Annotated in this window: 58 protein-coding genes (2 of these 58 only partly in view); 18 read left to right on the forward strand and 40 right to left on the reverse strand. The window is 39.0% G+C overall.

The window, feature by feature from the left end:
* The 9 genes from IE222_RS15525 to IE222_RS15565 all read right to left on the reverse strand — a co-directional run.
* Positions 1–465, reverse strand: the 5' portion of a protein-coding gene (locus IE222_RS15525) for an ATP-grasp domain-containing protein (protein ID WP_191274333.1). The gene continues 759 nt to the left of window position 1, outside the view; 465 of the gene's 1,224 nt are visible here — the first part of the coding sequence; its start codon is at positions 463–465; the stop codon falls past the left edge of the window.
* Between the two features lie 224 nt (positions 466–689).
* Positions 690–2,078 carry a UDP-N-acetylmuramoyl-tripeptide--D-alanyl-D-alanine ligase gene (locus IE222_RS15530; RefSeq protein ID WP_191274335.1) on the reverse strand — a complete coding sequence of 463 codons (1,389 nt, stop codon included), beginning with the start codon at positions 2,076–2,078 and terminating at the stop codon, positions 690–692.
* A gap of 5 nt (positions 2,079–2,083) precedes the next feature.
* Positions 2,084–3,160 carry a YheC/YheD family endospore coat-associated protein gene (locus IE222_RS15535; RefSeq protein ID WP_191274337.1) on the reverse strand — a complete coding sequence of 359 codons (1,077 nt, stop codon included), beginning with the start codon at positions 3,158–3,160 and terminating at the stop codon, positions 2,084–2,086.
* An 18-nt stretch (positions 3,161–3,178) separates the two neighbouring features.
* The gene (locus IE222_RS15540; RefSeq protein ID WP_191274339.1) at positions 3,179–4,489 is read right to left on the reverse strand and encodes a YheC/YheD family endospore coat-associated protein; all 1,311 of its coding nucleotides are present in this window, start codon (positions 4,487–4,489) and stop codon (positions 3,179–3,181) included.
* A gap of 144 nt (positions 4,490–4,633) precedes the next feature.
* Positions 4,634–5,494 carry an ATP-grasp fold amidoligase family protein gene (locus tag IE222_RS15545; RefSeq protein WP_191274341.1) on the reverse strand — a complete coding sequence of 287 codons (861 nt, stop codon included), beginning with the start codon at positions 5,492–5,494 and terminating at the stop codon, positions 4,634–4,636.
* A 31-nt stretch (positions 5,495–5,525) separates the two neighbouring features.
* Entirely contained in the window at positions 5,526–6,383 is an 858-nt protein-coding gene (locus IE222_RS15550) for an ATP-grasp fold amidoligase family protein (RefSeq protein ID WP_191274343.1), read from the reverse strand.
* Positions 6,384–6,416: 33 nt separating this feature from the next.
* Entirely contained in the window at positions 6,417–7,259 is an 843-nt protein-coding gene (locus IE222_RS15555) for an ATP-grasp fold amidoligase family protein (RefSeq protein ID WP_191274345.1), read from the reverse strand.
* A 19-nt stretch (positions 7,260–7,278) separates the two neighbouring features.
* A complete protein-coding gene (locus IE222_RS15560) occupies positions 7,279–7,989 on the reverse strand; it encodes a putative nucleotide-diphospho-sugar transferase (RefSeq protein WP_223282732.1) in 711 nt (236 codons plus the stop codon).
* A gap of 57 nt (positions 7,990–8,046) precedes the next feature.
* Positions 8,047–8,742, reverse strand: a complete 696-nt coding sequence (locus IE222_RS15565; protein ID WP_191274348.1) for a glycosyltransferase family protein — start codon at positions 8,740–8,742, stop codon at positions 8,047–8,049.
* 239 nt (positions 8,743–8,981) lie between these two features.
* Here IE222_RS15565 and IE222_RS15570 point away from each other — a divergent pair, with 239 nt between their 5' ends.
* The 4 genes from IE222_RS15570 (at position 8,982) to IE222_RS15585 (ending at position 12,167) form a co-directional block, all read left to right on the forward strand.
* Positions 8,982–9,680, forward strand: a complete 699-nt coding sequence (locus IE222_RS15570; RefSeq protein ID WP_223282733.1) for a glycosyltransferase family 2 protein — start codon at positions 8,982–8,984, stop codon at positions 9,678–9,680.
* A 37-nt stretch (positions 9,681–9,717) separates the two neighbouring features.
* Positions 9,718–10,503, forward strand: a complete 786-nt coding sequence (locus tag IE222_RS15575) for a glycosyltransferase family 8 protein (RefSeq protein WP_223282734.1) — start codon at positions 9,718–9,720, stop codon at positions 10,501–10,503.
* A gap of 76 nt (positions 10,504–10,579) precedes the next feature.
* Positions 10,580–11,293, forward strand: a complete 714-nt coding sequence (locus tag IE222_RS15580) for a glycosyltransferase family 2 protein (RefSeq protein ID WP_191274353.1) — start codon at positions 10,580–10,582, stop codon at positions 11,291–11,293.
* A 91-nt stretch (positions 11,294–11,384) separates the two neighbouring features.
* On the forward strand, positions 11,385–12,167 hold the full coding sequence (locus IE222_RS15585; RefSeq protein ID WP_191274355.1) for a glycosyltransferase family 8 protein: 783 nt from the start codon (positions 11,385–11,387) through the stop codon (positions 12,165–12,167).
* Positions 12,168–12,214: 47 nt separating this feature from the next.
* Here IE222_RS15585 and IE222_RS15590 read toward each other — a convergent pair whose 3' ends face one another.
* The 4 genes from IE222_RS15590 to IE222_RS15605 all read right to left on the reverse strand — a co-directional run bounded on the left by IE222_RS15590 (position 12,215) and on the right by IE222_RS15605 (position 17,991).
* A complete protein-coding gene (locus tag IE222_RS15590; protein WP_191274357.1) occupies positions 12,215–13,525 on the reverse strand; it encodes a YheC/YheD family endospore coat-associated protein in 1,311 nt (436 codons plus the stop codon).
* Between the two features lie 3 nt (positions 13,526–13,528).
* Positions 13,529–14,860: a YheC/YheD family endospore coat-associated protein gene (locus IE222_RS15595; protein ID WP_191274359.1), complete on the reverse strand. Its 1,332-nt coding sequence runs from the start codon at positions 14,858–14,860 to the stop codon at positions 13,529–13,531.
* Complete coding sequence (locus IE222_RS15600; protein WP_223282737.1) at positions 14,826–17,138, reverse strand: YheC/YheD family endospore coat-associated protein; 2,313 nt, start codon at positions 17,136–17,138, stop codon at positions 14,826–14,828. The genes IE222_RS15595 and IE222_RS15600 overlap by 35 nt, the downstream gene beginning before the upstream one ends.
* Before the next feature lie 115 nt (positions 17,139–17,253).
* Entirely contained in the window at positions 17,254–17,991 is a 738-nt protein-coding gene (locus tag IE222_RS15605) for a YheC/YheD family protein (RefSeq protein ID WP_191274363.1), read from the reverse strand.
* 202 nt (positions 17,992–18,193) lie between these two features.
* Here IE222_RS15605 and IE222_RS15610 point away from each other — a divergent pair, with 202 nt between their 5' ends.
* On the forward strand, positions 18,194–18,607 hold the full coding sequence (locus IE222_RS15610) for a hypothetical protein (RefSeq protein ID WP_191274365.1): 414 nt from the start codon (positions 18,194–18,196) through the stop codon (positions 18,605–18,607).
* Positions 18,608–18,665: 58 nt separating this feature from the next.
* Here IE222_RS15610 and IE222_RS15615 read toward each other — a convergent pair whose 3' ends face one another.
* Together IE222_RS15615 and IE222_RS15620 are read right to left on the reverse strand one after the other, a co-directional pair.
* Positions 18,666–19,898: a Zn-dependent hydrolase gene (locus tag IE222_RS15615; RefSeq protein ID WP_191274367.1), complete on the reverse strand. Its 1,233-nt coding sequence runs from the start codon at positions 19,896–19,898 to the stop codon at positions 18,666–18,668.
* 238 nt (positions 19,899–20,136) lie between these two features.
* The gene (locus tag IE222_RS15620) at positions 20,137–21,039 is read right to left on the reverse strand and encodes a LysR family transcriptional regulator (protein WP_191274369.1); all 903 of its coding nucleotides are present in this window, start codon (positions 21,037–21,039) and stop codon (positions 20,137–20,139) included.
* A gap of 134 nt (positions 21,040–21,173) precedes the next feature.
* Between IE222_RS15620 and IE222_RS15625 the strand changes: the two genes are divergently transcribed.
* Both IE222_RS15625 and IE222_RS15630 read left to right on the forward strand, forming a co-directional pair.
* Positions 21,174–22,238 carry a YeiH family protein gene (locus IE222_RS15625; RefSeq protein WP_191274371.1) on the forward strand — a complete coding sequence of 355 codons (1,065 nt, stop codon included), beginning with the start codon at positions 21,174–21,176 and terminating at the stop codon, positions 22,236–22,238.
* Positions 22,239–22,617: 379 nt separating this feature from the next.
* Complete coding sequence (locus IE222_RS15630) at positions 22,618–22,941, forward strand: hypothetical protein (protein WP_191274373.1); 324 nt, start codon at positions 22,618–22,620, stop codon at positions 22,939–22,941.
* Between the two features lie 574 nt (positions 22,942–23,515).
* Here IE222_RS15630 and IE222_RS15640 read toward each other — a convergent pair.
* Positions 23,516–24,316 (reverse strand): protein phosphatase 2C domain-containing protein, encoded by an 801-nt coding sequence (locus tag IE222_RS15640; RefSeq protein ID WP_191274377.1) that lies wholly within the window; start codon positions 24,314–24,316, stop codon positions 23,516–23,518.
* Between the two features lie 195 nt (positions 24,317–24,511).
* On the opposite strand from IE222_RS15640, the gene IE222_RS15645 reads away from it, so the two are divergent.
* From IE222_RS15645 to IE222_RS15675, 7 genes are all read left to right on the forward strand, one after another.
* Positions 24,512–25,942, forward strand: coding sequence for a YfcC family protein (locus IE222_RS15645; protein ID WP_191274379.1), 1,431 nt, complete (start codon positions 24,512–24,514; stop codon positions 25,940–25,942).
* An 89-nt stretch (positions 25,943–26,031) separates the two neighbouring features.
* Positions 26,032–27,189 (forward strand): M20 metallopeptidase family protein, encoded by a 1,158-nt coding sequence (locus IE222_RS15650; protein WP_191274381.1) that lies wholly within the window; start codon positions 26,032–26,034, stop codon positions 27,187–27,189.
* Between the two features lie 291 nt (positions 27,190–27,480).
* Complete coding sequence (locus tag IE222_RS15655; protein WP_191274383.1) at positions 27,481–27,984, forward strand: Lrp/AsnC family transcriptional regulator; 504 nt, start codon at positions 27,481–27,483, stop codon at positions 27,982–27,984.
* Positions 27,981–29,168 carry an aminotransferase gene (locus IE222_RS15660; RefSeq protein ID WP_191274385.1) on the forward strand — a complete coding sequence of 396 codons (1,188 nt, stop codon included), beginning with the start codon at positions 27,981–27,983 and terminating at the stop codon, positions 29,166–29,168. The genes IE222_RS15655 and IE222_RS15660 overlap by 4 nt, the downstream gene beginning before the upstream one ends.
* A 284-nt stretch (positions 29,169–29,452) precedes the next feature.
* A complete protein-coding gene (locus IE222_RS15665) occupies positions 29,453–29,968 on the forward strand; it encodes a hypothetical protein (protein WP_191274387.1) in 516 nt (171 codons plus the stop codon).
* Positions 29,969–30,071: 103 nt separating this feature from the next.
* Positions 30,072–30,659, forward strand: a complete 588-nt coding sequence (locus IE222_RS15670) for an RNA polymerase sigma factor (RefSeq protein ID WP_191274389.1) — start codon at positions 30,072–30,074, stop codon at positions 30,657–30,659.
* A complete protein-coding gene (locus tag IE222_RS15675) occupies positions 30,649–31,395 on the forward strand; it encodes an anti-sigma factor (RefSeq protein ID WP_191274391.1) in 747 nt (248 codons plus the stop codon). The genes IE222_RS15670 and IE222_RS15675 overlap by 11 nt, the downstream gene beginning before the upstream one ends.
* Positions 31,396–31,556: 161 nt before the next feature.
* On the opposite strand, the gene IE222_RS15680 is transcribed toward IE222_RS15675, so the two are convergent.
* From IE222_RS15680 to IE222_RS15740, 13 genes are all read right to left on the reverse strand, one after another.
* On the reverse strand, positions 31,557–31,787 hold the full coding sequence (locus tag IE222_RS15680) for a helix-turn-helix domain-containing protein (protein ID WP_191274393.1): 231 nt from the start codon (positions 31,785–31,787) through the stop codon (positions 31,557–31,559).
* Entirely contained in the window at positions 31,771–31,938 is a 168-nt protein-coding gene (locus IE222_RS15685) for a YvrJ family protein (protein WP_191274395.1), read from the reverse strand. The genes IE222_RS15680 and IE222_RS15685 overlap by 17 nt, the downstream gene beginning before the upstream one ends.
* The gene (locus IE222_RS15690) at positions 31,939–32,568 is read right to left on the reverse strand and encodes a sigma-70 family RNA polymerase sigma factor (RefSeq protein ID WP_191274397.1); all 630 of its coding nucleotides are present in this window, start codon (positions 32,566–32,568) and stop codon (positions 31,939–31,941) included.
* Between the two features lie 194 nt (positions 32,569–32,762).
* Positions 32,763–33,974, reverse strand: coding sequence for an efflux RND transporter periplasmic adaptor subunit (locus tag IE222_RS15695; RefSeq protein WP_191274399.1), 1,212 nt, complete (start codon positions 33,972–33,974; stop codon positions 32,763–32,765).
* A 9-nt stretch (positions 33,975–33,983) separates the two neighbouring features.
* Positions 33,984–34,652 carry a hypothetical protein gene (locus tag IE222_RS15700; RefSeq protein WP_191274401.1) on the reverse strand — a complete coding sequence of 223 codons (669 nt, stop codon included), beginning with the start codon at positions 34,650–34,652 and terminating at the stop codon, positions 33,984–33,986.
* A 166-nt stretch (positions 34,653–34,818) separates the two neighbouring features.
* Complete coding sequence (locus tag IE222_RS15705) at positions 34,819–36,201, reverse strand: L-cystine transporter (RefSeq protein ID WP_191274403.1); 1,383 nt, start codon at positions 36,199–36,201, stop codon at positions 34,819–34,821.
* Between the two features lie 208 nt (positions 36,202–36,409).
* A complete protein-coding gene (locus IE222_RS15710) occupies positions 36,410–37,774 on the reverse strand; it encodes an amino acid permease (protein ID WP_191274451.1) in 1,365 nt (454 codons plus the stop codon).
* Between the two features lie 167 nt (positions 37,775–37,941).
* Positions 37,942–39,585, reverse strand: a complete 1,644-nt coding sequence (locus IE222_RS15715; RefSeq protein ID WP_191274404.1) for a M20/M25/M40 family metallo-hydrolase — start codon at positions 39,583–39,585, stop codon at positions 37,942–37,944.
* A gap of 35 nt (positions 39,586–39,620) precedes the next feature.
* Positions 39,621–41,090 carry a sodium:solute symporter family protein gene (locus IE222_RS15720; protein WP_191274405.1) on the reverse strand — a complete coding sequence of 490 codons (1,470 nt, stop codon included), beginning with the start codon at positions 41,088–41,090 and terminating at the stop codon, positions 39,621–39,623.
* Positions 41,087–41,284, reverse strand: coding sequence for a DUF3311 domain-containing protein (locus IE222_RS15725; protein ID WP_191274406.1), 198 nt, complete (start codon positions 41,282–41,284; stop codon positions 41,087–41,089). The genes IE222_RS15720 and IE222_RS15725 overlap by 4 nt, the downstream gene beginning before the upstream one ends.
* A 37-nt stretch (positions 41,285–41,321) precedes the next feature.
* Positions 41,322–42,473, reverse strand: coding sequence for a M20 metallopeptidase family protein (locus tag IE222_RS15730; protein ID WP_191274407.1), 1,152 nt, complete (start codon positions 42,471–42,473; stop codon positions 41,322–41,324).
* A 29-nt stretch (positions 42,474–42,502) separates the two neighbouring features.
* Positions 42,503–43,306 (reverse strand): dimethylarginine dimethylaminohydrolase family protein, encoded by an 804-nt coding sequence (locus IE222_RS15735; protein ID WP_191274408.1) that lies wholly within the window; start codon positions 43,304–43,306, stop codon positions 42,503–42,505.
* 50 nt (positions 43,307–43,356) lie between these two features.
* Entirely contained in the window at positions 43,357–44,211 is an 855-nt protein-coding gene (locus tag IE222_RS15740; protein ID WP_191274453.1) for a dimethylarginine dimethylaminohydrolase family protein, read from the reverse strand.
* Between the two features lie 181 nt (positions 44,212–44,392).
* On the opposite strand from IE222_RS15740, the gene IE222_RS15745 reads away from it, so the two are divergent.
* Entirely contained in the window at positions 44,393–45,130 is a 738-nt protein-coding gene (locus IE222_RS15745; protein WP_191274409.1) for an IclR family transcriptional regulator, read from the forward strand.
* A 106-nt stretch (positions 45,131–45,236) separates the two neighbouring features.
* On the opposite strand, the gene IE222_RS15750 is transcribed toward IE222_RS15745, so the two are convergent.
* From IE222_RS15750 to IE222_RS15765, 4 genes are read right to left on the reverse strand one after another with little or no spacing between them, the layout of a single operon-like run.
* Positions 45,237–45,956: a hypothetical protein gene (locus tag IE222_RS15750; protein WP_191274411.1), complete on the reverse strand. Its 720-nt coding sequence runs from the start codon at positions 45,954–45,956 to the stop codon at positions 45,237–45,239.
* Positions 45,956–46,708 (reverse strand): hypothetical protein, encoded by a 753-nt coding sequence (locus IE222_RS15755; RefSeq protein WP_223282735.1) that lies wholly within the window; start codon positions 46,706–46,708, stop codon positions 45,956–45,958. The genes IE222_RS15750 and IE222_RS15755 overlap by 1 nt, the downstream gene beginning before the upstream one ends.
* Positions 46,686–47,588, reverse strand: a complete 903-nt coding sequence (locus tag IE222_RS15760; RefSeq protein WP_191274415.1) for an ABC transporter ATP-binding protein — start codon at positions 47,586–47,588, stop codon at positions 46,686–46,688. Before IE222_RS15760 ends, IE222_RS15755 begins: the two co-directional genes overlap by 23 nt.
* Positions 47,585–47,965 carry a GntR family transcriptional regulator gene (locus IE222_RS15765; RefSeq protein ID WP_191274417.1) on the reverse strand — a complete coding sequence of 127 codons (381 nt, stop codon included), beginning with the start codon at positions 47,963–47,965 and terminating at the stop codon, positions 47,585–47,587. The genes IE222_RS15760 and IE222_RS15765 overlap by 4 nt, the downstream gene beginning before the upstream one ends.
* Before the next feature lie 344 nt (positions 47,966–48,309).
* On the opposite strand from IE222_RS15765, the gene IE222_RS15770 reads away from it, so the two are divergent.
* Entirely contained in the window at positions 48,310–49,146 is an 837-nt protein-coding gene (locus IE222_RS15770) for an aldo/keto reductase (RefSeq protein WP_191274419.1), read from the forward strand.
* Positions 49,147–49,267: 121 nt separating this feature from the next.
* Here the strand turns inward: IE222_RS15770 and IE222_RS15775 are convergent, their stop codons facing one another.
* The 4 genes from IE222_RS15775 to IE222_RS15790 all read right to left on the reverse strand — a co-directional run bounded on the left by IE222_RS15775 (position 49,268) and on the right by IE222_RS15790 (position 53,683).
* Positions 49,268–49,735: a nucleoside deaminase gene (locus tag IE222_RS15775; protein WP_191274420.1), complete on the reverse strand. Its 468-nt coding sequence runs from the start codon at positions 49,733–49,735 to the stop codon at positions 49,268–49,270.
* Positions 49,736–49,903: 168 nt separating this feature from the next.
* Complete coding sequence (locus tag IE222_RS15780) at positions 49,904–51,313, reverse strand: alanine/glycine:cation symporter family protein (RefSeq protein WP_191274422.1); 1,410 nt, start codon at positions 51,311–51,313, stop codon at positions 49,904–49,906.
* Positions 51,314–51,635: 322 nt separating this feature from the next.
* Positions 51,636–52,226 (reverse strand): biotin transporter BioY, encoded by a 591-nt coding sequence (locus IE222_RS15785; RefSeq protein WP_191274424.1) that lies wholly within the window; start codon positions 52,224–52,226, stop codon positions 51,636–51,638.
* A gap of 131 nt (positions 52,227–52,357) precedes the next feature.
* A complete protein-coding gene (locus IE222_RS15790; RefSeq protein WP_191274426.1) occupies positions 52,358–53,683 on the reverse strand; it encodes a S8 family peptidase in 1,326 nt (441 codons plus the stop codon).
* Positions 53,684–53,984: 301 nt separating this feature from the next.
* Here IE222_RS15790 and IE222_RS15795 point away from each other — a divergent pair, with 301 nt between their 5' ends.
* Both IE222_RS15795 and IE222_RS15800 read left to right on the forward strand, forming a co-directional pair.
* The gene (locus IE222_RS15795) at positions 53,985–55,490 is read left to right on the forward strand and encodes a sodium-dependent transporter (protein ID WP_191274428.1); all 1,506 of its coding nucleotides are present in this window, start codon (positions 53,985–53,987) and stop codon (positions 55,488–55,490) included.
* A 1-nt stretch (position 55,491) separates the two neighbouring features.
* Positions 55,492–55,596: a methionine/alanine import family NSS transporter small subunit gene (locus tag IE222_RS15800; RefSeq protein ID WP_191274430.1), complete on the forward strand. Its 105-nt coding sequence runs from the start codon at positions 55,492–55,494 to the stop codon at positions 55,594–55,596.
* A gap of 61 nt (positions 55,597–55,657) precedes the next feature.
* Here the strand turns inward: IE222_RS15800 and IE222_RS15805 are convergent, their stop codons facing one another.
* From IE222_RS15805 to IE222_RS15815, 3 genes are all read right to left on the reverse strand, one after another.
* Positions 55,658–56,200, reverse strand: a complete 543-nt coding sequence (locus IE222_RS15805) for a GDYXXLXY domain-containing protein (protein WP_191274432.1) — start codon at positions 56,198–56,200, stop codon at positions 55,658–55,660.
* A complete protein-coding gene (locus IE222_RS15810) occupies positions 56,193–57,269 on the reverse strand; it encodes a DUF2157 domain-containing protein (protein ID WP_191274434.1) in 1,077 nt (358 codons plus the stop codon). Before IE222_RS15810 ends, IE222_RS15805 begins: the two co-directional genes overlap by 8 nt.
* A gap of 209 nt (positions 57,270–57,478) precedes the next feature.
* Positions 57,479–57,671, reverse strand: partial view of a M14 family zinc carboxypeptidase gene (locus IE222_RS15815; RefSeq protein WP_191274436.1) — the 3' end only. Its footprint extends 2,195 nt past the window's final position; the window shows 193 of its 2,388 coding nt (coding positions 2,196–2,388); its start codon lies off the right edge, out of view; it ends in the stop codon at positions 57,479–57,481.

Genomic DNA, 57,671 nt, shown 5'->3' on the forward strand with positions numbered 1-57,671 from the left:
CTTTAGTACAAGCGGAAATGATTCTTTGAAATGATTTAAAACTTTCTCTATTGGGTCATCCAATTGATAAACTGCATATTTCGGTGAAACAGGGAGCTTTTTTAAATGTTTTCGTACGTTCGTTTTTTCCTCCATGATCGTTAAGGCCTCGATAGACATTTGTACAAGTCCCAGCTCTTGTGAAAGTTTACCGGCAAACGCAACAAATGGGTCGATGAAACTAATCACCGCTCCTATCTGACTTTTTTCCTGCTCAAGGTCTTTTATAATCGAAAGAATTTTATCTTTATCTAATAAATTTTCCACATAAATCATCCGGTGTACTTCAGGGAATTCCTTTCTTTGTCTGATAAAACTTTTTCTATTTGTTATTAACACGGTAAAATATCCCATTTCATTTGAAATAGTCAGGGCTTCTCTGCTTGTTCCAGATTTATTACTTCCAATAAAAACGATTGTATGCATGTTAGCGTTTCATCCCCAGTTTTACAGATTTAAAGATAGGGCTGGGTTAAACTTGTCTGTTGATTTCCGCTCCATGCGCTTCACTTCAATCAACATAGTAATAAATTCACCACTGCCCTTTAACACAGTCTTCGAAAAATTGCTCTATCTTAAGGTATGTTATTTTTTAAACGAGTGACACATAAAAAGCCGCTATGGACAGGATAGCGGCTTTTAAGCTGGTACTAGGCAAATCGATACTTTTCTACAACTTTTCGAAAGGATGGGTCCATTTTACCGAGGGACATTTTAAACAGAATTGTCATATCGTCATGAAAGATTTCGGCTAGTTTCGCTTCTAATTCCGCTGCGTTCATAACGAAATGTACCCTAGCGGGATCCATTCCTAAGGTAATCGCCCTTTCACCTGTCAGCCTCGCCGAAGATCCTACTGTTATCAGGTGGTCAACCCCGCCGATATCGAAAATCGTTTGCCCCATTTGAATATGCTGTTTTCTTTCCTGATTTCCAAGGCGCTGCATTCGCCCTAGTACCAGCACCTCTGTCCTGCCGTTGGACGTTTTTTTTAGAACATCAAGGCCAGACTTCACTGAGCTTGGATTGCAACTCCATGTATCATCAATCACTGTTAAGTTACCTGCGCCATGGTACAGCTTTGCATGCCGTTCCATTGTTCGGAACGTACTAAGCCTCCTAGCAGCCTCTTCAATCGGGATACCAAGAGCAGCTGTGGCCGCGATGGCTGCCAAACTATTATAGACATTGTGCTCCCCAACCCCCGGAATCGTTACTTTATATTCACTGTTTTGAACCTGTAAAGAATAACTCATTCTGTCATTTTCAAATTGGATGTCACAAGCACGGTAGTCAGCTGTCTCATCCTTCCCAAAAGACAGAACGCTTCCTTTATACATGGCAATTGGCAGCCTTTTAATATTCTCGTCGTCGGTATTTATAATTAATATTCCATCTTCTGATAAAACCTCTAACATTTCACCCTTTGCCTTTATATAATTTTCTAACGTTCTGCACCCTTCTAAATGAGCCTCGCCAATGTTAGTTATGATCCCAACGGTTGGTTTAAAATATTTACCGCTAATCCTAATGTTACCGGGATAAGCAACCCCCATTTCAAAAACAGCTGCCTCTGTTTTCTCTGTTAACCCCATCAAATATGGCAAATTTAAATGAAGACCATTTTGGCTATAAAGGGTAGAATGAACCTTCATTCTTCGATTCAAAATATGTTTAATCATATCCTTAGTCGTTGTCTTACCGCATGTACCGGTTACCCCAATGACAGGAATCTGAAATTGACTTCGATAATAATCGATAAATCTCCAATACGAATCCTTTGCATTGGCAGTTAAAATCACGTTCGCTGTCTTTGATATCATTGAAAGTATACGAGAATCTTCTGTTACAATCGTAAACTTCGATATTCCTGCGATCGCTTCCGGCTTGATGGCCTTTTTGCTAGTGTGGAAATATAAACAATGTTCACCTATATTAGCTGTCTTCTTTACGAGCTTTCGAATTTCTTCATCAGGATCACCTTGAAGCATTTCCCCTTTAATCACATCTAAAAAATCAGCCAGTTTAAGAGTCTTCATTCCGGTTACTCCCCCTTACCCTTTGAATCCAAAAGATAGCGGGCATAGCTGATTGGTGTCGTATATGTTGCTTTCCACACATCCATCATTTTCGCTTTTCCAAAGGTAATTCTTAGATCACGTCCATTACATTCAATAAACATTGGAAACCCATCCTCGGTCAGCCCAATATCTAAACCGACATCGGCTAAACTGGGAAAATGACTTTCTAATTCCTTTACGGCTTGCAAGGAAAATTCCTCAATTTGTTTATAGATCATATCATAATCCAGTTCAGGTATTCCCCCCACTATTTCCCAAAGAGGTCTGCATGTGCCTCCCTGGGCCACATTGGTTACATAGCTGCCTTTTTTAGCCACCTTCCCTACGATTCCGGTAACCTGCCATTCTCCCGTTCCGTTTTTTTGAACCGATACGCGCAAATCAAAAGGGCTGCCTTCAGACTTTGCTAAGGGGATTCGCTGCTGGATAATGTAGTATTTGCTCGAAGCCTTCTTTTGAAGTATATCCGGCAGTTTGTCAGTAAAAGGCCACCTTTGCTGATGGCTGGTAACTGTCCATTGTTCATTGTCAATTCTTTTGATCAAAATGACCCCGCCGCCGAGGCTTCCGCTATTTGGCTTGATAATTAGCTCATTATGTTTTTCCATCATTTCCTTTAAGTTTTCTAAACTCGCTTTCCTTGTCTCAGGCAAATGGCGGCTTAAATCCTCATCCCGATTAAGAATTTGATGAACCATTAATTTCCCGTAGCGATTCCAATCATTGAAAATCATAACGCCTGAACGCTGCAGCCGCTTTAATTTTTCCTTGGAGCTATTGTTAAAAAATAATCCTCTATTATGAATGACTGCTGGTATCTGCAAATCTTTCAATTCATATTTGCCGTTATTTCCTTTGACCAAACCATTAACTTGGCCTGTTTCAATGTTAAGATCCTTTAACCGAAAATAGCAGGGAATTAAATGATGCTTCTTACAGGCTGCTTCATAAAAATGAATGCGCTCAAAATAGGGAACTCCATGTTTAATTCCGCTGTAAATCAATCCATCTACTAATATTCCAATATACGGAACACTCATCATCATACCCCCTCCGTTTTAAAATCCAGCTAATGCTTTTGCATAGCGAAAAGGTGTGGACAATAACGTTCTTGCCAATTTTCGATTCTTCATTTTGATTAAGCTATCATAGCCGTACCTTTTGTTGATTTCTAAAATCCAAACATTGTAGTTGCGATCAACAATGCAATCAACAGCTACGTCACCGTAATTACCGACACATTGATCCAATTCTTTACATGCCTTCATACAACAGTCATAGATTTTCTTCTGGATTTGAAGGGTCATTTGACGATTGGCTCCAAATAAATACATAATTGCCTGATTTCCCGGCAGTAGTTTTTCAACATGTTTTAAATTGGTAACAATCGTCCCCCTTTTCGCCACCCTGCCTATCATCCCTTGACACACCCACTGTTTTAATCCATTTTTCTGCACATAAACTCTAAAATCTACATTCCTTCCTCCAATAGTTGTCGAAACACTCTGTTGAATGATGTACTTCCGCTGAATAAATTTTTCTAAAAAGGAGGTAACTTCAGCTTGAGAGGTGAAAATAGTAGCCCTTTTCATTGAATTGGTGAAAATATATCTGCCTTGATGGTCCAATGCTACAGAGTAAATCCCTCTCCCACCTTCACCTTTAGGAGGTTTTAAATAGATGGATTGATGATTTTGAAGCATCTGATCGAGCTGCTCCACTCCCGTTAATTTTTCAGTTTCTGGAAAGGCCTCTTTTAGTACCCTATTCCTTAAAGCATACTCTGGCAGTTCCCCTTTGCCGAAATAATATGAGTTTATAACTCTATCACCAATATGGGAAACGAGATCATCATACCTTACAGCATCGATGGGATGCCTTTTATAAACGACATCCGGATATGGAAAAATACCGGGGATCCATCTGGCTTGTGGTTGCTCTCCATCTGGATTATAGTAATAGCCTTCAATTTGTTTTTTGTCGATATTGATGCCTCTTGCGGCACATACATAAATAAGACCTTTAATGCTATGATATTCAGAAAAGCGACTCTTTAACCTTTCTAATCTTTTTGGATGCAATTCTTTAGGGTTTAAATAGGCAACAAACGCAATAACGGGTCCAAGCGACAGCACCCTGCCGTTAATCGTCAATTCATAAGGAATACCCTCGGGAATCGTTAATTCATGTGATTGCTCTGGGATTCCGATTGTATCTTCAGGTAATTCGTCATTTATGTTAACCGGCAGTTCCCGCGACCAGCCGCCAATTTTTAAAATAATCCTTTGTGCAGTAATGCCGTATTTTTCAACAAACTTTGTTGAAAAATCAATTGTGTTCCGATTTTGTCCATATCGAATAAAAACCATAGCTTTCCTCCGCGCAGCTATTTATTTAATGACCTGAGACCTTCGTATTATTACATGCTAAGCAAAAGCAGCTTGCTACGGCTATTAACCTAGTAAAATAAAAAAAGCACTTATGAACAAACCGTTACATAAGTACTAAAAATTTTATTGATATCTAGTAATATCAAGGTATGTCCCGTATAAGTCATCATACTTACGGGGTCTAAACTTCGTAAGGCCATTTCCTGGAGTAAATGTTAATTCACCGAAATATATATGCTCATTCGTATAATATAAGTCTACACGGACAAAGGGAAAATCAGAAGAAAGTTGTTGTGCAACCTTAATCATTTCATTTAATCCTGTGGGCTTTGAGGGAGAGTCCTTAAAATCATTATTATATCCCAAACGAAAAGGGAGTTTATTCCAGTTTAAATCAAATAAATCCCGCTCATGACCATTAAACCGCTCCCCATCTACCTGAATAAATTTAGGTTCCCCATGAAAACAAAAAAATTTATAATCCTTTAAATCACCTGTTGGATCCTTTATGAGCTCTTCAATGACAATCCTTGGTTTAATATTGTAATAGTTTGGCTGGCCAGATTTTTCTCCAAAATTTAATTTAAGCCAATTTTCCATTTGGAGTTTCTTTTCTTTCCAATCAATTTTCGTTTTATCCTTTACAATAATATTCGTTCTCCATGCGTGATTGGCCTTCATGACAAAAGATTCAGGTAAAGTATTCCAATCAATTTCATCCACACGATCATAGACTCCAATAAACGGAATTAAATACTGTTTACCTATTTTTTCTTGCACATATTGCCGTACTTCATATTTATCAGCATACTTCGAAAATCTCTCTAGACGGCCATACAGCTTTGTCCACTGAATTTTTTCTGAAAAGGTTCGGGGATTTGCTAAATTTAGCTCGTAATGATGATGGCGTTTAAATCTAGTTTTCAATCTATTAATTTTATCGGAGAAGTATTTTTCTTCGTTCTTCCTTATCCTTTTTCTCATCATATCATCTCCATTTAACAAGCAATAATCATTAAATATATCTATTAATATCAAGACAATTACCAAATAATTCATCATAATATCTAGGGCTAAACCGTTCCAATCCATTTCCTGGAGTAAATGTTAATTCGCCGAAATAGATACGATCATTTGTGTAATATAAATCTACACGGACAAAGGGAAGACCTTCAGAGAGTTGTCGTGCTAACTGAATCATTTCATTTAAAGCTGCAGGCTTTAGGGGGGATTGCTTAAAATTCGTAAATTTCAATTTTAAAGGGAGTTTATTCCAATCCAAATCAAAAAGATCCCGTTTATGCTCCGTAAATCGATCCCCGTCTACTTGGATAAATTTTGGTTCGCCATGAAAACAAAAAAATTTATAATCCTTCAAATCTCCTGACGGATCTTTGATTAATTCTTCAATCACAACTCTTGGTTTAATATTACGGTAGTTTGCTTCACTAAATAATTTATAATAACTCGATTGAAGCCATTTTCTCATTTTGTTTTTTGCGCTTTCCTGATTAACCATTGTTTTATCCTCAACAATAATATTCCATCCGGAAGCGTGATTAGCCTTCATTGCAAAGGATTCAGGTAACATATTCCAATCAATTTGATCTACATTATCAAAAACGCTTATTAGCGGAATTAAATATTGTTCCCCTATTTTTTCTTTCACGTATTGCCGTACTTCATATTTATCTACATACTTTGAAAATCTCTCAAGCTTGCCATGATATTTAACCCACTGAATTTTTTCAGAAAAGGTTTTAGGATTTTCTAAATTTAAATCATAACCATGTATTTTTTTAAATTTTTTATTCAATAATTTATTCTTATCAGTCTGGAAATTTCTTTTGGTCCTTCGAATCCTTTTTTTCATCTTGTCCCCTCCACCTAACTAGTGATTAAAACACTATATATACTTAGAGATATCAAGAAATTGCCCAAATAATTCATCATAATAACGTGGTCTGAACGGTTTAAAGCCATTTGCTGGGGTAAATGTTATTTCTCCAAAATATATTTGCTCATTTGTATAATATAGATCGACACGGACAAAGGCAAAATCAGCCGAAAGTTTTCTTGCAATTGTCAGCATCTCGTTTAAGCGGGAGGGTTTTGTGACAGGTTCCTGAAAATGTTTATATTTCAATCTGACTGGTATATTATTCCAATCCAAATCATAAAAGTCTCGTTTATGGTTACTAAATCGCCCCCCGTCTACTTGGATAAATTTAGGTTCGCCATGAAAACAAAAAAATTTATAATCTTTTAAATCACCTGTTGGATCTTTGATGAATTTTTCAATGACAATCCTAGGTTTAATATTGCGGTAATTTGATTCACCTGTTATTGTGTAATATCGTAATCGAAGCCACCGTCTTAATTTCCTTTTTGCACTTACTCTATTAATCCTTGTTTTATCTTTTACGATTAAATTCCATGTCGCTCCGTGAGTGGTTTTCATAGCAAAAGAATTAGGGAGTTTTCCCCATTCGATTTGATTTACGTTATCATAAACTCCAAAAAGCGGAATCAGGTATTGTTCACCAATTTTTTCTTTTACGTAGTTCCGAACACGAAATTTATCAACATACTTCGAGAATCTCTTAATATTTCCATTTAGTTTTATCCACTGAATCTTTTCAGATAAGGTCCTGGGATTCTCTAAATCTAAACTATAACCATGTTTGCGTTTAAATTTCGCCTTTAACATCCTAATTTTACCTGGAGTTTTTCTTACACGCTTTTTCACTTACCATCGCCACCTAAACTTATGTTGAATTTGATTTATTTTTTACATTTTGTAAAAAAAGGCGATAACTTGATTGCATTCTTGTTAATCTTCTCTCCCACTTTATTCCACAATGGTGCATGATGATAGGTTTTTTAGCAACATCCCTACGATTTGGTCTGCTATTCCATTTAACATCTAAACTGCCAATAAGTGAGGTATATTTTGTAGGACCCTTATAAGATAAAATCCGTACATTCTGATTTCGATAACCGAGGAGCTTTAAGAAGGCTTGCTGGTCCCACCATTCCCCGCGATACCTACGCCTATGTTTCCAGACCTTCTCTAAAATTTCAAAAGATCTAGGGTCCCGCTTCACAACAATTACACCGGAATTTGGAAATAGCGGTTTCCTTCTATAATAACTGGTCATATAAATAACATGATTTGAATTTAGTTCTAGGCGAATGTCTGTACTTGGGTCTACAATAATCGTATCTGAATCCATCCACATCACGATTTCATAATATTTTAATAGGTTATAGATTAAAAAAATTTTATTTTTTTTTGCTAATTTATTTGGTAAAAAGTTATGCTTGAAGAACAGTGTATCAATATTATGAAGCTTTCCGTAATATTCCACCGTAGGTTTCATAATATCAAGCGCTTGTTCATGGTTTTTACCGGTTCCTAGGCAGCAAATCACCATATTGCTGTTTGGCTCTATCGAAAACTCATAACTAGGAATCATTTCCATTGCCCCTCTTTCAAAGTAACGTAAATACAGCTGCCACAATTCATTATTATTTTAACCTCCTATCAATAGGCGAAACTTCCTAAGGTTGTTTTGCATTTCCTTTAGCCTTCTTGGCCATTGATATCCACAGTAATGTATTATGATGGGATGTTCTGCAACATCTTTATCATAAGGCCTGCTATTCCACTTATCATGTAAAGTTCCGACGATTGGAGTGTATTTAGTGGGACCATTATAGGAAATAATTTTCAATAACTTATTTTCATATCCGAGACATTTTAAAAAACCTTGTTGATCCCACCAAAATTCTCCTTCTTTCTTTTTATGATTCCATACCTCCTGTAAAAGTTCTTCTGTCAAAGGATCACGCTTGATGACAATAACACCTGAATTTGGAAAAAGCGGGTCCCTGCCATAATGAGATCCCATATATACTAAGTGGTCTGTTTTTATTTCATCACGGATATCAGTATCAAAATCAACAAACATTGCATCTGAATCAATCCACATAACAAGCTCGTAGTATTTCATTAAATTGAATAACAGAAAAATCTTATTTCTCTTTACAAGTCGATTTGGTACAAATGTTTTTGTGAAAAACAGGGTATCAATACCATGAACCCTCCCGTAATGTTCTACTGTCGGTTTCATAAGCTGTAATCCCATTAAATGCTTCCCCTTATCAGCAAAGGAGCAAATAACCATATTGCTTTTCGGAGTTAGTTTAAAATCATGAATTGGGATCAAATTTATTCCTCCATTCTTAATTTGCCGCCCAAGGCCTTTGCTTGTCTTTAGCTTTAACTATTCTATTCATTCTTGAAAAAAGTGTTATAGACTCGAGAATTATTTTTACTTTTAACACATTCAAAGGACTAAAGGATTATTAGGAAATTACAATTTATTAGGGAAATGTCCGTTTCGTAAAAATAAATGATAAATACTATATGATAAGGGTTTTACCATTGAAAGCGGGGGATAAAAAGATGGTTTCCGTTATTACCTGTACGATAAGAGATGAAATGATAGAAAATGTATTCGATAATTATTCCAGCCAATTATGGAAAAAGAAAGAACTAATTATCATTTTAAATAAAGACTCAATCAGTATTGAAAAGTGGAAAAAAAAAGCACTAGATTATGAAAATGTCTCAATCATACAACTTCCCGAAGAAAAAACATTAGGTGAATGTTTAAATTATGGAATTGAAAAATCAAAATATGATTTTATTGCCAAATTTGATGATGATGATTATTACTCTCCCTATTATTTAACAGAAGCAATGGACGCCTTTAAAAATAATCATGTACATCTTGTTGGGAAAGGCTCTTCCTATATGTATCTTCCGCAAGAAAAATTGTTATTTCTTCGTAAAATTGGAAATGAAGATAAATTAGGCCGCTCTTCACTTAAGGGGGGAACCTTAGTTTTTAAAAAAGAAATTTACCCAAAAGTAAAATTCCAGCCTAGGAAAGCCGGTACAGATGCTGTATTTATTAATGACTGTATCAAAAAAAAATACAAAATATATGCAACTAGCAAATACAATTATGTCTATATAAGAAGGGAGGAACAATCCCATACCTATAAAATAAATAATGATTCCATTAAAAAGAATAGTAAATTCATTGGGAAAACAGACGATTTTAAGGAAATTTCCACAAAGGAGTTTGGCATCAATTAATCATCATGAATGTGTAAATGAAGATGGAGGTGAGATTTTGGATACGATTCATATTGCAGCAGTAAGTACTAATAATTACGCTAGACATACGGCTGTCATGTTTAATTCTATTCTTAAAAATAATAAATCAAACAATACAATTCATTTTTATCTGGTCGGTAATCTTTCGGAGGAAAATGAAACAAAAATTAAAAACTCTTTAGAAAACTACCCTGCTAAAGTGTATTTTTTCCCTGTTAGCGAAACTCGATTTACGGGTTTTAAGCTTTTTGGATATTTTAAAAAGGAAGCATACTACAGATTGTTGTTACCTGAACTTTTAGATGAATCAATAGAAAGAGTAATCTATCTCGATAGTGATATTATCGTAAAACATGATATCAATGATCTTTGGAAAGTGAATCTAAATAATTATTATCTAGCAGCCGCTCAAGATTTAGGTCAGTGTGCAAGTAAAGCTAGAAAAAAAACACTTTCTATTCCTCTTCATGCCGGCTATTTCAATTCCGGAGTATTGGTTATGGATTTGAAAAAATGGCGAGAACATAATATTGCCAATCAAGTCATCGAATTTGCAAAACAAAATCCCAATAAACTAAGAAGTATCGACCAAGATGCATTGAATGCATTGCTTTACAATAAATGGCTTGAACTTGACCCTACATGGAATTATAACACCGCAACAATTAATAGAGGAAAAAGTATTACAGACCCTGCCATTATCCATTTCACAGGGAAGAGAAAACCCTGGAGTCACGACCATCATCCATTACGGAATGAATATTTACGCTATTTAGAGAGTACTAGATGGGATATTATATAATTTTCTTTGATAAATGGGGAAAGAGTTTCTTTATAAATAAATTGTTTGCAAAACCTCAATTTTTAGGAGGAAAATAATGTTAAATAATGTTTCTATTCTTATTCCCTACAAACCGGACGGTGGTCCAAGAGATAGACTATTTAATTGGGTAAAAACTTATTATGAAACAATGATGCCAGAAGTGGAATTGTGTATCGGCAAAAGTCTAAGTCATCCTTTTAATCGCTCGAGAGCAATAAATATCGCTGCCAAACAAGCTACAAGGGATATTTTTGTTATTGCTGACGGCGATGTATTTTATGAACCTGACTCATTATTACAAGCAATTGAATTACTTGATCAACATGCCTGGGTTATCCCCTATGATAAATGGTTAGATTTAACCCAATCCAGCACTGAAAACCTTCTAATTCACCCCCCTCAGCTGCCTTTGCCATTAGATGTTGAATATAGTAAAGAAAGGAAATATAAAAATAATCGCTTACCAATAAGTGGTACCATCATTGTTACCCGAGAAAACTTTTACAAGGTAAGGGGATTCGATGAAAGATTTAAGGGATGGGGAAAGGAAGACAATGCTTTTTGTGCTGCTATGAATACTATATGCGGCCCTTATTATAGAACAAAAAATACTTTTCTATATCATTTATGGCATCCAAGAGAGGGTTTGAAGACTCATCCGAATATGCAGAATAATATTAAATTATTTAACCGCTATGCCAAAAGGACAGGAAAAATAGGAGAAATGACAAAATTGATCAATGAGCGTGGCCATAATTCATCATTTTAATTTTTGTAAGCTTTTTAGAATGCGAAAAAAATTTGGTGTGAATTATTACTCTACGTTATCCTCATAACATTGATCAATAGGTGGTGATTATTTGGAGAACATTCATATTGCTGCAGTAAGTAATGACATCTATGCAAAACATACAGCAGTAATGTTTATTTCCATACTTGAAAATAATAAATCAAATAGCAACCTGCATTTTTATATTGTTGGCAATCTATCATTGGAAAATCAAATGAAAATTAGAAACTCTTTAGCAGGCTATCCTGCAGATGTAGTTTTCTTTCCTGTTGATAAAAATCGATTCAAGGGATTTAAGCTGTATGGTTATTTTAAAAAAGAAGCCTATTATCGACTCCTTTTGCCAGAGGTATTAGATGAAACCATAAAAAAAGTAATCTACCTTGACAGTGACATCATTGTTAAACATGACATCATTGGTCTCTGGAACGTAAATTTAAATAATCATTTTCTCGCTGCTGTTCAAGATTTGGGTTCTTGCGCAAGTAAAGCTAGAAAAAGAGTACTTTCTATCCCCCGTCGTGCAGGTTATTTTAATTCAGGTGTATTGGTTATAGATTTAGAGAAATGGCGTAAAAATAATACTGCTGAACGAGTCATTCAATATGCGAAAAAAAATCCTCGTAAACTAAGAAGCATCGACCAAGATGCAATGAATGCGGTTCTTTATAATAAATGGCTTAAGCTACACCCTACGTGGAATTATATCACCGTAAGGATTAGAAAACGAAAAATAATAAAAAACCCTGCCATTATTCATTTCACAGGCCCCAAAAAGCCATGGAAGAGTCATAGACACCCATTAAGATATGAATATTTCCGCTATTTAAAGAGTACTAAATGGGATAATTAATTTAAAAGGCCTCCAGACAATCATCGTCCGGAGGCCTCCTTACTTTTTTATTTACCACCCATTGCTATATACTTCGCATATAAGACTGGATTTGATTTTACGGAATAATACATTTTCCGATCTTTGATCATGAGCGGAAAATCATGGTCTGGTCGCTTGTTCATTTCAATAACCCAAACCTTATAATCTTCATCTATCCCTACATCAATTCCAAAGTCGGCGTAAGCCCCTGCAATTTCATCTGCTTTACAGGCCATTTTTGTACAAATAGAGATAATTTCTTGATACTTCTTGAAGGCTGTTAATTCATCATATCCAAATTGCGTCATTAAAGCCTGTCTGCCTTCCATCGCATATCCGCTTGCTTTAAAATTGGAGGTAATTGCATTGGACTTTCCAAACCTCGCAATCATCCCTGTACATTGCCACTGACCTGTTCTATCTTTTTGTAAGATGACGCGATAGTCAACCATTCTTTCCTCAAAGGCATGAAGACGAATCGGCTGCTGCAGTAAAAAGAATGAATGCCTTCTAAGAAATTTAGCCATTTGTTCACTAGATAATGTTCGAATATCATTTTTATAATTTTCTAGGATGATATACTGATTGCCCTGTTTTTCTATATAATAAATACCTTGTCCTCTGGAACCATTTCTGGACTTAAGATAGACACCGTTATATTTTTCTAGAAAAATATTTAAATTATTTACATTCACCTTATTTGTCGTTTCCGCGAGATGCTCCCTTAATTCCTCAAAGGGAGAAAGCCAATTCCAAAACTGCCATTTATCAAAATATTGGGCGTTAAAAAAGCCTGGTCCGATTCTTTCCTGAAGTCCTTTTAACGTTTTCCGCCCCAGTTCTACCCTTCTGAAAACCGCCCCTGGAAAAGGTAAAACAGCTTTTCTCCAGCTCGTCGGTGACGCTGGGTCATAAACATAACCAGTGATTTTTTCTTCGGTGAAATCTATTTGCTGCTCACAAAAAACAAAAAGAATTCCATTTATTTGTTCGTACAACATCGTATAAATTAAATAATGGTGTAAATACTTAGCCAGTCTTTCTTCCGATTTTGCCAGCAATAATCCGATAACCGGTCCAATGATTAATTCATTGTTTGCATACATCACTTCGTAGTTCACATCGGGATCAATTAAGAGCTCCTTTTTTGCATTTTCACTGACCCCAATCCTGTATTCGTTATTAAACGGAACAGTCTTAACCACGGCCGGCAATTTCCTTTTTCCGAAACTGACGGTGATTGTTTGATTCTGTTCAATCCCCAAAAAAGCTGCAGTTGTATCGGGTAAAAAAATAGTATCGTCTGCTATATGATGGAAGTATATTTTATAAAGCAAACTCTATTCACCCCCAAAGCCCGCCAGCCATTTAGCATAATGGATTGGAGCCGTTTTAATTTGATAATAGAGCTGTAAATCTGCAGCATCCAAGGCTATCGTCATGTCCGGGCTGCGATTATTGATTTCGATAATCCAAAGATGATGATCTTCATCAATCCCAATATCGATACCGACATAGCCTAAGTGGAGACCTCTTTTTTCTAATGCTTCACAGCAAAGAATGGCTATCTTTTCAATTTCCATATATTTTTTAAAGGCCATCTTTGGGTCCTCTTTGTACAATTCCATCAGGGAAAGCCAGCCTTTTTCCGCAGAGCCGCCGCTCGAAATATTGCTTACAATACTGTCAACTTCACCAAACTTTGTAACCATACCTGGAACGGTCCATACCCCATTATGATTTTTTGCCGCTAACACCCGAATATCCATTACACGATTATTATTTCGTAATAGCGAGATTTTCTGCTGAACAATACATCGTTCCAAATTTAATTCAGTTTGGAAATATTTTTGAACAGCCTCCCAATTTCGTAATATCGTTGTGATATTTCTACCCTTAATCCTGTAGCTCAATTTATACTCCTGACCATCATAGGAAAGCTGATATATTCCCGTTCCTTGCATACCGGCCCGCGGTTTAATAAAGATTTTTCGATAAACAAGCATTAACCGTTTAACGTCCTCCATATTCTGTGCCAACACTGTCTCAGGAAGATGTTTTCTTAATTGGTGATTTCCGGAAAACCATTGCCACATTTCCCATTTATTAAAAATATGGGAATTAAAAAAGTGATCCGCAATTAATTTCTGCAGTGTTTTCCTAATCGACTCTTTAATCGTTCTTCTTAGGAAAACAGCGGAAGGAAACGGAAATACACCCTTTACCCACACGTGTTCTCTCGGGTTATAGGCAAATCCCTGAACCTGCTTATTCTTTACATCAATTCCATCAGCCGTAAAAAGAATGATAAGCCCGTTTACATGCTTATAATCGATTAGATAATTTTTATAGATTTTAATTCTTTGCTGATTCATCTCACTAAATTTTCCGCGTACCAGCATGCCGATGATAGGACCAATCAAAAGGACATTATCTTGAAATTTCATCTTATATTCAATCCATTCAGGGAGTGATGTACCTTTTACGAGGTCACTTGATATATAGATACACCGTTCCTGATCATCATGAGACGTAAGGTCTGCCTTTTTCTGCAATGCCCCAATATTTACCGTTATAGACTGTCTACCTGTTAAGCCTAATGTTTCTATTGCCTTCATTGGCAGTGAAATGCTCGTACTAGGAGTTGGAATCAATTGAATGGTACACTTCATTAGTCATCTCCTCCTCCATTTCGGCCACTTTAAACCCTTGAAGACGAACAGCATAAATGATTGGCTGATAACGGATCTTTAAATAAATATCATAATCCATTGCTTTAAACCCTTTAAAGCTTGGAAAAATATTTGCCTCAATTAACCATGGATAGCCCTCTTGATCCAAACCAATGTCTAAACCAAACTCTCCAAAATGTTCATCTTTTTCCTCCATTAAGTGACAAAATTGCTGACATAATTTTAAAATGTTTTTTTCAACCTCTTCGAAGGAAAGATGATCACCTGCTTTTTCAATCACTTCCTCCAAGGTCATGGCCTTACCGCCTCTGGCGATATTCGTTAATACCTCGTTTTCTCCGGCAACCCTGCACTCAATTCCTGAACAAATCCAGTGTTCCTTATTTTGCTTTTGCATTACTACCCGGACATCAAATGGGCAATTGTCAACCTTTAACAGGGGTATATAGGTTTGATACAAATACTTCTCATTTAATACATTTAAACTCCTCAACATTTCTGCTAATCCTGTTACATCAGGGATGAGGTGCTGAAGTCTAAACCCCTTTCGATAGTCATAAAGGACATAGTTACCTTGTTCTAAATCCTGTTCAATGACAAAAATTCCCCTGCCGCGGGACAGACTAACAGGCTTTAAAATTACCTTCTGATGCGCATTTACAAATTTAATTAACTCAGACATATTCTTATAAAGATGAGTATCCGGTAAATGTTTTTTTATTTTCTTTTCTGCCTGCAGTTGTAACAGGTCTGATTTTTTATAGTGGTGGGAATTAAATAATTTATGGTCCGTTAATTCGATTAATTGCTTAATTCTTTCTGGTTTCTGATGGAAATTTCTGCGATATAAGGAGGCGGGAATAGGGGCAGACCCATAATCCCATTTTTTTTCAACCGGATCATAAATCAATCCGTAGGCAATCTTTTCCTCCCAATCAATTGAACGTGTTGAAAAGGCAATGACTAAGCCGCCAAATTTCTCATATACTCCCAGCCTATCTGTAAATTTTTCCATGTATGAGGGATTATAAAGCTGATTCTTTTCTCCTAAAAGGAGCCCGATAGTTGGTCCGATAATAATTTTATTTGCTGAAACCTTAAGTTGATACACGATATTTTCTGGTATACGCAACATTTTTAAAAGGGAACTGGAGATACTAATTTCTATAGGGGTTTGAAATGAATTACTGCTAATTTGAATATCTTCTTCTATAACGATTTTACAAATCAGCTGTTTGATCCCAAATTGGAGTACATTAAGCTGGGCAACAGCAGAATTGATAAGCTCGACAGGAAGTTTTACTGTTTGATCTTCGTCATCAAAGGGTTTAAGTTTTACCCAAAGAAAACTCTCCCCATCCTCCTTTAACTGCTTTTTATCAGTGCCAGAGAAAAATTCCTTTCTTCCTGAAGAAAACTTTGGTTGACTTTCTATTAACGGCTTCTCTTGAGAATCATCTTTATCAAGCAATTCCTTAGCTGTGTTTAAAGCAGACTCGAAGATTGGATAACAAAGCTGTCTTTTCCATGCAAAAAGCTCTTTGATAATATAATTAAATGAGCACGTCGACCTAATGAAAATTTGTCCATTATGATGGATTGAAAACTGAATACCGATTTCATATATCCCCGGATAGTAATAATGAATGATTTTTAACAGCTTCTGACTTTGTTCCATTAAAAATTCCTTTACTTCTTTATATTCCAACTCCTGATTTACCAATAATGGATATGAGCCTGCCAAAAGATATTTGTTTTCATCTATATCATTAATATAAATAATTGGAATGCTCCATACATTATTTATACTTTTCTGACCCAAAATATAAACATTCAAGGCTACATTACTTTGAACTGTTTCATCTTCAAAATATAAGTTTAAATCAGGGTGTGCCTGAATTAATTCATGCAAGTTTTTTTTCTTTATAATCTGATGTTCATTTATAACTAAAAAATTGGGATGACTTGACAGTTCCCTTAAAAATTTTATATTTTTTTTATGAAAAAATTTGGTTGGATTATAGATAATCGATGGAATCGTTAATGTTGATTTTTTAATGCTTAAATTTTTTTCTATTTCAATTGCTTCCGTTTCTAAAGTTTTTAAAGATATATGCTGTAATGTAAAAAAAACAATTTTTAAGTTAAATTCTTGCGCTTTTTCGACAAACAGGCACCAAATTTCATCTTGAATATTATTTTTGCGTCTTAACTGATTCCATTCCCTTGTGGAAAGTAAAACGCCAATAGTGTCCATCTGCAAGCCAACACCTCCTTACAAAAGCCGACTTAATAACCTCTACGATACTTTATATTCATGACCAATAAATCTGTATAGGCATAAGCCATTAGTCCTAATTGCCCAAAATACATTAACCTCTTTTATAACTTTTAATTGTTTCATAGGAGCCATCCTTTAAAAATTTAAACATGGATGTTGCTGGAGAAAGGTTAGCCTCGATTATCCAAATTCGCCCTTCCTGGTCAATCGCGAGATCAATGCCATAAACACGTTTTTTGGGATAGGATTTTGCTAAGTGATGGGCCACTAACAGGGATACGTGTTCTAATTCGGATATGATCTTTTGGGTAGCTTCATTGTCTAAGGTTGACCTGTTTATCGCCTCTTCGACGGATAATACTGCTTTCGCTGCATTGGTTATGACATAATTATTGGCGGCCACCTTTGCAAGCTTCCCGGTTACGACCCATTCAGAGGAAGTCTTCTTTCGCTGTACCATGACACGAATATCGAAGGGATTATTATTGATGGTGGCCAGGGGAATTTTTTGTTGAACTATATAGCGAGGTTTTCTTTTCTTTGAAAAGTGATTCTCTTTTAAATATGAAAAAGTCTCATCTTTACCATTTAAAATGAGCTTTTTGTAGTTTTTATGAAACTCAATGGCATCCCCTTCTAAAGCAGTTAATTGTACAATCCCAATTCCTTGATAACCAAAGCACGGCTTTAACATCACCTGTTTATGTTTATCCAGCATGCTCCATAATATCTCTTTCTTAAAGTATTGAGTATCGGGGAGATAACCAATGAGTTTGTCACTCTGAGACATCAATTTATGTTTCGTCCATTTCCCATAAGAAACTCTCATCATACTCCTCCTTTCACACTTTTCTTTTAGGTGGTGTTTATTCGTTATAAGTATCTTATTAAAGATTTATATATTTTCCTGTACACTTTAACCAATCAAATTTATGTAATCGACTATTTTAAGCAAAAATAGTAAATCACCTAGTCCCTTCTTAACTCACGATAATATACATATATAGAATAAAATTAAAGGAGAGAATTAAATGGGAGTATTTCAACCTGGCTTATTAATTGATTTTGATTGTGAGAATTTTACGGTGGATCAAACCATAAATAGTAATACGGGTTTTCACGATCTAGCTACAATCACTTTAACTGTTAATTCCCCTACAAATTCCGTATGGCTAAATGCCTATGCCACTTGGACTGCAACTGCTGCTGCTGATACAGTTACACTTCGATTTGTCCGTGATGGTAGTGTTCCACTTTGCTCCGCGGATATGGGAGTTGACCAAGCAGGACAGCCTGATACGACTGCATTAAGCTGCTGCGATACTGGTGTTTCCCCTGGGGTTCACACTTATACACTTCAGGCTCAATTAACTCATCCTGGTGTGGGAACCCAATCTGTAACATTTGATAAGGGTTCATTGCAAGGCGCAGTTATTAATACGTGATGGTAAAAAAGAGTGATTCCCCGCAGGGACCACTCTTTTTATTTAGAGCTAATTTGTCTTACTTGAATAGAAGCTTTAAAACCGTGTCCAAAATAACATTAACCCCTTTTTCACAATCCTCCCAAGCAGTCAGTTCATCTTCGCTATGGCTTTTTCCATTAATACTTGGTACAAATAGCATCGCGGTTGGAATGTAACTGGCGATGAACTGAGCGTCGTGGCCGGCACCGCTGACCATTCTTCTATGTGAGCAGCCGAGCGATGCGGCAGATTGTTCTAGTTGATCACAAAGTTCCGGTGCAAACCACACTGTGTCCCGGTCCCATAATTTCGTGGTTGTAACCTCACAGCCTTCGTTTATCCCCAAATCTGGAAGACCTTGAATGATCTCCTTTACGGTGTTTACAATTTGCATATCTTTATGGCGCGCTTCTAGCGTAAACACAACCTTATTTGGAATGACGGTGTGGATGCATGGGTATACGTTTAGTCTGCCGATTGTAAACACTAACTCTGAGTCCAAGGCTCCCAAGCGTTTACGAATTTCATTAATAAGGTTATTAGCAGCGAATAGGGCGTCTTTTCTCATCCTCATCGGGGTAGTTCCTGCGTGATTTGAGTCTCCTGTTACTTCAATTTCATAGCAGGCCATGCCAACGACACATTCCACGACACCAATCGTAAGGGATTCTTTTTCTAAAATCGGCCCTTGTTCAATATGGAGCTCTAAAAAGGCGGTTGCTTCTTTCAAACGGTTATTGGAATCACCTTCATAGCCGCTTGCTTTAAGGGCTTCAGCAAATGATATTCCTTCTGGGTCACGCTTTTGAAGCATGAACGACTTATCAAATTTTCCTGAAAGAACACCGGAAGCCATCATGGAAGGCTCAAACCGTGCGCCTTCTTCATTTGTAAAATTTACAATCGTGATTGGTATGCACGGTTTAATTTGATTTTCTATAATTGTTCTTACGACCTCTAATCCGGTTACCACCCCTAAAATCCCGTCAAACCTTCCTCCCTTTTTGACCGAATCCATGTGGGAACCAATGACAATCGGAGGTTTGTCTTCAGTACCGGCAAGTGTGGCATACATGCAGCCCAAATCATCTACTGTGACGGTCATCCCTAGCTCCTCACAGCAGGAACGGAAATAATCCCTGGCTTGTATGTCCTCATTTGATAGCGATAGGCGGGTTACTCCATTATTTTCAGTCCGGCCAAACTCTGCAAAGCGTTCCAATTCCTGTTTCAATCTTTCCCCATTAATTAACAACTTTTGTTTTTGCATGGTTACCATTATCCCCCCGATTTGGTTTTGACAAGCTTACTAAATCATATGGAGTAGAAATGCAATTATGAAGATTCTAACTCATTCGAAGCAAACACCGCCCAATTCCTACATAAATACTATTAGGGTATTAGCGAAAATATTCAGTTTCCTCCATTATATAGAACAAACTTCCATGTCCACCTCATACGGACAATTGTCCACGAAGGGTGTCAGGCACCAAAAAAGGTACCAAAAATTAAAAAGTATGCTTTTTAGGATCTGCTAAGTATTCTCTTAGTGCTTCGATAAACGTCTTTAATGCTTTCGTTTGATAGGCTGTATGGGTTAGGATAGTGAAATTGCGTTTAAAAGGCAGTCCTTTGGCGTTAATGATGCCAATATAGCCGTTGGTGAGCTCCTTTTTAATTGCCCAGCTTGAAAGCAGACTGATGCCAAGCCCCGCTTCAACGGATTCCTTGATCAGTTGGGTGCTGCCGAATACCATGATTTTCTTTGGAGCAAAATCATACATCTGGAACAGATTCTCGGCAGCCTCTCTTGTACCGGACCCTTCTTCCCTCAGGATCCACGTTTCTTCCTCCAAATCCGAGATCTTGATTTCCTCTGTTGTGCTCAAAAGAGGATGACGTGGTGCAGCAACAATGACCATCCGATCCTTAGAAACCACTTCAGAATTTAGAATATCTTGCTTATAAAAGCCTTCAATGATGCCAATATCTAATTGATGTTTTTTTACCAGTTCAATGATTTCCTTTGTATTCTGAATCCTGATTGATGGATTAATGAGAGGATATTGATCCTGCATATTAGCAATAATATGCGGCAAAATATACTCACCAAACGTATAGCTCGCACCAATTGCTATCGGACCGCTCGCCTTATTAGTCAAATCGTCGACTAATGACTGCATTTTTGTATAGAGGGCGATGATTTCTTTTGCATGATGGTAGACAATCTCCCCCGCCTTGTTTAGACGGACATATTTATTACTTCGCTCTAAGAGTCTCGTACCAACCGATTCCTCCAAGGTTCTGATATACTGGCTGACCGCCGGCTGGGTCATATGCAGCTCCTCTGCCGCCTTAGAAAAATTCTCTTTTTCCACGACCTTTACAAACACCTCTAGATGCTGGTCCATTCTATCGCTCCTTTTTTTGTAATTTTCTTATGTATATAAGTTTACTTATTATCCCTATTATATATCTTTATTTTCCTTATACACCATTCAGGAGTATGCTGAATGTAAGAAAAATAAACAATGAGGTGATAGGAATGGGAAGTCAAAGCGCTAGAGCTTTACCTTTGAACGAGCAAGAGGTACAGCAGCAGAAAAAACCGGAGCCAAAACCTTCCGGCCGTGGATTATGGCTCGCTGGAATTGGTTTTACGATTGTCATTGCATTACTCGGCTTTGCGTTGGCAAAGGTCCCTGGTTTTGATCGGGTTGGACCGCTTGCTTGTGCAATCGTAATAGCAGTGATGTATCGGCAATTTTTCGGCTATCCGGAAAAAATCCGTGCGGGAATTCAATTTTCCGCTAAAAGATTTTTACGATTTGCAATTATTTTATACGGGTTGAAGCTAAACATTGATGTCGTGCTTCATCAAGGTCTCGGACTGATTGCACGTGATATTGGGGTCATTGCCTTTGCAATTTTATTAACAGTATGGCTCGGAAAATTACTAAAAGCAGAATCCTCCCTGACAATGCTCGTGGGTGTTGGAACCGGGGTGTGCGGTGCTGCAGCGATCGCCGCTGTTTCGCCGATCATTAAAGCAAAAGATGACGATACCGCCATTGGTGTAGGAATTATTGCACTTGTAGGGACAATTTTCTCTATTATTTATACGATACTACGGCCAATTCTTCCATTATCTGCGATTGATTATGGTATCTGGAGCGGAATCAGTCTTCACGAGATTGCCCATGTCGCCTTGGCTGGTGCTCCTGCGGGTCCGGACGGCTTAGCGATTGCATTATTGGCTAAATTAGGGCGGGTACTGCTGCTGATTCCATTATGCTTCATTCTTATGTATTGGATGAAACGAAAAAATGCAGGAAATGCCGGGGATACGAAAATTGAATTCCCATGGTTTCTAATTGGCTTTATTCTAATGAGCTTATTCGGAAGCTATGTTCTTGGCAAATCAATTCCAGTTTCAAAAGCGGTTATGGACGGGATTGCAACCGCAACCACCTTCATTCTAACCGCCGCCATGGTTGGTCTAGGCCTTAACGTCAGCCTGCGCGACCTGCGCACAAAGGCATTGCGCCCGCTGATTGCGATGTTGATTACATCTGTTGTACTTTCGGTTATTGCTTATTTTATAGCTTAATAGATTAAGGGCATGGAATCTTTGGTTCCATGCCTTTTATTTTTTGAAAAAATTTAAAATCGGATAAAAACTTCTGTAAGCAAGGGGATATCTACGTAATATGTAAATATCTTATAAATCATAACAAAAATAAAGCGGCATTATCATTTTTTTGAAAAACAATCATATAGCTCAAAAAGAGTATTATAGCGATCAATACTAAAAAGATCACCAAAACAGACCCTAATTTCCCCATGCTTAAACTCCTTATTTTTTTCCTTTTTGCGACGAATTTTGGTGCATATTTTAAAAAAATGGTAAAAATACACAAATACCTGTGGTAAAATAAAGATAAGTAATTTACATATAAGTTCTTAGAAAATATAGGTGACGAACGACAATGAAAAAAATAATGACTATTGTTTTTGTTCTTTTGCTCGGAATGTTAATTGTAGCTTGCTCAAGTGAAGAATCTAAATCATATTCTGTTAAAATTAACGGTGAAGAAAAGACTGTTACTGGAAAATTCGTGGATATTATCGCAAAAAGGGATTTAGTGCTTAAAAGACCATACCCGAATGTCCCTCCAAAATATGAAATAACGTTTGACAAGGAACCCATTAAAATTTGGGTTTATGAAGGGAATAAAATGGTTAAAAACAAAACAGCTTGGTATGAAATTTCTGAAGAAGAGTACAGCACTATACAAAACGAAGCAAAATAAAGACAGCTCAAGGCTGTCTTTATTTTTATTCCTCATCAGAATATTGTGGTACTTCGAAATCATCTTTATTAATAGGTTGATACTCGACTGGAATACTTAGGAAATCTCCACTTAATACTTTTGCGCCGTCTAGTAAAACTCCAGTACTAATGGTTTTATATTCCGGTTTTTCTAGCGATTTTATTGGTGTATTTGCCACATTTTTGGCTAATAGCCTCTATTGGAAACAGTTTGCTCTTTTTGGCTCCAGCTTTTGTCGCCAATAGCCTTCATTGGAATCACTTTGCTCTCTTTTGCTTCGGCTTTTCTCGCCAATAGCCTTCAATGAAATCACTTTGCTCTTTTTGGCTCCAACCTTTGTCGCCAATAGCCTTTATTGGAAACACTTTGCTCTTTTTGGCTCCAACTTTTGTCGCCAACAGCCTTTATTGGAAATAGTTTTCTCTTTTGGGCTCCAACTTTTGTCGCCAATAGCCTTTATTGGAAACAGTTTTCTCTCTTTTGTTTTGACTTTTGTCGCCAATATTTTGAGGCATGCAATTTGTGATTCCGAGCCATTTTTTTATCGAAAAAATTAAAACCGAATAAAAATCCCCGTCTTATCATCTTGGTGCGTGCTAGTCTTTTTTTCGTATTCTACTAAATCCATTGCGTATTTTACGAGTCCATCTTTCCAGATCGTATTAATCATATTTTCCCAATTTTGATCTTTTGGGAACAGTCCGTCAGAAATAAGTAAAATTCCCTTATAATCTTCAGGTTTGATTGAACCAATATAGAAGTAATTTTCCGCTGCTTGATCACCATTTAATACACCATATCCGTTTGGTTTATTAGCAAATGATCTGTTATAAATTAATGAATTCATTCTGTTTTGGTAAAATACTTCGTCAGGTAGGTTTTTGCCCTTTTGCCGCTCTTCCTCTCTGTGCTTTTTGGCTCTCTCTGAAATCCCGGCTACTGTATCTTTTGACAAAACCTCCAGACGGCCGTTTTTGGTTACAGCGAAAATCATACAATCCCCAATTTGTCCGTAGTCTATCTGCTGTCCGTTCATTTTAATCATCGCCAAACAGGTGCTCCATCGCTCATGCTTTTTGGATAAATCAATCCAATATTTTTTCATTTCCTTTAAAAGCAGCGCATTGGCATTTGACATCAGCGTTTGAATATCTCCCTCTTCTGCGTTTTTAATGGCTTCTCCTACAATTCTTGAGGCTAAAACCGCGCCATTCAGCCCCTGTTCGTTGGCAAAGTCGCATAATGGTGTGGCACCATCTAATACCGCGAACAATCCTTGTTGTTCCTTCATCACAAAATAATCTTCACACACATTTTTTTTATCACTTTTAATATGAACTTTTTCAATCTTCACTATAATCACCTACTATTTATATATTCCATAATAAAACAATCCTGTTAATGAAAGCGATTCATAAACATTAGTATTGTAGTAATTTTAACCAAAATTAAAAAATATCAAAATCTATGTTGCATATCAGTTGAATGTATCATACAATTAATCGCATAAAAATCCAAACCTTTACTATACTAAAAAGGAGTTTACTAGATGAATAATTCATTACATCAAGAATTTCAGCCTGTTCAGCCTCCCAAAAAGAGGTTTAGTGATAGTTTGAAAAATATAAATGCTTTTGTCCTTATTTTTGCAGTTATTGTCATCTCTACCATATTAACTTACATTTTACCTGCTGGAGAATATGATCGGGTGGAAAAAGGCGGCAGAACAATTGTTGTCCCTGATTCTTTTCACCATACAGAATCCTCTCCAGTTGGATTTTTCCATATTTTTACGAGTATTCATTCAGGTTTGGTGAACGCTGCAGGAATCATCTTTTTCGTTTTACTTGTCGGCGGTGCCTTTGGGATATTAAAGGCAACGGGCGCGCTTGATGCCTTGATTGTAGCTATTACGAGAAAACTGGCAAATCGAGAATTACTGCTTATTCCTGTGATTATGCTGTTTTTTGCTGCAGGCGGTACCTTAATGGGAATGGCCGAAGAAACATTGATTTATATCGGAATTATTGCCCCGCTGGCGATTGCCCTAGGGTTTGATGCCATGGTCGGTTATGCCATCGTCGCACTGGCGGCTAATATCGGCTTTATGAGTGCCGTGCTTAACCCGTTTAACGTCGGGGTGGCGCAAAGTATCGCTGAACTGCCTACTTTCTCTGGTATAGGATTAAGGCTAGCACTTCTTGCTACCTTTTATATCGCAGGGGTTCTCTATATTTACCGTTATGCTAAAAAAGTAAAAAAGGATCCTTCGCTTAGAATTCTCGGAAGCTACCAAACAGGCAGCAAACTGCATACACCAGATATGAAGCTTGAAACAAGACACAAATGGATTTTAGTCGTATTCCTTCTTAATTTTATTACCCTGATTGTGGGTGTATTAAAATTTGGCTGGTATATACCAGAAATAGGCGGATTGTTTTTAATGTTTGGAATCATCGTAGGTATTATCGGCAAATTAGGTCCGAACCAAATGGCCGACAGTTTTATGGATGGAGCTAAGGAAGTCATCAGCGGTGCGTTAATCATTGGTTTCGCTCAAGCCATTTTGGTTGTGTTCCAAGACGGAAAATTGATGGATTCCGTTCTTTATTATGCTTCTTCATTCTTGGGTGAGCTAACACCCGCTTTGAACGCGGTCGGTATGTTCTTTGTCCAGCTTTTCTTGAATTTCCTTGTCCCATCTGGAAGTGGACAGGCAGCCTTGACGATGCCAATCATGGCACCTTTAGCGGATTTAGTTGGAGTGACAAGGCAAACGGCCGTTTTAGCATTCCAGCTTGGGGATGGTATTTCCAACACAATTTTTCCAACCTCAGGTGTATTGATTGCAGGACTTGCGATTGCCGGAATCCCTTATACAAAGTGGGTTAGATGGATTATGCCGTTCATCTTTATCCAAATCGGCATTGCGATTATTTTCCTTTTGATTGCTCAAGCCATACATTACGGACCTTTCTAAGGTATAATTTTGAATAGCAGCATTCGGGAAAGTCGGCGTCTATAGCCGATTTCCTTTTGTTTTATAAAAATAACGGAGGTTTTGACATCATGTTTCAGACAAAATTAATTGATTCTGATTTAATTGAATGGACAATTGCCCAGCGCAGACATTTTCATATGCATCCCGAACTGTCAGGGCAGGAATATAACACAGCCGCTTATGTGAAGGAGAAATTAGCAGAATTCGGCATCCCTGTTGATCCCCGTTTTTCGGCACCGAATGTGGTAGCATATTTTAAAGGGACGGAAGGGAAAAAGACCATTGCGCTTCGGGCTGATATGGATGCTCTTCCGCTCCATGAAGAAGGAGACAAGCCTTATATTTCTACCGTTCCTGGTGTTATGCATGGCTGCGGTCACGACGGCCATACTGCTACATTGCTCGGTGCTGCTAAATGGATGAGCGCTAACCCAGAGTTAGTGAAAAATAATATTGTATTGATTTTTCAAAGCTCTGAAGAAGCATCCCCAAGCGGTGCGAAACAGCTTGTAAAAGAAGGCGTTTTGGACGGAGTTGACGCTATCTATGGTATTCACTATATGTCTAGCGTGCCTCTTGGACAAATTGGGTTTACGACCGGCTATGCAATGGCATCAAGCGATGACTTTGATATCACGATTGAAGGGAAAGGCGGACATGGCGGAAACCCTCATGAGACCGTTGACTCAATTTATATTGCCACTCATTTGATTCAAGCATTCCAATCAGTCATCAGCAGGAACTTAAATCCGCTCCATGCGGGTGTTATCTCCTTTGGCGGATTGCAAGCCGGTAATTCCTACAACGTCATTCCGGATAAAGTGACAATGCAAGGAACCATCCGGGCGTTAACATTTGAAGGCGCTGAGTTAATGCACGAAAGAACGGCTCAGTTAACGGAATCCATTTGCGCAAGCTTTGGGGCAAAAGGACATTATCATTTTATCGAAGGCACACCGCCATTATATAATCACCCGGAAGCATGTGAAGTGGCAAAAGAAATCATTGAGCAAACTTTCGGCGAAGGTGTATTTGCCGACCTGGAACCTGTTCTTGGCGCAGAAGACTACTCTTACTATCTAAAAGAAAAGGTTGGCTGCTTTATCAACGTCGGCATGCAAAGCGAAAAAAGCCAATACCCGCACCACCACCCGAAATTCGACATCGACGAAACCGCCATCCCAGCCGGAATCGAATTAATGATTCAATTAGCGTTGAACGCTTAAACTGTGTTAAAAATGGTGTAAAAATGGTGTCAGGCACCACTCGTGGACAAATGACCCATTCTGTCCATCTCAGGAGGACAGTCCATAATTGACGGGCTGTCCTTTTTTGGTGCCTGACACCATGTGAAGTTTTCACAATCTATTTCCATTATTTTTATTTAAAAAATATGGCTGTATGAATTGAGTGATTTTTCAAAATCGCCTATTATAGTATATATTATCGACTAATTTCGATTGTAATCGCCATTCTTCTACAAAGAAAGGGATTTTATATTTTGAGGAGGCTCTCTAATGAAACTGAGCAGTGAGGAAATTGAAATTTTAAAGATACTTGAAGAGGACCATCAATTGTCGGCAGCGACAATCGCATCCATGGTGATGAGCGATGAGGAAACCGTCAAAAATACGATTAAAAAGTTGGAAGAGCAAAAAATCATCATGAGTTACCCTACTTTGATTAACTGGAGTAAAGTAGAGGGTCAAGCAAATATCGTTGCCATGATTGAAGTCAAAGTAACGCCGAAGCGTGGTGTCGGTTTTGATGAGGTAGCAGAACGAATTGCCCGTTTTCCAGAGGTTTCTTCCCTATACCTGATGTCTGGCGCCTATGATTTATCAATTACTATCGAAGGCAAAACGATGAACCAAATTGCGAGCTTCGTTTCTGAAAAACTATCGACGATTGAGCATGTCATTTCTACCACCACCCATTTCATGTTAAAAAAATACAAGCATGATGGGGTCATTTTTGAAGGCGGCGATGAGAAAGATCGCAGAATGGTGGTTACACCATGAAAAACGAGTATTCTTCGTACCTTTCGCAAACAGCAAAAGAAATCCAGCCGTCAGGGATTCGTAAGTTTTTCGATTTGGCTGCCAGTATGGAAGGCGTTATTTCGCTTGGGGTGGGTGAACCAGACTTCATCACCCCTTGGAACATCCGCGAAGCAACAATTTTATCGCTCGAGCAAGGGTATACCTCCTATACGGCCAATCCCGGCTTGCTTGAATTAAGACAAGAAATCTGTAATTACTTATATAATCGATTTGATGTAACGTATAATCCCAAAAACCAAGTGATTGTCACCGTCGGGGCGAGCCAAGCCATCGACCTTGCCTTCCGTGCAATTTTAAACCCGGGAGAAGAGGTACTGATTGTTGAGCCAGCCTTTGTCGCCTACGCCCCATTAGTTGCATTGGCGGGTGGCAATCCGGTTCCTGTTTCCACTTCACCGGAGAACGGTTTTAAAGTAACACCGGAACAACTTGAAGCGGCCATCACGGACAAAACAAAGGCGCTTTTGATTTGTTCGCCTAACAATCCGACAGGCAGCATGCTGACAATGGATGAGCTCATAGAACTGGCAAAAGTGATTGAAAAGCATGACCTAATTGTCATTTCCGATGAAATTTATGCTGAATTAAGTTATGATGAGACTTTTACCAGCTTTGCTGCCATCGATGGCATGTACGATCGGACAATTTTGATCAACGGATTTTCTAAAGGCTTTGCGATGACAGGCTGGCGCTTAGGGTATATCGCAGCTCCATTGGAGTTGGTCGAGGCTATGCTGAAGATTTTCCAATATACCACGATGTGTGCGCCGCATATGCTGCAGATTGGAGCGGTAGAAGCACTAAGAAACACCTACCATGAAGTGGAGGAAATGCGGAAGAGCTACCAGAGAAGACGTAATTATATGGTACAGACCCTTAACGAAATCGGTCTGGATTGCCATACACCAGGCGGCGCCTTTTACGTCTTTCCATCGATTCGGTCAACAGGCTTAAGCTCAGAGCAATTTGCAGAAGAACTGTTGATGGCGGAAAAAGTGGCAGTCGTACCAGGCAATGTCTTTGGCGAAAGCGGCGAAGGCTATGTCCGCTGCTCCTACGCCACCTCGATGCAGCAGCTCCAAGAAGCGCTTAAACGGATGCAAAGATTCGTGGAATCGCGGAAAATGGTGCTGCAGGGATAAAGTCCAAAAGACTTGAACTAGCCCCCCTAATATAGGGGGTTTTTTTAGTTTTGCGGCAGATTCGCTAATAGAACTCTTTAATCCGCTAATATAGCTTTTAAAATCGCTAAGAAAAGGCCCAGAATCTCTAATAAGAACTTTCAAATCGCTAATAAAACCCCATCATTTTACTGTTTAGAGCGTACGCAAAGATTTTTTAAAAAAATATTTGCTTTTTATCAAACCGATTTGACTCCTCCAACGTTTCCTTTAATGACAAAAATAGTTAAGAGGAGGAGTTTTTCATGAAAAAGTGGAATTGGTTGTTTTTATTTGTATTAGCAGGGGTACTTCTAGTTGGCTGCAGTGATAAAGAAAAAGCTGAGGATGCGACAAAGAAAGACCCTGCAAAGGTAGAGGAAACTTCGGGTGAATCAAAAGAGCCGGCTGAAGAAACCACGGCTGAACCAACAGCAGCTCTAAAGGTAATGGAAAATGAAAAGACGGGTCAATATTTAGCAGATGCTGACGGCAAGACTCTTTATTACTTCAAAAACGACAAGCCTAATACATCAAACTGCAAAGGCGAATGCCTGCAAAACTGGCCAGCTTTTTATGCGGAAAATTTCGAAGTTCCTGAAGGCTTCAATAAAGATGATTTCGCTGTGATCACCCGTGAGGATACAGGTGAAAAACAAACAACGTATAAAGGCTATCCACTATACTACTTTGTGAAAGATCAAGCAGCTGGTGATGTAAACGGCCAAGGTGTGAAAGACATTTGGTTTATCGTCAACAGCGAAACCACATTTGCTCCGTAAACATGAATGCGACTTAAGAACTGTCCTATTTGGCAGTTCTTTTTTCACATTATTTTGATTTATAATAAAATTAAAACATGTTTAATAAGGAGAGACTTCGGCAGTGAAATCAAAAACAGATGAGGAACTGGTTGCATTAATTTTGCAGAACCACCGGCCTGCACTTGAAGAACTGTATGACCGCTATGTAAAGCTGGTTTATAGTTTTTCCCTGAAGATGGCCAAAGGTGATAGCGAGAAAACGAAGGAAATTGTCCAGCAGGTTTTTCTAAGACTTTGGACGACCAAGCAAACCTACAATCCATCACAAGGAAAATTTGTGAACTGGCTCCTGACCATTACCCGCAACATCGCAATTGATATCATTCGTAAGGAACAAAAAGAACACGTAAATATTCAGCTAGACCCTCAAGAATGGCATCAAATGCAAGATCAGAAAACGGAAGGTGTTCCGGAACAGGTTTCTAACAATTTATTAAAACAGCAAATTCGTGAAGCAAAGCAGAATCTTTCGGAATCACAGCAACGCCTTATTCATTTATTATATTGGGAGGGTTATACTTTAAGTGAGATAGCGGAAATGGAACGTACGCCGCTAGGCACGATTAAAAACAGGCTGCATCAATCGTTAAAAAAACTGCGAAATTATATGAGTGAAGAATTAGGAGGGGTTGTTCGACATGGAAAATAAATGCGAAAACCTGTCTTTATATATCATCGATGAACTATCAGAGCATGAAAAAGCACAATTTGAACAGCACTTAAAAATATGCATTCATTGTCAAAAGGAAGTTCAATCCTTAAAGGAGACGTGGGAGATGCTTTCTTATGATTTCGAGGAGCAGGACGTACCAGCATCACTAAAAGATGACGTGATGAATTTTATTTTTCAAGAACAGGAAACAACTATTCAACCGCCAGATGAAACGGCAAAGAAGGATGGATTAAAATTGTTTTTCACAAAACAGTTTTCCCCTTTATCAGCTGGAATCGCTGCTGTGTTACTAATGGGAGTCATCGGGTTATTATGGAGCAACCTTCAATTGAGGGACAATATGGCCGCCTTAGAAAACAAAGTCGAATCCACGACCACGACTGAAATTGTCAGAACCTTTAATTTATCAGGGCAAAATACTGCCGCCTCGGCAAGCGGAAATGCCTATCTTGTGCAAGAAGGCAGCAGTACTGTCCTTGTCATTGAGCTAAATAATATGCCTAGTACAGAAAATGAAGAAGTATATCAAGTATGGCTGCTGAAGAACGGAAAGCGTCAAAGCGCTGGTACATTAAAACCGGATCTTAACGGCAACGGCCTGATCACCTACCGCCTGCCTAAAAACCATAGCTTCGATGACATCGGCATCACACTGGAACCAAACCCAAACAACACCCAGCCACAGGGGCAGAAGGTAATGGGAACCACATGAAGAAGGTTATGAGGTACCATGTGAAAAATTCACATGGGCCTCATACTAAAATACAAGAAAAGTGACTCTCCTAGAGGATCCACACTTAAAACGGTTCGTTTTTTTACAATATCACTGTTTCTCTTTAATTTCCGGTCAATTAAATGGCAAGACATGTAGTTTTATTTAAGAGTTTCAATAAACCCCCAGAAAGTAGGTGTAGAAGAGATTTCAAAACGATTGACGGCTTTCACAATCTCTATCCTCAGTTCTTGTTCTAAATCTTCCTTATCATTATCATTCATAAAACGACTAGACTTTTTTACCTTTGGTTCAAACATTTGGACAATTTCAGAAACAGCTTCTTGACTGCCGCCTTTTGCCTTTTGAGTTAAGTCAAACAGTGTGATCATATTTTTTCCCCTTTTTAACTTCATCTACTAGTTCCTTAATTTCAAGCTCCAATCCTGTATACCGCTTTTCGAAGCGTGCTAGCAAATAAAATACCAATATAATTGGAAAACCAACATCTCCAATGATATTTACCCACTCCATCTGTCCCATTTATCTGTTCCCACCCTTATAATAAATTCTAAGTTTCTTTAGCGCATTTTTAATCGTCTTCGAGACAGCTTGCTGCGATACTTGTAATACCTTTCCGATTTCGGTATGGGATAGGTTGTACAAATAACAAAGCTCCAAAGCCTTTCGTTGCTTTTTTGTTAAGCGCTCCATGGCACGATATAATTTCGGGTCTTGGATGTGATCCATCAAAGATTTTGACTGGTTTAATACAGAATCGATCACTTCACTATTACCATCACTTATTAGACTGCCGAGGGAATAATTATTTGACTCCTCTTTAATTGGTTGATCGAACGTATATAAATGGTACTCAGCCTCTTTTTTCTTTTTTTGATAGTATTGCCACGAATAATGGGTAAGGAGCCTTGAAATGTAATGAATTAGTCTAATTTCTCCATAGAATTGTTGGAATGCTTGATTGAGCTTTTTATGGTTTTGATTTGTAGGAAAGCAAACAGCCTTTACAAATAAATCGTAATTTGTCTTGGTTCTTAAAAAATTTTGGATGATCGGATTTAATAGCTCAGCCTTATAAGCCAAAATTGAGCGCTCAAATTTCTTTTTTAGGTGAGGATGTGTTCTTTCATAAGGGAAGGGGAATTTGTCCATTTAATCACCTCTTTCTTTCTCTTCTATATAAGAGGGAACAACGATTAAAAAACACAACCTAAATTAGAACATTTGTTCCTATTTTACAATAAAATGGACAAAATAGAAAATTGAATTTCTAATTAAAAAACAAAAAATCCCCGACTTCACTGAGTTAACCGAGGATTAATTTATTGATAATCTATTTATGAAATTTAATCAAATAACCCTTTTAACAACAAACGAATAGTTTGGTCATTTGTAAAGCTCTCTATGCTCTCTTTTTTAAGGTATAGTTCGTTAATCGGCATGGTAATGCCCATTTTGTCCCGTAATTCTTCAGAGGGTTTGCTAATAATCCTCTCGCCTTCCAGCAAACCTTCTGCCACTTCCTGACGGTGATTTATTTTCATTCCTAGTTGGATCTTTCTTTTTTCTAATATTCCATTACGAAGGACATACGCATAGGATTTATCATCTTTTTGCTGAATGACGTTGTCAGGGACGACAACAACATCATTTCGTTCTTCAAGAACAATATCAACATTTACATGATAACCGTGCCTCCAATTGTCTACGGCTCCGGCCATTTCTATCAGAAATGGATAAAAACTTTCCTTTTCTTCCACAGATGGTTTACCGATGGGAGTCATTTTCAACTCTTTCACCAAGCCCTCATTCTTTTGCCTAGGTAAAACCGCTGCCGATACAATGGCTTTTTGCCCCTCTTGTACTTTGATAATATCATTTTCGGAAAGTTTCCCTTCGATTAAATACGGCTGATTGGATTCAATTGAAACAATTGGCTCCTTCTCGCTTTGTGTAAATGGATTAACTTTAGTTACGATTCCATCCATCTTGCTTTTAACCACATAATTTTCTTTAACCGACTCTAACTGTTTGATTTTTTGGTCAATCTGGTCAATCTGCATATCAATATCTTGCTTCTGATACTCTTTTTCACGAATTTGGCTGCTGATGATCTTATCATTCTGAGCAATCGTTTGGTCCTCTAAATCTACAGAAGTGTCAAGCTGTTCTTGTTCTAAATCAGCAATATCGTCTTCGAGCTTACTAGATAGAATTGTTAACCTATCAAGCTGCTGTTCGAGCGATGATATTTCATCGTCAATATGAGTAGTATTATACTCAATAAGGGCATCACCGTTTGATACAGCAGATCCTTCTTTTACTTTCACTTCTTTTATCGACCCAAGCATTCTATCATAATAAATAGAATATAGATTCGCGGGAATGACAACGCCTTTAGTCGGCAGAGTTTCTCTTAAATCCCCTATTTCAGTAATCATATATACCGGCATAGCTTTAGAACGGTTTATGTAATCTGTGTTTACGATAATGATTACACTTGATATAACTAGTGTAAGACTCGTGATTATTGAACATATAAACGCTGGCTTTTTCATCATATACTCCTATAGTGAAATTCCTAGGTCCTGTATCAAAGTAACGGAGGTAGTAACGAGCAACATGTAAATAATATGTGTAAAAATAACAATCAGAACGATTAAACTCATTGGTTTATCTGACATCTTCCGAAAAGCTATGACTTGTAAGCATGCAGACCATACTTGAAAAATCGTTATCTGACTGAAAAGATTCACCAGATAGGTTTGATCGGTTATAAGCTGCGTAAGAACCCCCAAACCAAATGGAGATGATTCTTTACCTATTCCTAGCAGGAGAAAAAGTGGAACATTTAGCAATTTTTCAACTGTATATAAGAAAGCCGGATATAGTTGAATTGAAATAATTTTCTTAAAACTCACACGACCAAATAACGGCCAGAAAAAGAAAGAGAAAAAAAACATGATAAATAATGGGGAAAATAGGCCGGATATAACTTCACCTATCCCAAAAATTAATTTGGCAAATTCCAGCTTTTCTCTTTTAACTGCATCCATTGATATCATTATTTCTTCTGTTCCGACTCCTAAGTAAGCACCCACTGCAGAAGCCAACACACTTAATCCAACAATCACAGCTATTTTCAACGATAATCCATTTACTTGCTCTGTTTGCTTCAACTCGACAAAATGTGTAGATGGCTGAAATGTACCTTCTATTAACCGAACTTGATGCATCGAATCCCCCCTGCCAAAAATTCTCATAGCCTACCATTAATTTTATAGCATAATTCAAAACTATAAAACCATTACTTCCAAAATTCTCTAAAAAAGTATGGAACATCAAAAAGGTGTCAGGCATCATGTGAAAATTTCACATGGTGCCTGACACCTAATGATATCTTTATGCTTCTACTACATTTTGTCGTTGGTATACTTCTTTTTCAAGTTCTCCTGTTACTTTGCCGGTTAGAACTCCTGCTGTCATGCTTCCACTGACATTAAGGGCTGTACGGCCCATGTCGATAAGCGGCTCAACAGAAATGAGCAGTCCGACAATCGCGATTGGCAGGTTCATTACAGATAAAACAATCAGGGCTGCAAATGTTGCACCGCCGCCGACTCCTGCGACACCGAATGAACTGATTGCGACAACTAGAATAAGAGATAAAATGAATGATGGGCTAGTAGGATCAATCCCTGCAGCTGGTGCTACCATTACCGCTAACATCGCTGGGTAAATCCCCGCACATCCATTTTGGCCAATTGAGAGGCCAAAAGAAGCAGCGAAGTTGGCAATCCCTTCTGAAACCCCAAGATCCTTTGTCTGTGTCTTAATATTTAAAGGCAAAGTTCCTGCACTTGTACGTGATGTAAAAGCGAATGTCAGTGTTGGAAACGCCTTTCTCACATAGTTTACAGGGCTTAGTTTTGCAAAAGTTAAAAGCAGTAAATGGACAATAAACATTAGAATCAATGCTACATAAGATGCAACGACAAACTTACCTAACTTAAGGATTGCCTCGTAATCACTTGTTGCTGTAACCCTTGTAATAATGGCTAAAATCCCGTAAGGAGTTAACCGGAGAATCAAGGTAACAACACGCATGATGATGGAATACAAGGTATCGATTATTTTAGCAAAAAAGTCTGCATGCTCTGGGTCCTTCCGTTTTACTCCAAGGTATGCCATCCCGATAAATGCAGCAAAAATTACTACGGCAATCGTTGATGTTGGACGAGCACCTGTTAAATCTTGAAACGGATTGCTTGGCAATAATTCAAGAATTTGCTGTGGAATTGTCATATCTTTCACGCCAGTCACTTTTTCCTCGAGCAAAGCATTTCGAGCGTTTTCAGCATCACCTGCAGAAAGCTGTACCCCGTCAAGCCCAAATCCTAAGGCAGAACCAATACCGATTGCTGCTGAAATCGCTGTAGTTCCAAGCAGGATACCGATAACTAGGAAACTGATTTTCCCGATATTTTTGGTCAGCTTTAGTTTTGTAAAAGCACCAACAATAGAAATGAATACTAACGGCATAACGACCATTTGTAATAGTTTCACATAGCCGTTCCCGACAATGTTAAACCAGTCAATGGTGCCTGTTGTTATCTCGGATGCTGTGCCGTAAATCAGGTGCAGGACAAACCCAAAGACAATACCTAAACCTAACGCGGTAAATACGCGCTTTGAAAAAGAAACGTGCTTCTTTTGCATGAAAAACAGACCAGCCATTAACAAAAGCAACACGGCTATATTTATGATAATCAAAATGGAATTCATGATGTTCCTTCCCCTCTATATTTATGAAATGATTTTAATACATCAATTCCAATAAATCAAGTAGGAATTATGAGTTTATAAATATTTTAATCCATCAATCATTTAAACCATTAAAGAACCGGACAACCATCAAGGTCATCCGGCTTAGCAAAGGCATATGGCCACGCCCTAGTGTCTACCCCAGGCGTACAAATGTCCACTAGTGGTGTCAGGCACCAATATCATTATTTGTACTAACATTATCTGTTTTTCTATTTTTGAAGTAATAGAAGATATAGGTAGTAAGTAAGAATCCTAGTCCGATTAGCAGGCCTGTGAGCTGGGTTTGGTCAAAAGCTAGGAATACTAGAATCGAGATACAGAATATGATACAAATCAGCGGAATAAGAGGATAGAATGGTACTTTGTATTTTAGGTCCTCTACCTTTCCTCCGGCTTGAATATATTTACGTCGGAACATGAATTGGGAAAGAGCGATCCCCATCCATGAGATGGTGACGGAAATACCAGCGATTGACATTAACAACACGAAAACAGTGTCAGCAGCAACTACGCTGGTCAGTAAGGATAAGAGCGAAAATATCATGGTGAATACAAGGGCATTAAATGGTACCTTCCGTTTTGAGAGTTTTCCAAAAACTTTCGGCGCCATTCCATCATGTGCCATTGCCCAAAGTAAACGTGTCGAAGCATAAATACAAGAGTTTCCTACAGATAAAATTGCTGTTAGAATAACGAAGTTCATGATGTCAGGTGCATATGGAATTCCTGCCAAATCCATCAAGGTCACAAAAGGACTTTCTAATAACCCAAGTTCTTTTGTTGGGAAAATGGCAGACAATATAATAATAGAAGCAATATAAAAAATGATGATTCTAAAAAGCACATTGCGAATCGCACGAGGGATATTTTTTTGAGGCTCCTCGCTTTCACCAGCCGCAATCCCGATTAGCTCTGAACCCTGATAGGAAAAGATAACATTCATCATTGTTACAAATACAATGGCAATTCCGGCAGGAAAAAGTCCTTTAGGAGCTAAGTGTTCCATAAACGGCGCTGTCCTGTCAGCCAATGGAATGATACCGAAGATGGCCCCGAAACCAATAATAATAAAGAAGATAACAGCCAAAACTTTAATGCCGGAAAACCAATATTCCGCCTCAGCAAAGCCCCGCGTTGTTAATGCATTAAGAGTAAACAACAGAATAATAAAAATAGCACACCAAATCCAAACGGAGATATCCGGAAACCAGCGTTGCATCAAAATTCCGGCAGCCGTAAATTCTACTCCTGCAGTTGCAGCTGATCCTATAAAATACATCCAGCCTAATGAAAATCCGGCTGAAGGGCTGATAAATTTGCTTGCATAGGTCTGGAATGATCCCGTAACAGGCATGTAGACAGCAAGCTCCCCTAGACAGACCATGACAAGATACAAAATTAATCCGCCAAATAAATAGCCGATTAACGCCCCGCCTGCTCCCGATTGATTAATCGTGTAACCAGCATTTAAAAACAAACCAGTTCCAATAACTCCTCCTAAGGAAAGCATAAACAAATGTCGCCGCTTCATCGACCGATTTAATTGATTCTTCTGACCCTCTTGTTCGACCAACTTAATCACATCCCTTAATATTTTCGTGTCAGGCACCCGCGTTGTGCGGCACAGAACTCATTGCCTTTCAACCACCGGTGTAACAGAAATTCACACGAACTGTCCACCTGACGTGGACAAAAACACTATTTTGTCCACGAGTGGTGCCTGACACCATTACGGTTCTTTTTTCCCAACATTTTGACCATCCCTTCGACGAGGGCTGGTACTTCTTCGAAGGCGTTTTTGATGTGGAGGCGTTCGGTTCGTTTGTGGGCGTCTTTGCCGAATGGGCCTACGTTTAGTACCGGTGCTTGGAGCTTTGTCATTTCATCAAATGGAATGCTGTAGCTGCTTCCCCAAACCGGTGTGTTTTCTTTGAATACCGTCCATCCTTCGCCGGCATCCTGATAATTTACATAGCTCAGGTCGCTGATTCCGTTAAAATAGTGTACTTGGTTTACCGGCAGACTGAACTTTTCAAAGCCCTGCTGCTTCACGTACTCAATACATTCCACAACCAGCTCATTATCCGAAGAATTCACTGCCGGATAGTAAGGCGGCGCATAAAACACGACGATGGCAGGGGCAAGTTCCTGACACTCGATGATCAGCGCATCAGCAATACGGATCGATTTCTCCCGGTCATCCCAATCCGCTCTTTTCTGAATCGAAGCTTTAACTCCCTCAACGAAACCAATACCAAATTTCCGAATTGCATGCTTTTCCAGCTCTTCATAACGCAGCACACGAACTTCTCCGACCGGAGTGACAGACTGCTGTTTGCAGACCTCATGATAAGCTTTATTACAGGCATCAGCCGCATCAACTGCTACCTTTTCAAACATATTCATAATTTCTTCTGCGTTCCGCTTCATTAAAAACACATTGTACAATGCCGAAGAACGATACGGTGTTTGAACAGAGTATTCAAAGCGCAAATCCTTTTGCTGCAGTGTAACCGGAAGCGGTGTTTGCTCCCCCAATACTGTTTCTTGCATGCTTAAATTCCATTCCATTCTCTGTGTTAAAAACGAAGCAATATACGGTGCAGTTATGCCGCTAAGCGGTTCCCCCACATGTGTTTCTTTTCCGTAAAAAAGGGCGGAAGGCATGATTTTACCAATCGAACCTGAATACACATAATAGTTTCGATCGCCTGGCGCCTGTGTAAATACCGGCTCGCCATTTAGAAAAAGCTTGAACTTTAGCTGATGTTTCTCCTTCAATTCTAATAGCTTTGGAACAGCAGCCCGCATGCCGGAGGAGTTTACTTCCTCATCCGGAACCGTCAACAGGATAAGATTAATCGGCCATTGTTCGACCGTTGCTTTTTCTATCAGTCCCATATGCATGACAAGCCCCATCTTCATATCCATTGTGCCCCTGCCAAATAAGTACTCCCCGGATAGAAGATCCTGCCTGGCTTCTTCCGGCAGCTCATCCACTCTGGAATGGAGCAGCTGGGTCAATTCCTCTGGCAGATACGCATACTCCTGCAGATCGCCGTACTCCTCTGTGTTCACCGTATCAAAATGGCTGATTAGCACGATCGTTTCCTGCGCATCAGGATGTTTATATAAAGCGGTTACAAACCTGCGACCTAAATCAGCATCATGTAGCCCTAAGTAAGCCGGATTCTCCTGAAAATACGCTAACTCTTTAAGCTTTGCTGCCACTTTTGAAGAAAACTCGCGCTCTCCATCCGTAAGTGTCATACTTTTCCAACTTACTACTTCACATAATAACCTACGCAATGCATCTGGGGTTCCCCACCTAAGCTGTGTCATAACTAATATGCTCCTTCACATGCGAATTAATTTTTTCAACTAGCACTCTGGTTAATAACTTTTCCATTATTCTGATTTTTATCTTTAGTAAACGCACTTACTGCAAATGTAAAAATTAAGTTCACTAATAAGGCAATGATTCCAACATCAAAATCTTTTAATGCTTGTGGTAAAGAAGGGAAAATTGTACCGATGGTTTGCCCGGAAATTGTGATATATGCCACAGCTGCTATACCTGTCAGAATACCGGCAATGGCTCCTTGTTTTGTAACCGGATTTCTTTTCAACAAGCTAAAGAATAGCGCCGGGAACAATTGGGTAACAAGGCTATACCCCATTAACAATAGCGTAACAATCGTATTCGCCCCATTAAAGGTGAAAAATAAAGACGCTAACGCCACTGCGACAACAAGATATCTTGTTAATTTATTTAATGCTTGGTCAGATGTATTCGGTCTTACTACCTTAAAAATATTTTTGGAAATGATTGTTGCTGAAGCCAACAGCAGGACGGAACTTGGAATAAGCGCTGCAAGAATCCCAGCAGCTCCAATCACACCAACAAACCATGGATCAAAAGTTTTTTTCGCCAGCTCGAATAATGCTAAATCTGTATTTTCCAACCCAGGGACTTGCAAAACGGCTGCAAAACCTACGAAAATGACGAACACCAGCACGATTTGATACAGCGGCATAATGATCGCATTTCGTTTTATTGCCTTTTTACTTTTAGAGGCAAAAATCGTCGGAAAAATATGCGGCCACATGTAAACCCCGAACGTCCATAATACAAGCGTCGAGACAAACCATGAAGTGCTTAAACCAGCATCAGGCAGGGTAATAAAATCAGGTTTTGCTGCATGAACCGCTTCAAACATTGCCTGAAATCCGCCATAGTAGTGATACGGGAGATACGTACCGATAAAAATTACTACAATTAAAATCAAAATATCCTTTAATACAGCTGTCCAAGCTGATCCGTTCAAACCGGAAATAATTACAAATGTTGTTACTGCAATCAAGCCAATCCAGATAGCAGCCGTTGGAGAAATCGCCCCGTAAGATGCTTCAGAAACAATTATTCCAAGGCCTTTTAGTTGAAGAACGATATAAGGAATCATGGCAATGACACCGGCAATCGCTACAATCACCCCTAAAGCAGTACTCTTGTATTTATGAGCAAAAAAGTCAGACTGGGACAGTAATTTATGTTCCTTAGCATATTGCCAAATTGGAGGCAGCAGCCAGTACGATAAGACAAAGTAGGCGGCATTAAAGATATAGAAGGAAGGACCGCCGGCAGCATACGCAAAACCGCTCCCTCCTAAAAAAGTAAAGGTGGTATAGGCTTCACCCGCAAGCAAGAAGAAGACAAATACAGTCCCAAGCTTCCTTCCGCCAACAGCCCATTGCTCCAAATCCATCTTTTCCCCTTTTCTAGCTCGAATGCCGAGATACAGGGAAAATAATAAAAAGCCAAAGATAATCGCTAGGGAGATATTCATAGAGCATCGTCACCTTCTTCTTTGTCAGGATCTAATTTATAGACAACAAACATGATGATTGAAGTCATAACCAGCCAAAACACCATCCAGGCTAGAATCATAGGCATACCGAAAATATAAGGTTCCACACGGTTAATGACAATAAGCGAACCAACAACAGGAATTAAACACAATAGCATCAGGATTTTTCTCATATACAATCCCCTTTGTTTTCAGATAGAAAAAGAAAAACTATTCAAAATGCATGACTAGTTGGATATAACATTCAATCGCTGTTCCAAGTACTTCTTCATCAATATCAAATTTCGGATGGTGATGTGGGTACTGGCTCTTTTCCCCGCCCATTCCAATCAGGAAATAGGCCCCTTTTTGTTTTTCTAGATAGTAAGAAAAGTCCTCACTGCCCATGTTCGGATCCACATGTTCAATTCGTTCCTGCCCAAACATGCTGGCAGCAACCTTTTCTACTACCCTGCTCATCTCTTCCTCATTAATAACAGGCGGTGCACCCCAGCCAAACTCCACGCTCCCTTTTGCCCCAAATGTTTGACAGAGTCCCTCTACCAATTTTTCCATTTCGCTGCAAATGAAGCTTCTCATTTCTTTCGTAATCGTGCGTATCGTACCGCCAAGCACAGCTGTGTCAGGAATGACATTGTAAGCCATCCCTGCTTCCATTTTTCCAACGGAGATCACAGCCGGTTCAAGTGGATTTCGTCTCCTGCTGATAATCGATTGAAGTGCTAGAATAATATGGCTGGCAATATGGGTAGGGTCCACTGTATCCTGCGGCATAGCACCGTGGCCGCCTTTACCTTCAATTTTAATCGTAAAGTCGTCTGCCGCTGCCATAATCGATCCGTAAGAAATACCAATCTTTCCTTTCTCCAGCGATTGAAACAGGTGTAATCCAAACACCGCATCAGCCTCATCCAGCACCCCTTCATTTACCAAAGCCTCGGCACCGCTCGGCAGCATTTCTTCGCTTGTTTGAAAAATAAACAGCACATTCGGCTTTATTAGATTACGATTTTCTGCAAACCACCTTGCGGCTGCTAAAAGAATGGCCGTATGTCCATCATGACCACAGGCATGGGAAACCCCTGGAACTGTAGACAGATAGCTTCTCTCACCCTCTTCCTGGATTGGAAGCGCATCAATATCGGCCCTTAGAGCAATCGTTTTTGCCCCTTTAGTGCCTCTTAAATAACCGATGACACTCGGCTCTGTGTAATTTAATATCTCAATATTGAGTTCCTGCAGACATTTTTTAATATATTTACTCGTTTCAAATTCCTGCCATGATAATTCTGGATGCTGATGTAAATGTCTGCGATGCCGAACGGCTAACTCTCTTAAACTTTCAGTAATAACTGATTGCATCCTTACATCCCCTTTTTTATTTGACTTCATTAAAAACGGAGGGACAAACAGCTTAAGCCGCCATCAAGTTTACGGAACTCTGATGTATCCAATTCAATCGTCTGGTAGCCTGCCTCATTAATTTTTTGCTTTGTTTGCGGATATCCAGATGGAATAATGACATAGTCGTTCACGCGAATACAGTTGGCTGCATATTCCTCTTCAGGCGGTACCACAATCTTTTGATAGGAATTGAAATCCGGGTGGTCGACAAATTCTCCCGCAACAACAATCGTTTGATTACCTAAATAAGCGATTCCTGTTTTCAAGTGGAAGAATTTTTGTAATGGAACGATTGTTGCTTTGTAGTTTTCAGATTCTAAAATTTGCTTAAGCTGCTCGGCGCCTTCCTGGTTTGTACGGGCAGAAATCCCGATGTAAAAATTTTCTTCGATTTGTAAAATATCTCCGCCGTCAAGAGTTCCAGGTGCTTTAATATAGTGAATTTTATCGTAAAAAGATTTGATGGCCGGCTCCATTTCGTAGATCTCGCTATTTCTTGTTTCTGCACCAGGGTTGGAAATAACTGCGAACTCAGGTGTTAAAACAGCCGTATCCTCCACGAATGTAGAATCGGGAAATTGTTCGTTGCTTTGAAGAACAGTCACTTCTGTACCGCATGTTTTAAGGGCTTCAATATACGCATCGTGCTGCTCTAATGCTTTTTCTAAAATAGGTGTTCCAAGATCAGAGGTTGTTAATCCATTGATATAGGTTGCTCCTGGTCTTTTTACAATTGTGTTATGAAACATTTTTGTTCCTTTAGCAGAGTTTGAAGTAGATTCTTTTAACATGGTTTTTTCTCCTAAAATATGCCGGGATTGCCCCGTTTCGTTTTATTTGATTAAATTCTTTCTACCGGGCATGTCAGGCATGTCGGTCCGCCCGTGCCTAAATAAGAGATTTCGTTTCCGTCATATTCATAGACTGTTGCCCCTGCATCCAGCAGTCCCTGTTTGGTTTGCGGGTTTCCGGAAACGATTACACAAACGCGGGGTGACAATGCTAGCACATTGCAGCCGAGCCGGTGGTACTCTTCATCCGGTACCTCAACCAACTGAAAGCCGCGCTCTAGAAGCATTTGCCTTAGGAATACCGGCATAAGGCGTGAATGAACAACAGCGAGATCCTCATCGACGATGCTAATAAAAGACATAAGGTGGAGACATTCAGCTTCCCCTTGGTCATGTGGCAGCTGAACCACGATACATTCATCGACTAAGTCCTTAGTCATCTCCTTGATTTGGCGGATTGCCTCATCATTTGTTCGATAACCGCGGCCAATTAACAAGGTGCGGTCATCCAGCCAAACAAGATCTCCCCCGTCAGCAACAGCATCACCTGTTAATTCTCCTACTATCGGAATATTTTTTTCTTGTAAAAATTCCTTATAAATTTCGGCCTCAGGCTGACGTAATTTTTTTCCTGATTTTAAAATAATGGCGCCTTTTTTCGTGAATTTAACAGGGTCATGAGTATAAAGCGAATCAAGCCCTACCTTTTCCGAAACCGGTAAAAATTCAATCTGGCCGACATGCTCCTTTATAATGGTAAGGAACTGCTCGTATTCTTGCTGCGCCTTCATAAAATCCGGCTCGTTAATATAATTAAACTTTTTCCACTCACCACTTAAATGCTCTTGGCTGATAAAAGCATCTTTTGGATGTTTCACTATTACAGTGTTGAGCTTTTTATACATAGAAGTCAGCAATTTGTTTACCCTCCATTTTTCCGCATAGTGGAATCCTTTTCCCCTGACAGGAAAACTTATAATATGATATTATAGTGATAGTTTAACTATGTCAATATTTTTCGAATTTACTGAATAATGTTATTACCAACCAATTATGGAATCGAAAAGGAAATGGAAGGAATGTGAGATGCAAACAATCGATCGTGCCATGCAAGTGATCAAAGTTTTAGCGAAAAATGATTCAAAAAAATGGATTTCCATTACGGATTTGTCTAAGGAATGCGATTTGCCAGTGAGTACATTACATCGTCTCTTGCAGTCTATGAAGGAACACGGGCTAATCCAACAGGACCCAGATTTAAAGCTCTATTCCATGGGCAGTACCTGGCTGGAGTATGGTCTGCAAATGTATGATACTTTTGATTTTGTCGGACTGATCCGCCCTGAAATGGAGAAATTAATGTATGAGGTGGAGGAGAGTATCTATTTCAGCAAGCCAATCGGCTTAGAATCACTGGTAGTCGAGAGAATTGATTGTCTCAACAATCCGATTCGCATCTATGACCAGCTGGGGATTCGCATTCCGTTAAATATTGGAGCGGCCAATAAAGTAATGCTTGCGAATATGCCTTCCTCTGAAACTGTTAAAATTGTTAACTCCCTAGTCCCAGCTGAGGGAAAGGATTCGTTTTTACAATTATTAAGCAGAATCAAGCGGCAAGGGTACGGAGAAAGCCACGGAGAAAGAACACCAGGAACCTCATCCGTCGCTGCCCCTATTTTCAATCATGCCAATGAACTGCTAGGCGCTATCAGCATCGGGTATGTCAACTTTAACATCACAGAAGAAAGACAAAACTACTTAATAGAAAAAGTAGTCGAATACAGTTTGCGGATCTCCAATAAACTGGGGAGTAAATACTAATGAAATCAAAAAGAAGTTAGCCCCTAACCATAATCACGGCTAACTTCTTTTCATGTTCTTGTCGAGTAACTGTCCACGCCAGACGTACAAATGTCCTCGAGTGGTGTCAGGCACCATCTACATATTCCAGATTAAGACCAGAGGTATCATTTAGTTTGAGGTCCTTCGGTATCTTCAAATATAGGATACTTTGCCCTTCGCTTGAATGGGATCCAGTACCAAAGGTGCTTTGGCCGGTGAATTGTTTAACGGTAAATACGTTATCAAATTGCGATAATCTTAGTTTATTTTTCGGTGAATTCGTTAGGAGCAGATGCTCATCTACCAGGTCCAGCTTTGGAGGTTGAACGAATTTTGAGATATCCAGGTCATTCACTTCTGAGCCTGTCATATAGAATCCAGCTTCTATACGGCCATCGTTTTGCTTCTTTCTTTCAACCATGACGGTGATGTTATAGAAAGTATCCTCATTGGACTTTATTCTTAGCTGCTGGCCTTGAAAATTGAAGGTCCAGTTTTCATATAAAAACTTACTGTCAAACTTGGCAATATCCCCTGCTTTAGCTGCGTCATATAAACCCATGCCTTCCTGATTCAGCTCATCACTGCTCACTTTTTTCAATTCAGTCATGCCTTTAACTGGCAAAACCGTACTTACAATCATGGCAATAATAAGAATGGCCAAATACCCGCTGAATATCAGACGGACTCGATTACTATAAGCATATTTCATTCTTCTATTAATTATTTTGGTCGCAGGCTTAGTGTTCACCTTCACCAAATATCCAACAACCAAAATTATGACAAGAATTAGAACCAGCCCCATTACGGTTTAACCTCCATTCGGTTAGATAGAATAAATGCAGCGCTAAAGGACAGACAGACAGTAAACAAAATTTTAAAAATAAACAATACAAACGAATTTTCCATAAAGAAAAACGTAAACAAACTTTCAATAATGCCGGCCTGCCCTCTCATTCCGTCAAAAAATAAGCCGCCGACAAACACAACCGGCAGGGCGAAGGCGAACACCCGGCTTAATTGAACAACTGTCCCCACCAAGTACCCTAAGGAACAAAACAGAAAAATATAGAGAATTGTGGCACATATGCCGAAAAACAAACCCACTGACGGGGCTGAAGCAGCTGAACTGTTTATAAAATGATCCCCTTTAAATAGTGCGATAATGATTTTCACTAAATAAGTGGACATCATCGACGTAATCCCGCCAATCACACTAGCCGTCAAGAGAAACAGCATATTCGATAGATTACTGCTTATACGATTCGTAACGAATATAAAATCATCATTTCGATACGCCTTTGTTGTAATCAGAATGGCTGTAATAAACCCCCAAAGCATTGTAAAGGCTACGACCACATCCGCTGAATAATAATGAACCTCCAAATCAATCAATCCACCGCCGCTCCCCATCATCCCTGAGCCGCCCTGCGAAAACAAAATGGCGATTATTTGAACAAAAACAAGTGACATAAACACCTGAATAAAAGCCTTAAGCTTGTAAACATATTGCTGTCTCACAATCTCGCTTAGACTAACCTTTGTTAAAGACATCATCAATCCCTCCCTTCGTTTTACTAGTTAAATAGACACAGACATCACTAGAGCTTACTGGCAATATTTCAATTCCAGCCAATTCCGCCTGATACAATTCAGATTCTGAGAAATCATTTCTTACAACCACATAGGATTGATCGAACGCCCCATTTTTTGAAAAAATAATTTCCCGGTCCTTCGTCCATTCCTTCACTAATGCGTTCTTTCCTTCGAGCCCAATTGCATACTCCCGTAACTCTGCAATCGGCATATGAAGGAGCTCCTGACCCTGCTTCACCACCAGAATATCTTCTAGTAAATCCTCAATTTCATCCAAATGATGACTTGATAGAATAATTGTCCGTGGATAGGCAATATAGTCTTTAAGCAAGGCGCGGTAAAAATCTTTTCGAACCGCCGCATCCATCCCTGTTGTCGGCTCGTCAAATATGGTTAGCGGAGTGCGGGCCGCCAACCCTAATATCATGTTGAATGTACTTTTCATCCCTTTTGAAAGTCCGTTATAATACTGCATTGGGTGAAAGGAAAAATAATCAAATAACCGATGGGCAAGCTCCCTGTCCCAATTTTTATAAAAGCCTGCCATGACATCCAATATTTCTTGAAGATTTAAAGCTGTCGGAAGGTTCAATTGGTCGTGGACAAAAATCATGTTGGCTGAAACGGTTAAATTGTTAAACGGTTCTTCGGAAAAGACCTTTATTTCACCGGATGTTTGCTGATGGTAGCCTGCGATGATTTTTAATAATGTTGTTTTTCCGGCACCATTACGGCCAATCAAACCTGTGATTGTGTTTTCATTGATTTCACAGGTGAAATTGTTCAGTGCCTTTGTACCGCCAAAAACCTTCGTCAATCCCCTGCACTCGATCATACTCATTCCCTTTCCTCCCCCAGTTTAATTGCGTTGATCATTTCAATCAGCTCTTGTTTACTTACATTCAATCGCTGTGCTTCCATTACAATTTCCTGAACAAGTCGTTTTAAGGTTTGATTTTTCCGCTTGCTTAAAATCAAGTCCTTCGCATTGCTCTCTACGAACATGCCGAGTCCGCGCTTTTTATAAAGAATTTGTTCCTCTGCCAAAATGTTCAGCCCCTTTGCAGCCGTTGCCGGGTTAATATTAAAAATATCTGCCAGCTGGTATTGAGAGTAGATTTTTTGATCACTTTCGAAATTTCCGTCGAGAATCTCATTCTCCAGCCATTCCGAGATTTGTATATATATTGGCTTTGTTCCGTCCAGATGAAGAGTCATTTTTACGTCTCCTTTCTCTCTGGTATAGTGCATTACTGATGTAATGTACTATACTCCATTTGGAAAATAAATGCAATGGGGTTCTCTTAAAATTAGGCTTTTTTTCTAAAATTTGTTGATTCGCCGATAAAGTGGCTGGATTCGCCGATATAGTTTGAAATTCGCCGATAAATGTTCTTGATTCGCCGATATCCTTCAAAAATTCGCTGATATATTCCGAAGTCCATTTTTAAACGAACGTTTGATTAGTTTTTTCACATGGAGATCTACTGCTAAATGACTTTCAATAACAAATTTCTACCGCTATACTTAATGACAAGAAATTCTATAAAGGAGGAACAAGCTTGAAGAGAGCCATTACAGATCAGATTACCTTACATAACGGTGTTACGATGCCGCAGCATGGCTTTGGTGTATATAAGATTACAGACCCAAATGAAATGGGAACTACCATTCATAAAGCACTAGAAGTAGGATATCGCTCATTTGATACAGCGCAAATGTACGAAAACGAAGCAATACTTGGGGAAGTATTACATAATGGTCCGGTTCCACGAAGGGAACTATTTATTACAACAAAAATTAACAATAATAACCAGGGGTACGACCAATCACTCTTTACCTTCGAGGAATCTTTAGCTGACCTGCAGCTTAGCTACCTTGATCTTCTGCTTGTCCACTGGCCAAGCGAAAAGCACTTTTTCGAGACTTGGCGTGCATTTGAGAGATTGTATGAGGAAAAAATGGTACAGGCCATAGGGGTTTGTAATTTTCAAATTCACCATCTGGAAAAATTAAAAACGAAGGCTAATGTCATGCCAATGGTGAATCAAATTGAGGTCCACCCCTATATGACACAGGCCCCCTTAAGGGAATACTTGCAGGAGCAAAACATCGCGGTCGAAGCATGGAGCCCTTTAGCAAGGGGAAAGGTTTTTCAAGAGGACGCACTCGTAGAGCTTGGGCAAGTCTATCGAAAAACCCCAGCGCAGATTATCCTCCGCTGGCATTTGCAGCATGGTGCCATCTTCATCCCTAAATCAAGCACACCAACCCGGATTGAAGAAAATGCTGATATATATGACTTCAAATTGTCTGTTGAAGACATGGCCAAAATTGATTCATTAAACATAAACCACCGAACAGGCCCAGACCCTGACAAAGTCTACCCTGCTATCTAGGGGGGAATGCTTGACCAAAAAGGCACCGCCCTTTCGACAAAAGGGCGGCGCCTTTTTGGTTTGCATACTGTCCTCCCACTGCGGACAAATGTCCACGAGTGGTGTCAGGCACCATTTTTATTTAGTATTGTTGATGTGGTTTCTGAATCCAGGCATTAAAGGGGAGATAGGTGTTTTCTGGAAGGACCCGGAGCATAGGGATACTTCTTTTGTCCGGAGGCAGGGCTATTTGTTTGTAGATGTATTGATCATCAAAGCCGATTTTGGCAGCATCCTCATTTGTGCAGGCATAATAAACCTTGCTTAGTCTTGCCCAATAAATCGCCCCTAGGCACATTGGGCACGGTTCACAGCTTGTATATAGCTCACAGCCGGTTAGCTGAAAGCTGTTCAAATTACGGCATGCTGTCCGAATTGCCTGTATTTCTGCATGGGCTGTTGGATCATTTATGGTTGTTACCTGATTACGGCCGATACTAATGATTTGACCGTTCCGCACAACAACAGCCCCAAACGGCCCGCCGCCATTCGTAAGCACATTTTCGAGTGCCGCATCAACAGCAATTTTCATAAACATTAACTCCTTCATAGCGCCCCCCTAACCTAAACGATTTCCATTTACTACAAATGTATTATCCAAAATAAGAAAAAAGAAGCATAAAAAAATGGTGTCAGGCACCACAAAAGGACAACTGTCCTCCTGGCGTGGACAAATGCAGTGATTTGTCCACGAGCGGTGCCTGACACCAAATCTATATTATCTTTCCCGTGAAGGGGCTTCTTCCCATGCTTCTACATTTTTTAGTCCCTTGATATTGGATTTGTAGAAGACAGGGTTTTGGCCGTTGGCTTTTTGTTTTGTATAATCTTTTAGGGCTGAGAAGGCAATTTTGCCTAGCAATAGGATTGCTATTAGGTTAATAATCGCCATAAGTCCCATGAATAAGTCGGCCAGGTTCCAAACGAAGCTTAATTCCGCTAGTGAACCAAAAGCGACCATGCCGACAACCGCAATACGATAGATTGTCAGAACTGCCTTGTTATTTTTAATAAATTCAATATTAGATTCACCGTAGTAATAGTTTCCGACAACAGAGCTAAATGCGAATAAGAAGACAATAACCGCAAGGAAAATTCCAGCCCATGATCCTAGTGATCCTTCAAGGGCATTTTGAGTTAACACGATACCATTGCCTTCCTTTGACGTATATAAACCAGACAATAAAATGATAAAAGCAGTAGCACTACAAATTACTAGTGTGTCAACGAACACGCCGAGTGATTGAATTAATCCCTGCTTTACCGGATGGCTGACACTTGCTGTTGCAGCAGCGTTAGGTGCACTACCCATACCAGCTTCGTTAGAGAATAATCCACGTTTAATTCCATTCATCATTGCCGCAGCAAACGCACCGCTGGCAGCCTCTTTAAAACCAAAGGCACTTTCAAAAATCAATTTAAACACACCTGGAATAGCCGTAATGTTGGTCACCATAATATATAGAGCAATTAAAATGTAAGCTCCGGCCATTACTGGTACCATCCACTCTGCCACTTTTGCAATCCGTTTAAGTCCGCCAAAAATAATGATAGCTGTAATACCCGCTAAAACAACAGCAATTAGCGCTTTGCTGATCCCAAACGAGTTATTTAATGAACTTGTAATCGTATTTGCTTGAACGGAGTTAAAGGCAAGTCCAAATGTTAACGAGATTAATACAGCAAATGTAATCCCCATCCAGCGGGCATTCAATGCTTTTTCCATATAATAAGCCGGACCGCCGCGGAAAGTATCGCCATCTTTTACTTTATAGATTTGCGCCAGTGTTGCCTCAACAAACGCTGATGCTGAACCGATTAAGGCAATAAGCCACATCCAGAATACCGCTCCCGGACCACCAGTCGTAATGGCAATTGCAACACCGGCAAGGTTGCCTGTTCCTACTCGAGAAGCTGTACTGATGCAGAACGCCTGAAAGGATGATATCCCCTTTTTATCACCCGTTGCCCCTTCTCCCATTAAACGGAACATTTCACCAAACATCCGGAATTGAACAAACTTTGTACTAATTGAAAAATACAAACCGGAACCAATTAATAAAATAATTAATATATAAGACCAAAGTAACGTATTCGTTCCGTTTATGATATTTTCTATAATTTGCAAACTTTCCACCCCTTCTTTCTTTTCAAAAAATCACTATACTAATGTACCAAATTTTCTATTTTACAACAATGTTTGAAATTTCCAACTGACCTGATACAGTCTATTAAAATATTTTCACACCTATCATTTTACGAGTTATACCATTCTTATTAAAAATTATTGTACTTTATAGGAAAAAATTGCGTACAATTAGCCGAAAAACAATGTACCTATCGTAAATACCCTAATAAAAAAAGTAGTACAGCCTCAATGGCTGTACCACTCTTTTTATGTTATTGGTTTCAGGCACCATATGAATTTTTCACATACTGCACTGACATCCTTATGAAACTCTTTTTAAGTTTTTAAATTGCCCTTTTGATAGTACGGTTTTTTCTAGCCGGTGGGCCATGACTCCGGCTAATATTGATAGGATGATGTCTTTTGGCAGCGGGGCAACCATCCATAACCAGGCCATTTTGTAGGTAAAGCCTTCTGGAGCTGTAAACCAAAGTTTATAGGCATAGTACATCCAGTTAGTACCTAACAGATAATTAACTGTCATTCCAATTAAGGCGGCTGTAATAAAAGCACCCAAGCTCTTTTTCCTTTCTACTATTTTGCCGATTAAATAAGCAACTAATATATAGGACACAATAAAGCCAAATGTCGGGCTGAGTATTGTTGAAGGGCCTGCTCCAAATTTCGCAAAAACCGGAACCCCTATTAAACCGACCAACATATAACAAGTCATCGTAACCGCGCCCAATCTGCCTCCCAAAATTAGTCCGGCCAGAATCGCAAAAAAGGTTTGAAGTGTAATTGGTACTCCGCCTACTGTTAAAAACGGGGCAATGGTTGTAATATTAGCTCCAATCGCCATTAACGCAACAAACATTCCAACAAGCGTAATATCTAATGCTCTTAATTTCATATATCCTCCCACCCTATCCATAAATTCCATAGTTTTAAGATAAGGCGGAAGGCAGGTTATTGTCAACTTATTTTTAATGAAGGTTGACAATAACATTCTTACTCAAACGTTTTTTACTTTCTACTGCAAGGTTATAAAACAGACTTTTCAGCGTTAATATAGCCTGCGCCATACACGTTTGAATCTTTCTCTCTCCAGATGTCCGCTCCATTTTTCAACATGATCTTTATTTCATCTGGGGTAGCATTTGGCTTGCTTTGTTTCATTAGAGCAACTACGCCAGCACAAATTGGAGTTGCCATCGAAGTCCCTGAAAGTACAAAATAATCGTTATCAACTCGGTTTGCCTTTTGTAGCTTGTCTAAATACGAATTAGGTGAACGCAATGAAATAATATTGACTCCTGGAGCCAGAATATCTGGCTTAATTAAACCATAGATGGTTGGACCTCTGCTCGAAAAACTTGCCACATCGTCATCCGCTCTAGTGTCTGGTGTATTTTTATCATCAAGAGCTCCGACTGTAATTACTTGATCACTGATTCCCGGGCTAGCAATAGTTTTGGCGTCCGGACCCTCATTTCCTGCCGCTACACAGACAACAATGCCAGATGCCCAAGCAGCCTCAACAATTTTTACCATTGGGTCCTCATTTTCACTTCCAAAGTTTTGTGCTGTGCTTCCCAGCGACATGCTGATGATGTCAATTTTAGGAGCTTCCTTTCTTTCGTTATGCTGAATGCACCACTCAATTCCCTGCATCACAGTCTCCAGTGACCCAGAACCTATTTTATTTAACACCTTTACCCCAACAAGATTTGCTTCTGGTGCCGGACCGACATATTTAAAGGAAGAGGCAGTACCATCCCCAGCTGCATCACCAGCGCAGTGAGTTCCATGTCCATTATCATCATAAGGGTCTGTTCGATTATTAACAAAATCAACAAAACCTGTGATTCTCCCTGCAAGATCTTGATGAGGGTAAATTCCTGTATCAACGACCGCAATCGTTACTCCTTTACCCGTTAATTTTGTTCGGTTGCTGACAACATTTTTAGCATTAGCGGAAGGAACAGCAACATCAAGCAAAGCTCGAACTTCACGGTTCAAATACACCTTTTTAATATGACGGCAGCCGGATAGAATCCCTTCCAGCCCGTTCGGCGTCACATAAGCGCTGCAGCAGGAAATCCTGGCAAAATCCTGTTTAATACCGTTTCGGGCGTGACTTTTCATCACCTCTTTTACCTCATGACATCCAGCCTGATAACACCCTTTTTTAAACTCAATAATGACCGATAGTTTCCTGCTTCGTTTAATAAAACCTTCGAACATATTATGCAAAAAACACGGGGTCCATTTGAACGGCTTATATAAATTCAATATTTCTTCCCGCAATGGTTTTTCAAGCTTATCGGCATGGGCTCGTACCATTTGAATCATCGAATAACCAAACAACCATATCTCTCCTTCCATAACTTTTTTACTATGCTATGAAAATTTGAAAAAGAGGTAACGGTGTTTGTCTAATTTCTCCTAAAATAACTTCATATAAGAAGATGCTGAATAAAAGAGATTATCCTACTATGACATTTTACTCAACTTGGTAAAAGCGGAAACTTATTGAATAGTAAAAATTGTAATTAAACGAATTATTCAAAAAAGTTTGACATACTCTCAAAAAGTGATATATTGAGATAGTAATAAAATTATCTGAATTTTAATAAATATGGAAATTCAATATAGGGGGAAAAGTTTTATGGAAAATCGACAACAATGGGGCTCAAGGTATGGCTTTATTATGGCTGCCGTAGGTTCCGCAGTAGGATTGGGGAATATATGGCGGTTTCCAGCCGTTGCATACGAAAATGGCGGAGGTGCCTTCTTCTTCCCATATTTATTTGCTTTATTAACAGCGGGAATACCTATTTTAATATTAGAATTCACCATTGGTCACAAATATAGAGGTTCAGCACCTCTATCATTCTTCCGAATCAACAAAAAAGCAGAATGGCTAGGCTGGTGGCAGGTATTAATTTCCTTCGTGATTTGTACTTATTATGCTGTAATTATTGCATGGGCGGTTAAATATGCGATTTATTCGTTTGGAACCCAGTGGGGCGCAGACCCTAGTAAATTTTTATTCGGACATGTTTTAAAATTATCAGATACACCTGGACATATCGGTCATTTGGTCCCTGGAGTAGTGCTGCCATTGTTAATTGTATGGGCAGTTGCACTATTTGTTCTGTACAGAGGCGTATCAAAAGGGATTGAAAAACTGAATAAAATCTTTATTCCAACACTAGTTATTATGTTTTTAATTATCGTAGTTCGTGCCTTAACTCTTGATGGTGCAGCTGAAGGATTAAATGCTTTTTTCAAGCCAAACTGGGATAAGATCCTTGACGGTAAGGTATGGGTTGCGGCTTATGGACAAATCTTCTTCTCGTTATCAATTGGGTTTGCGATTATGCTGACATACTCCAGCTATCTTCCAAAAAAATCGGATATCAATAATAACGCCTTTATTACCGGGTTCGCCAACTCCGGCTTCGAATTACTTGCAGGAATCGGTGTATTCGCGGCACTAGGATTTATGGCAAAGCAGCAAGGTGTACCAGTTGATGAAGTGGTCAGCAGTGGAATTGGTCTAGCATTTGTAGTTTTTCCAAGTATTATTAATGAGTTTCCTGGGATGAACGCTTTATTTGGTGTACTATTCTTCCTTTCATTGGTTTTTGCTGGGATGACTTCATTAATATCGATTGTTGAAACGTTTATTGCAGGGGTACAAGAAAAATTCAATGTATCACGCACAAAAGCTGTATTAATCGGCGGACTGTCAGCTACAGTAATTTCATTGCTATATGCTACAAACGGCGGGTTATATTTATTAGATATTGTTGATTATTTCATAAATAACTTTGGCGTTGCACTTGCAGGCCTAGTGGAAGTAGTATTAATTGCTTGGTTCTTTAAAGGTTTAAATGGTTTGCAAAAGCATGCAAACGAAATTTCCGACTTACGTACTGGGGCATGGTGGAAGTTCTGTTTAGCTGTTATCACTCCGCTAGTTCTTGGTTATATGATGTTTGATAATATTCGTCAAAACTTAGAGAAAAATTATGAGGGCTATCCAACTCAACTTATTATGTACGCTGGTGTTGCAGTGGTTGCCGCCGTTGTCATTATTGGTGTTGTCTTATCCTTTAAAGGATGGAAATCGAATGTGAATTCTAGTGATGAAAGGGAGGTTGCCTAGTATGTCAGGAAGTGCAGTTACAATGATGATTGTCGGAATCGTCATCATCTGGGGCGGCTTAGCAGCCAGCGTTTACAATGTTGTAAGGGTATCAAGAAAATCATAAGAAAAAAGGATTGGGCGTTTGGATTTGCCCAATCCTTTTTTTGTTGGTGCCTGACACCGATTTATTCCATTTCAATATCCGTTAGAATCGCATAGCCGTTTTTGACCTTTGCTTTGGCGAGGATTTGGCCTTTGGCGGAGGCTTCTTCCCATTTGGTTCCAGTGTTGTCTTCGACGTAGTATTTGTCGAGACTGTATTGGATGAAGGCAACTTCGCTTCCTTCGCCATTTGTACCTATATAATCAATCTTTCCTTTTAGAAAAACCCCGTTTTCCGGTTTTTGCAGTGTTACTTTCACGGGATGATCGATGCCATCTTTTTTCTCTAAAATGACATATACCTCCAATTCCCCCAGACCCCAGTCCCTGCCTCCGTCCATCTGCTTTAGGACATCGTGATCTACCAAGGCTTTCGGAACCTCCTCTGCTTCATAGCGAAGGATGACATAATCGCCACGAAACAAATCTGAAGGGTCCACAGGTTTAGTTTGTAAAGTAATTTCCTGGCCAGTATATAATGTAAGAAGGGGCTTATAGCACATCGCTAGGAGAATAAGAACCGGTACTGCACAAGCTAGTATTAATAGTTTTGCTCGGTTATGCATGTTTGCCCTCTCCCTTCCGCCTTTGTTTTTCAAAATAAAATCCAAAGCCGAGTAAAAGGACACCGCCGATGATAAAGACAAATGATTTCGGTAAAAACTCAAAGGATAAATCAAGATAGAAACGGAAAATCATCACACACAGAATGATAATGCTAAACAGGCTCCCCCGTTTGATTAAGTACAATAAAAAAAGCAGATAGAGCAGTGAAAATGGAATGTACAGCCATTCTACATGAAGCGGCCATGTATCCTTAAAGGATAGCAGCAATGCCGCACCCCCATGGGTGATATATCCTAAATACACGTAAATATCATTCATTTTTCCTTTATTTAAGACTAAAGCAATGCCAATTACTAAATAAATGAGCCCATGAATATAAGGTTCATCAATCGAACCGTATCTGATGATAAAAAAGTTAAGGACTGTGGCTAAAAAGCTTAGCTGAAGAACTCCATTCATAAAAGCAGTTCCCCTAGAAAAACAAATTTTTCTATTTAAAAAATAAATAGCGGTAATCAGCAGCAGAGTCCAGATAGGAATGACTTTCCCTTGGATATATGGCGCATCCAAGATATGAAAAAGAGAAAAAAATACAGCAGCAAGCAAAATCCATTTGTCGCGAAGCACCCAAGCTAACGGCATAATCCCAATCGCCCACCATAAAAACGCGTCCTGAGTGCTGCCTCCGATGTGAAACATTTGCTCCACTAGGAAAATTCCAGCACCAAATATGATCACCCCAAGGTAATAAAAGCTTTGGGAGGTCTTAGGGTAATAGCGTTCAAGCTTATACCCGGCAAAATTACAGGCTATAAAAATCCCGACAATCAAAAGAAATTTCAATGGTCTGGCAATCTCATCCCAGTTGCTGGCGATAAAACTGAGGATTCCGGCACCAATTAAAATGGAGCCAACATACAAAAGTGTCCTCGTAAAAGATAGTTTATCTCTTACTTCATACAGCGATTGAATTTCCTCAGCCTTTTCGGCAGTTATTACATCCGTTTCTGCCAGGTACTTAAGCTCTTTCCTTAAAAACTCCAGCTCTTTTTCCCGAACAGTGCGCATAATCATTCCACCCCTTTCAATTTTCAACTTATCCAAGCCTTTTAGATTAGAAATCTGGTAATTATATCCTGACTATATTGTATCAAATAAGAGGGTTGGCCGCTGTAAAATTTTTAGAAGGCAGCTTTTATTTTTCCATTATAGATGAAGTATTTGATATGCAAAAAAGGCCCGGCTCTTTTCTAGAGCCAGACCACTCTTTAAGGCTATTATTTTTCAAAAATAGCATTGGATAGAAGTCGGAACAAATAATCGGTGTGGTCCCGGAAGCCTGCCTCTAATCCAATTAATGTTACATCCTTATCCTGCTCTTTTACCAATACGGCCTGACCTTTTGCGTTTTGGTTATTTTTCCAATGACCGGCAAGGAAGAATTGATCGGAATTAGTAAAGCTGGCAGCG

This window comes from Neobacillus kokaensis, from assembly GCF_014656545.1.
Classification (GTDB): domain Bacteria; phylum Bacillota; class Bacilli; order Bacillales; family Cytobacillaceae; genus Neobacillus; species Neobacillus kokaensis.

Bases quoted from the DNA above. Each gene is read 5' to 3' on its own strand.
- IE222_RS15530 (WP_191274335.1), bottom strand. From the start codon at position 2,078: ATGAAGACTCTTAAACTGGCTGATTTTTTAGATGTGATTAAAGGGGAA.
- IE222_RS15535 (WP_191274337.1), bottom strand. From the start codon at position 3,160: ATGAGTGTTCCGTATATTGGAATATTAGTAGATGGATTGATTTACAGC.
- IE222_RS15540 (WP_191274339.1), bottom strand. From the start codon at position 4,489: ATGGTTTTTATTCGATATGGACAAAATCGGAACACAATTGATTTTTCA.
- IE222_RS15545 (WP_191274341.1), bottom strand. From the start codon at position 5,494: ATGAGAAAAAGGATAAGGAAGAACGAAGAAAAATACTTCTCCGATAAA.
- IE222_RS15550 (WP_191274343.1), bottom strand. From the start codon at position 6,383: ATGAAAAAAAGGATTCGAAGGACCAAAAGAAATTTCCAGACTGATAAG.
- IE222_RS15560 (WP_223282732.1), bottom strand. From the start codon at position 7,989: ATGATTCCTAGTTATGAGTTTTCGATAGAGCCAAACAGCAATATGGTG.
- IE222_RS15570 (WP_223282733.1), top strand. From the start codon at position 8,982: ATGGTTTCCGTTATTACCTGTACGATAAGAGATGAAATGATAGAAAAT.
- IE222_RS15580 (WP_191274353.1), top strand. From the start codon at position 10,580: ATGTTAAATAATGTTTCTATTCTTATTCCCTACAAACCGGACGGTGGT.
- IE222_RS15595 (WP_191274359.1), bottom strand. From the start codon at position 14,860: ATGAAGTGTACCATTCAATTGATTCCAACTCCTAGTACGAGCATTTCA.
- IE222_RS15600 (WP_223282737.1), bottom strand. From the start codon at position 17,138: ATGGACACTATTGGCGTTTTACTTTCCACAAGGGAATGGAATCAGTTA.
- IE222_RS15605 (WP_191274363.1), bottom strand. From the start codon at position 17,991: ATGAGAGTTTCTTATGGGAAATGGACGAAACATAAATTGATGTCTCAG.
- IE222_RS15610 (WP_191274365.1), top strand. From the start codon at position 18,194: ATGGGAGTATTTCAACCTGGCTTATTAATTGATTTTGATTGTGAGAAT.
- IE222_RS15615 (WP_191274367.1), bottom strand. From the start codon at position 19,898: ATGCAAAAACAAAAGTTGTTAATTAATGGGGAAAGATTGAAACAGGAA.
- IE222_RS15620 (WP_191274369.1), bottom strand. From the start codon at position 21,039: ATGGACCAGCATCTAGAGGTGTTTGTAAAGGTCGTGGAAAAAGAGAAT.
- IE222_RS15625 (WP_191274371.1), top strand. From the start codon at position 21,174: ATGGGAAGTCAAAGCGCTAGAGCTTTACCTTTGAACGAGCAAGAGGTA.
- IE222_RS15630 (WP_191274373.1), top strand. From the start codon at position 22,618: ATGAAAAAAATAATGACTATTGTTTTTGTTCTTTTGCTCGGAATGTTA.
- IE222_RS15645 (WP_191274379.1), top strand. From the start codon at position 24,512: ATGAATAATTCATTACATCAAGAATTTCAGCCTGTTCAGCCTCCCAAA.
- IE222_RS15650 (WP_191274381.1), top strand. From the start codon at position 26,032: ATGTTTCAGACAAAATTAATTGATTCTGATTTAATTGAATGGACAATT.
- IE222_RS15655 (WP_191274383.1), top strand. From the start codon at position 27,481: ATGAAACTGAGCAGTGAGGAAATTGAAATTTTAAAGATACTTGAAGAG.
- IE222_RS15660 (WP_191274385.1), top strand. From the start codon at position 27,981: ATGAAAAACGAGTATTCTTCGTACCTTTCGCAAACAGCAAAAGAAATC.
- IE222_RS15665 (WP_191274387.1), top strand. From the start codon at position 29,453: ATGAAAAAGTGGAATTGGTTGTTTTTATTTGTATTAGCAGGGGTACTT.
- IE222_RS15675 (WP_191274391.1), top strand. From the start codon at position 30,649: ATGGAAAATAAATGCGAAAACCTGTCTTTATATATCATCGATGAACTA.
- IE222_RS15680 (WP_191274393.1), bottom strand. From the start codon at position 31,787: ATGATCACACTGTTTGACTTAACTCAAAAGGCAAAAGGCGGCAGTCAA.
- IE222_RS15685 (WP_191274395.1), bottom strand. From the start codon at position 31,938: ATGGGACAGATGGAGTGGGTAAATATCATTGGAGATGTTGGTTTTCCA.
- IE222_RS15690 (WP_191274397.1), bottom strand. From the start codon at position 32,568: ATGGACAAATTCCCCTTCCCTTATGAAAGAACACATCCTCACCTAAAA.
- IE222_RS15695 (WP_191274399.1), bottom strand. From the start codon at position 33,974: ATGAAAAAGCCAGCGTTTATATGTTCAATAATCACGAGTCTTACACTA.
- IE222_RS15700 (WP_191274401.1), bottom strand. From the start codon at position 34,652: ATGCATCAAGTTCGGTTAATAGAAGGTACATTTCAGCCATCTACACAT.
- IE222_RS15705 (WP_191274403.1), bottom strand. From the start codon at position 36,201: ATGAATTCCATTTTGATTATCATAAATATAGCCGTGTTGCTTTTGTTA.
- IE222_RS15710 (WP_191274451.1), bottom strand. From the start codon at position 37,774: ATGAAGCGGCGACATTTGTTTATGCTTTCCTTAGGAGGAGTTATTGGA.
- IE222_RS15715 (WP_191274404.1), bottom strand. From the start codon at position 39,585: ATGACACAGCTTAGGTGGGGAACCCCAGATGCATTGCGTAGGTTATTA.
- IE222_RS15720 (WP_191274405.1), bottom strand. From the start codon at position 41,090: ATGAATATCTCCCTAGCGATTATCTTTGGCTTTTTATTATTTTCCCTG.
- IE222_RS15725 (WP_191274406.1), bottom strand. From the start codon at position 41,284: ATGAGAAAAATCCTGATGCTATTGTGTTTAATTCCTGTTGTTGGTTCG.
- IE222_RS15730 (WP_191274407.1), bottom strand. From the start codon at position 42,473: ATGCAATCAGTTATTACTGAAAGTTTAAGAGAGTTAGCCGTTCGGCAT.
- IE222_RS15735 (WP_191274408.1), bottom strand. From the start codon at position 43,306: ATGTTAAAAGAATCTACTTCAAACTCTGCTAAAGGAACAAAAATGTTT.
- IE222_RS15740 (WP_191274453.1), bottom strand. From the start codon at position 44,211: ATGTATAAAAAGCTCAACACTGTAATAGTGAAACATCCAAAAGATGCT.
- IE222_RS15745 (WP_191274409.1), top strand. From the start codon at position 44,393: ATGCAAACAATCGATCGTGCCATGCAAGTGATCAAAGTTTTAGCGAAA.
- IE222_RS15750 (WP_191274411.1), bottom strand. From the start codon at position 45,956: ATGGGGCTGGTTCTAATTCTTGTCATAATTTTGGTTGTTGGATATTTG.
- IE222_RS15755 (WP_223282735.1), bottom strand. From the start codon at position 46,708: ATGATGTCTTTAACAAAGGTTAGTCTAAGCGAGATTGTGAGACAGCAA.
- IE222_RS15760 (WP_191274415.1), bottom strand. From the start codon at position 47,588: ATGAGTATGATCGAGTGCAGGGGATTGACGAAGGTTTTTGGCGGTACA.
- IE222_RS15765 (WP_191274417.1), bottom strand. From the start codon at position 47,965: ATGACTCTTCATCTGGACGGAACAAAGCCAATATATATACAAATCTCG.
- IE222_RS15775 (WP_191274420.1), bottom strand. From the start codon at position 49,735: ATGAAGGAGTTAATGTTTATGAAAATTGCTGTTGATGCGGCACTCGAA.
- IE222_RS15785 (WP_191274424.1), bottom strand. From the start codon at position 52,226: ATGAAATTAAGAGCATTAGATATTACGCTTGTTGGAATGTTTGTTGCG.
- IE222_RS15795 (WP_191274428.1), top strand. From the start codon at position 53,985: ATGGAAAATCGACAACAATGGGGCTCAAGGTATGGCTTTATTATGGCT.
- IE222_RS15800 (WP_191274430.1), top strand. From the start codon at position 55,492: ATGTCAGGAAGTGCAGTTACAATGATGATTGTCGGAATCGTCATCATC.
- IE222_RS15805 (WP_191274432.1), bottom strand. From the start codon at position 56,200: ATGCATAACCGAGCAAAACTATTAATACTAGCTTGTGCAGTACCGGTT.
- IE222_RS15810 (WP_191274434.1), bottom strand. From the start codon at position 57,269: ATGCGCACTGTTCGGGAAAAAGAGCTGGAGTTTTTAAGGAAAGAGCTT.